The 57,671-nt window shown below is 48.6% G+C and carries 53 protein-coding genes and 2 riboswitches (1 of these 55 running past the window's edge); of the genes, 6 read left to right on the top strand and 47 right to left on the bottom strand.

Annotated features, from left to right (window positions below):
- The 3 genes in view from BUB85_RS07735 to BUB85_RS07725 are tightly spaced (at most 23 nt apart) and all read right to left on the bottom strand, a layout consistent with a single transcriptional unit that may run on beyond the window.
- Positions 1-453 carry the 5' end (the start) of a DUF58 domain-containing protein gene (locus BUB85_RS07735; RefSeq protein WP_073107959.1) on the bottom strand. The gene continues 714 nt to the left of window position 1, outside the view, so only the first 453 of its 1,167 coding nucleotides appear in the window; its start codon is at positions 451-453; its stop codon lies beyond the left edge, outside the window.
- Positions 454-476: 23 nt separating this feature from the next.
- Positions 477-1,469, bottom strand: coding sequence for an AAA family ATPase (locus tag BUB85_RS07730; RefSeq protein WP_200803557.1), 993 nt, complete (start codon positions 1,467-1,469; stop codon positions 477-479).
- Positions 1,469-3,181, bottom strand: coding sequence for an ATP-binding protein (locus BUB85_RS07725; protein WP_073107954.1), 1,713 nt, complete (start codon positions 3,179-3,181; stop codon positions 1,469-1,471). The genes BUB85_RS07730 and BUB85_RS07725 overlap by 1 nt, the downstream gene beginning before the upstream one ends.
- Before the next feature lie 205 nt (positions 3,182-3,386).
- Between BUB85_RS07725 and BUB85_RS07720 the strand changes: the two genes are divergently transcribed.
- Both BUB85_RS07720 and BUB85_RS07715 read left to right on the top strand, forming a co-directional pair.
- Positions 3,387-4,055, top strand: a complete 669-nt coding sequence (locus BUB85_RS07720; RefSeq protein ID WP_073107950.1) for a TetR/AcrR family transcriptional regulator — start codon at positions 3,387-3,389, stop codon at positions 4,053-4,055.
- 75 nt (positions 4,056-4,130) lie between these two features.
- Positions 4,131-5,399 carry an MFS transporter gene (locus BUB85_RS07715; RefSeq protein WP_084533954.1) on the top strand — a complete coding sequence of 423 codons (1,269 nt, stop codon included), beginning with the start codon at positions 4,131-4,133 and terminating at the stop codon, positions 5,397-5,399.
- 84 nt (positions 5,400-5,483) lie between these two features.
- Here the strand turns inward: BUB85_RS07715 and BUB85_RS07710 are convergent, their stop codons facing one another.
- The 5 genes from BUB85_RS07710 to BUB85_RS07690 all read right to left on the bottom strand — a co-directional run bounded on the left by BUB85_RS07710 (position 5,484) and on the right by BUB85_RS07690 (position 12,395).
- On the bottom strand, positions 5,484-6,530 hold the full coding sequence (locus BUB85_RS07710; RefSeq protein ID WP_073107944.1) for a hypothetical protein: 1,047 nt from the start codon (positions 6,528-6,530) through the stop codon (positions 5,484-5,486).
- 75 nt (positions 6,531-6,605) lie between these two features.
- Positions 6,606-8,342: a biotin/lipoyl-binding protein gene (locus tag BUB85_RS07705; protein WP_073107940.1), complete on the bottom strand. Its 1,737-nt coding sequence runs from the start codon at positions 8,340-8,342 to the stop codon at positions 6,606-6,608.
- A 41-nt stretch (positions 8,343-8,383) separates the two neighbouring features.
- Positions 8,384-9,223, bottom strand: a complete 840-nt coding sequence (locus BUB85_RS07700; protein WP_073107935.1) for a carbohydrate ABC transporter permease — start codon at positions 9,221-9,223, stop codon at positions 8,384-8,386.
- A complete protein-coding gene (locus BUB85_RS07695; RefSeq protein WP_073107929.1) occupies positions 9,223-10,077 on the bottom strand; it encodes a carbohydrate ABC transporter permease in 855 nt (284 codons plus the stop codon). The genes BUB85_RS07700 and BUB85_RS07695 overlap by 1 nt, the downstream gene beginning before the upstream one ends.
- A 26-nt stretch (positions 10,078-10,103) precedes the next feature.
- Positions 10,104-12,395 (bottom strand): extracellular solute-binding protein, encoded by a 2,292-nt coding sequence (locus tag BUB85_RS07690; RefSeq protein WP_073107925.1) that lies wholly within the window; start codon positions 12,393-12,395, stop codon positions 10,104-10,106.
- A 269-nt stretch (positions 12,396-12,664) separates the two neighbouring features.
- On the opposite strand from BUB85_RS07690, the gene BUB85_RS07685 reads away from it, so the two are divergent.
- Both BUB85_RS07685 and BUB85_RS07680 read left to right on the top strand, forming a co-directional pair.
- Positions 12,665-13,345 (top strand): response regulator transcription factor, encoded by a 681-nt coding sequence (locus tag BUB85_RS07685; protein ID WP_073107920.1) that lies wholly within the window; start codon positions 12,665-12,667, stop codon positions 13,343-13,345.
- Positions 13,338-14,627, top strand: a complete 1,290-nt coding sequence (locus BUB85_RS07680) for a sensor histidine kinase (RefSeq protein ID WP_073107916.1) — start codon at positions 13,338-13,340, stop codon at positions 14,625-14,627. Before BUB85_RS07685 ends, BUB85_RS07680 begins: the two co-directional genes overlap by 8 nt.
- A 28-nt stretch (positions 14,628-14,655) precedes the next feature.
- On the opposite strand, the gene BUB85_RS07675 is transcribed toward BUB85_RS07680, so the two are convergent.
- The 35 genes from BUB85_RS07675 to BUB85_RS07500 form a co-directional block, all read right to left on the bottom strand.
- Positions 14,656-15,204 carry a DUF2812 domain-containing protein gene (locus BUB85_RS07675; RefSeq protein WP_073107912.1) on the bottom strand — a complete coding sequence of 183 codons (549 nt, stop codon included), beginning with the start codon at positions 15,202-15,204 and terminating at the stop codon, positions 14,656-14,658.
- Positions 15,201-15,518 (bottom strand): PadR family transcriptional regulator, encoded by a 318-nt coding sequence (locus tag BUB85_RS07670; RefSeq protein WP_073107906.1) that lies wholly within the window; start codon positions 15,516-15,518, stop codon positions 15,201-15,203. Before BUB85_RS07670 ends, BUB85_RS07675 begins: the two co-directional genes overlap by 4 nt.
- Positions 15,519-15,665: 147 nt before the next feature.
- Positions 15,666-17,090, bottom strand: coding sequence for a ribosomal protection-like ABC-F family protein (gene abc-f / locus BUB85_RS07665; protein WP_073107901.1), 1,425 nt, complete (start codon positions 17,088-17,090; stop codon positions 15,666-15,668).
- A gap of 461 nt (positions 17,091-17,551) precedes the next feature.
- Positions 17,552-18,550 (bottom strand): lipoate--protein ligase, encoded by a 999-nt coding sequence (locus BUB85_RS07660; protein WP_073107897.1) that lies wholly within the window; start codon positions 18,548-18,550, stop codon positions 17,552-17,554.
- 30 nt (positions 18,551-18,580) lie between these two features.
- Complete coding sequence (gene folE / locus BUB85_RS07655; protein ID WP_073107891.1) at positions 18,581-19,135, bottom strand: GTP cyclohydrolase I FolE; 555 nt, start codon at positions 19,133-19,135, stop codon at positions 18,581-18,583.
- Between the two features lie 14 nt (positions 19,136-19,149).
- Positions 19,150-19,992 carry a bifunctional 5,10-methylenetetrahydrofolate dehydrogenase/5,10-methenyltetrahydrofolate cyclohydrolase gene (locus tag BUB85_RS07650; RefSeq protein ID WP_073107888.1) on the bottom strand — a complete coding sequence of 281 codons (843 nt, stop codon included), beginning with the start codon at positions 19,990-19,992 and terminating at the stop codon, positions 19,150-19,152.
- A 17-nt stretch (positions 19,993-20,009) separates the two neighbouring features.
- Entirely contained in the window at positions 20,010-20,636 is a 627-nt protein-coding gene (locus BUB85_RS07645) for a cyclodeaminase/cyclohydrolase family protein (RefSeq protein WP_073107886.1), read from the bottom strand.
- Between the two features lie 27 nt (positions 20,637-20,663).
- Positions 20,664-22,343: a formate--tetrahydrofolate ligase gene (locus BUB85_RS07640; RefSeq protein ID WP_073107883.1), complete on the bottom strand. Its 1,680-nt coding sequence runs from the start codon at positions 22,341-22,343 to the stop codon at positions 20,664-20,666.
- A 16-nt stretch (positions 22,344-22,359) separates the two neighbouring features.
- Positions 22,360-23,754 (bottom strand): dihydrolipoyl dehydrogenase, encoded by a 1,395-nt coding sequence (gene lpdA, locus BUB85_RS07635; protein ID WP_073107881.1) that lies wholly within the window; start codon positions 23,752-23,754, stop codon positions 22,360-22,362.
- A gap of 149 nt (positions 23,755-23,903) precedes the next feature.
- The gene (gene gcvPB, locus BUB85_RS07630; protein WP_073107877.1) at positions 23,904-25,340 is read right to left on the bottom strand and encodes an aminomethyl-transferring glycine dehydrogenase subunit GcvPB; all 1,437 of its coding nucleotides are present in this window, start codon (positions 25,338-25,340) and stop codon (positions 23,904-23,906) included.
- Positions 25,340-26,653: an aminomethyl-transferring glycine dehydrogenase subunit GcvPA gene (gcvPA, locus tag BUB85_RS07625; RefSeq protein WP_073107875.1), complete on the bottom strand. Its 1,314-nt coding sequence runs from the start codon at positions 26,651-26,653 to the stop codon at positions 25,340-25,342. The genes gcvPB (BUB85_RS07630) and gcvPA (BUB85_RS07625) overlap by 1 nt, the downstream gene beginning before the upstream one ends.
- A 2-nt stretch (positions 26,654-26,655) precedes the next feature.
- Positions 26,656-27,036: a glycine cleavage system protein GcvH gene (gene gcvH, locus BUB85_RS07620; protein ID WP_073107872.1), complete on the bottom strand. Its 381-nt coding sequence runs from the start codon at positions 27,034-27,036 to the stop codon at positions 26,656-26,658.
- Positions 27,037-27,093: 57 nt separating this feature from the next.
- Positions 27,094-28,182, bottom strand: a complete 1,089-nt coding sequence (gcvT, locus tag BUB85_RS07615) for a glycine cleavage system aminomethyltransferase GcvT (protein ID WP_073107869.1) — start codon at positions 28,180-28,182, stop codon at positions 27,094-27,096.
- 182 nt (positions 28,183-28,364) lie between these two features.
- A complete protein-coding gene (locus BUB85_RS07610) occupies positions 28,365-29,297 on the bottom strand; it encodes a LysR family transcriptional regulator (protein ID WP_073107866.1) in 933 nt (310 codons plus the stop codon).
- A 306-nt stretch (positions 29,298-29,603) separates the two neighbouring features.
- Positions 29,604-30,476 (bottom strand): L-serine ammonia-lyase, iron-sulfur-dependent, subunit alpha, encoded by an 873-nt coding sequence (sdaAA, locus tag BUB85_RS07605; protein ID WP_073107863.1) that lies wholly within the window; start codon positions 30,474-30,476, stop codon positions 29,604-29,606.
- A gap of 22 nt (positions 30,477-30,498) precedes the next feature.
- Positions 30,499-31,167: an L-serine ammonia-lyase, iron-sulfur-dependent subunit beta gene (gene sdaAB, locus BUB85_RS07600; RefSeq protein WP_073107860.1), complete on the bottom strand. Its 669-nt coding sequence runs from the start codon at positions 31,165-31,167 to the stop codon at positions 30,499-30,501.
- Between the two features lie 79 nt (positions 31,168-31,246).
- Positions 31,247-32,650 carry a dihydrolipoyl dehydrogenase gene (lpdA, locus tag BUB85_RS07595; protein WP_073107857.1) on the bottom strand — a complete coding sequence of 468 codons (1,404 nt, stop codon included), beginning with the start codon at positions 32,648-32,650 and terminating at the stop codon, positions 31,247-31,249.
- Positions 32,651-32,740: 90 nt separating this feature from the next.
- Positions 32,741-33,739: a lipoate--protein ligase gene (locus BUB85_RS07590; protein ID WP_073107853.1), complete on the bottom strand. Its 999-nt coding sequence runs from the start codon at positions 33,737-33,739 to the stop codon at positions 32,741-32,743.
- Positions 33,740-33,886: 147 nt separating this feature from the next.
- Positions 33,887-35,311 carry an aminomethyl-transferring glycine dehydrogenase subunit GcvPB gene (gene gcvPB / locus BUB85_RS07585; RefSeq protein WP_073107850.1) on the bottom strand — a complete coding sequence of 475 codons (1,425 nt, stop codon included), beginning with the start codon at positions 35,309-35,311 and terminating at the stop codon, positions 33,887-33,889.
- 3 nt (positions 35,312-35,314) lie between these two features.
- Entirely contained in the window at positions 35,315-36,634 is a 1,320-nt protein-coding gene (gene gcvPA / locus BUB85_RS07580; protein WP_073107847.1) for an aminomethyl-transferring glycine dehydrogenase subunit GcvPA, read from the bottom strand.
- A 28-nt stretch (positions 36,635-36,662) separates the two neighbouring features.
- Positions 36,663-37,043, bottom strand: a complete 381-nt coding sequence (gcvH, locus tag BUB85_RS07575) for a glycine cleavage system protein GcvH (protein WP_073107844.1) — start codon at positions 37,041-37,043, stop codon at positions 36,663-36,665.
- A gap of 113 nt (positions 37,044-37,156) precedes the next feature.
- Positions 37,157-38,245 (bottom strand): glycine cleavage system aminomethyltransferase GcvT, encoded by a 1,089-nt coding sequence (gene gcvT, locus BUB85_RS07570; protein ID WP_073107841.1) that lies wholly within the window; start codon positions 38,243-38,245, stop codon positions 37,157-37,159.
- 59 nt (positions 38,246-38,304) lie between these two features.
- A complete protein-coding gene (locus BUB85_RS07565; protein WP_073107838.1) occupies positions 38,305-39,555 on the bottom strand; it encodes a serine hydroxymethyltransferase in 1,251 nt (416 codons plus the stop codon).
- Positions 39,556-39,691: 136 nt separating this feature from the next.
- Positions 39,692-39,781: riboswitch (glycine riboswitch) on the bottom strand.
- A gap of 3 nt (positions 39,782-39,784) precedes the next feature.
- Positions 39,785-39,902, bottom strand: a riboswitch (glycine riboswitch).
- Positions 39,903-40,034: 132 nt separating this feature from the next.
- Positions 40,035-41,012, bottom strand: coding sequence for a Gfo/Idh/MocA family protein (locus tag BUB85_RS07560; RefSeq protein WP_073107835.1), 978 nt, complete (start codon positions 41,010-41,012; stop codon positions 40,035-40,037).
- Between the two features lie 48 nt (positions 41,013-41,060).
- A complete protein-coding gene (locus BUB85_RS07555; RefSeq protein ID WP_073107832.1) occupies positions 41,061-42,998 on the bottom strand; it encodes a PTS fructose transporter subunit IIABC in 1,938 nt (645 codons plus the stop codon).
- 297 nt (positions 42,999-43,295) lie between these two features.
- Positions 43,296-44,147, bottom strand: coding sequence for a MurR/RpiR family transcriptional regulator (locus BUB85_RS07545; RefSeq protein WP_073107826.1), 852 nt, complete (start codon positions 44,145-44,147; stop codon positions 43,296-43,298).
- Between the two features lie 148 nt (positions 44,148-44,295).
- A complete protein-coding gene (locus tag BUB85_RS07540) occupies positions 44,296-45,057 on the bottom strand; it encodes an ABC transporter permease (protein WP_073107823.1) in 762 nt (253 codons plus the stop codon).
- On the bottom strand, positions 45,054-45,734 hold the full coding sequence (locus tag BUB85_RS07535; protein ID WP_073107820.1) for a fluoroquinolone export ABC transporter permease subunit: 681 nt from the start codon (positions 45,732-45,734) through the stop codon (positions 45,054-45,056). Before BUB85_RS07535 ends, BUB85_RS07540 begins: the two co-directional genes overlap by 4 nt.
- Positions 45,731-46,576, bottom strand: a complete 846-nt coding sequence (locus BUB85_RS07530) for an ABC transporter ATP-binding protein (protein ID WP_073107817.1) — start codon at positions 46,574-46,576, stop codon at positions 45,731-45,733. The genes BUB85_RS07535 and BUB85_RS07530 overlap by 4 nt, the downstream gene beginning before the upstream one ends.
- A gap of 151 nt (positions 46,577-46,727) precedes the next feature.
- The gene (locus BUB85_RS07525; protein ID WP_073107814.1) at positions 46,728-47,321 is read right to left on the bottom strand and encodes a TetR/AcrR family transcriptional regulator; all 594 of its coding nucleotides are present in this window, start codon (positions 47,319-47,321) and stop codon (positions 46,728-46,730) included.
- A 62-nt stretch (positions 47,322-47,383) separates the two neighbouring features.
- Positions 47,384-49,300, bottom strand: a complete 1,917-nt coding sequence (locus BUB85_RS07520) for an FtsX-like permease family protein (protein WP_073107811.1) — start codon at positions 49,298-49,300, stop codon at positions 47,384-47,386.
- Positions 49,297-50,058: an ABC transporter ATP-binding protein gene (locus BUB85_RS07515; RefSeq protein ID WP_073107808.1), complete on the bottom strand. Its 762-nt coding sequence runs from the start codon at positions 50,056-50,058 to the stop codon at positions 49,297-49,299. Before BUB85_RS07515 ends, BUB85_RS07520 begins: the two co-directional genes overlap by 4 nt.
- 114 nt (positions 50,059-50,172) lie before the next feature.
- Positions 50,173-51,159: a sensor histidine kinase gene (locus BUB85_RS07510; RefSeq protein WP_073107804.1), complete on the bottom strand. Its 987-nt coding sequence runs from the start codon at positions 51,157-51,159 to the stop codon at positions 50,173-50,175.
- Entirely contained in the window at positions 51,156-51,836 is a 681-nt protein-coding gene (locus BUB85_RS07505) for a response regulator transcription factor (RefSeq protein WP_200803556.1), read from the bottom strand. The genes BUB85_RS07510 and BUB85_RS07505 overlap by 4 nt, the downstream gene beginning before the upstream one ends.
- 40 nt (positions 51,837-51,876) lie before the next feature.
- On the bottom strand, positions 51,877-52,863 hold the full coding sequence (locus tag BUB85_RS07500) for a helix-turn-helix domain-containing protein (RefSeq protein ID WP_073107802.1): 987 nt from the start codon (positions 52,861-52,863) through the stop codon (positions 51,877-51,879).
- Positions 52,864-53,181: 318 nt separating this feature from the next.
- Here BUB85_RS07500 and BUB85_RS07495 point away from each other — a divergent pair, with 318 nt between their 5' ends.
- Positions 53,182-53,460 (top strand): type II toxin-antitoxin system HicB family antitoxin, encoded by a 279-nt coding sequence (locus BUB85_RS07495; RefSeq protein WP_073107799.1) that lies wholly within the window; start codon positions 53,182-53,184, stop codon positions 53,458-53,460.
- A gap of 105 nt (positions 53,461-53,565) precedes the next feature.
- Here BUB85_RS07495 and BUB85_RS07490 read toward each other — a convergent pair whose 3' ends face one another.
- Positions 53,566-54,099: a SufBD protein gene (locus BUB85_RS07490; protein WP_207648933.1), complete on the bottom strand. Its 534-nt coding sequence runs from the start codon at positions 54,097-54,099 to the stop codon at positions 53,566-53,568.
- 508 nt (positions 54,100-54,607) lie between these two features.
- On the opposite strand from BUB85_RS07490, the gene BUB85_RS07485 reads away from it, so the two are divergent.
- Positions 54,608-55,021 (top strand): potassium channel family protein, encoded by a 414-nt coding sequence (locus BUB85_RS07485; RefSeq protein ID WP_073107793.1) that lies wholly within the window; start codon positions 54,608-54,610, stop codon positions 55,019-55,021.
- Between the two features lie 122 nt (positions 55,022-55,143).
- Here the strand turns inward: BUB85_RS07485 and BUB85_RS07480 are convergent, their stop codons facing one another.
- The 3 genes from BUB85_RS07480 to BUB85_RS21440 form a co-directional block, all read right to left on the bottom strand.
- A complete protein-coding gene (locus BUB85_RS07480) occupies positions 55,144-55,968 on the bottom strand; it encodes a MerR family transcriptional regulator (RefSeq protein WP_073107790.1) in 825 nt (274 codons plus the stop codon).
- 74 nt (positions 55,969-56,042) lie between these two features.
- Entirely contained in the window at positions 56,043-56,795 is a 753-nt protein-coding gene (locus BUB85_RS07475) for a cyclase family protein (protein WP_200803555.1), read from the bottom strand.
- A 42-nt stretch (positions 56,796-56,837) separates the two neighbouring features.
- Positions 56,838-57,671 (bottom strand): hypothetical protein (locus BUB85_RS21440; protein WP_073107784.1); only part of this gene is annotated, 834 nt, incomplete at its 5' end.

Below are 57,671 nucleotides of genomic sequence, written 5' to 3'. Positions count from 1 at the left end.
AACCGGCCGGCACTTTTTCGCGAACAAACCCATGACGTCAAAACAGACCACCCGAGGAAATTTTATCTTATATTTTCCACAGTCTCTGCTGATATATGGGATCTCGTAATAAGCCTGCTTTTTCTGGCTGCGTTCCAGCCAGACCACCTGTTTTTCCATCGTCCGAAAAAGAATATTCTCATATTCGATCCGGGCTTTGCCCCTTCCGATCGGAAGATGTCCCCTGTAGACCACCTTCATATTTACACCGATGCGCTGCCCTACTACACAGGTCTCCTGCAGTTCACATGTAATCCGCATGCCGCCTGCGCTGACTGCCAGCATCAGTCCTGAAATGAGAGGCATCAGCACCAGCACCAGAAGCAGCATAAATATCTGCCTTTTGTTTGTGACAACATACATACCCGCACCGGAAAGCAGGAGTGCTATGTACACTGCTCTGTTCTTCCACATATGCTATTACCTTCGTTATTTCGTTATTTCTTTCGCTCTTTCCTTCGGGTTCCCAGACGCGGCGGCTCTACCTGATTCAGTATTCCCGTCAGCAGACTCCGCGCCGTGACTCCTTCGATTCTGGCCTGCGGTTTCAGTATAACCCTGTGGGCACAGACATCCAAAAACACATTCTGCACATCCTCCGGAATCACGTACGTCCGCTCCTTCAGCACAGCTCTTGCTCTGGACATCTGGCTCAGGGCGATGACACCGCGCGGACTGACTCCCAGTTCCACCAGTGAGGAATCTCTGGTGGCTTCGCAGAGTCTGGTCATATACAAAAGCACCTCGTCCGTCATCTTGATCGATGACATAAAATTCTGTATCTCCAGAATATCGTCCGCACTGATTACTTTTTGGATACTGTCCAGTGGATTGTTATACTGACGCTGTTTGATGATGTCGACCTGCTCCTGCGTATTTGGATAGCCAATGCTCAGTCTCACCATAAACCGGTCAAGCTGGGAGTCCGGCAGTGGCTGTGTTCCAACTGATCCGACCGGATTCTGTGTCGCAATACAGATAAACGGCTGCTGCATCTTATGTGTAATTCCGTCCACAGTCACACTTCCCTCCTCCATGACCTCCAGAAGAGCCGACTGCGTCTTCGGTGAAGTACGGTTGATCTCATCGCCGAGAAACAACTGGCAGTCCACCGCTCCCGCCTTGTAGTCAAATCCTCCGGTTTCTTTGTTATACACACTGAATCCGGTAATGTCCGAGGGCATGGTATCCGATGTAAATTGAATACGCTTATAATCAAGTCCCAGAGTGCGCGCAAATCCAAGTGCCAGAGTCGTCTTGCCCACCCCCGGGTAATCCTCCAAAAGGATATGTCCTCCGGCATAGATCGTCATCAGTACTTTTTCCACGACATCATCCTTGCCGACCAGGACCTTCCCTACTTCTCTGATGATCTGTTCTGATTTTTCAATAACCATTTGGTTTCGTTCCTTTCGCTTATGTACTTTCATTAAAAGACATTCTCCGCCATTGCATCCCTGATTGCCTGCTTTAACTCCCCAAAATCAATCGGTTTTGACACATGACCATTCATTCCCATGGCCGCAGACCTTCTCTTATCCTCTACAAATGCGTCCGCAGACAGCGCGAGAATCGGTATCGTCCCTGCATCCGGCCTGCTCATTGCCCGGATCGTCCGCGTCGCTTCCCAGCCATTCATCTCCGGCATCTGGATATCCATCAGAATCACCTGATAGTAGCCTGCCTCATGCTCACTGAACAGCTTGACTGCCTCCAGTCCATTGACCGCAAGTTCGACACACGCGCCCTGAGACTCCAGAAGCTTCTCCGCAATGAGCGCATTAATCTTGTTATCCTCAGCCAGCAGCATACGTAATCCCTCGAGGCTGAAGGAATCTCCGTCGTCCTCAGTCTCGGTCTCAATTTCCTCTGCCCCCGGCAGCATCTGCTCTCCCTCCGCGATCGGCAGCTCCAGAAACACAGAGAAATCGGTCCCCCTGCCCAGTTCACTGTCAACGGTAATCTGTCCGCCCATCAGGCTTACCAGATTGTCCGCAATCGCCATTCCCAGTCCACTTCCGCCATATTTTTTCGCAACCGTAGAATCCTCCTGCTCAAATGGATTAAAAATGCGGTTCATAAATTCCGATGACATTCCTTTTCCGGTATCACGCACCCGCATCATGACATTCAGTTTATCGTCAATGATGTGCATCTGTCGGAAAGTCATGGTAATCTGTCCTCCCGCGCTCGTGAACTTGCTGGAATTGGATAGAAAGTTGGTCAGAACCTGTGAAATTCGAAGCTCATCTCCAATCACATAGCGCACCGTGAAATCCTGCATCTCCAGGACAAACCGGACCCCCTTTTCCTCCACCGTCACCTGAAACATATTTTTCAGTTTTTCCCCCAGCGCAAAAAGGTCCACCCGCTCACTGGCCAGCTCGATCTTCCCGCTCTCAATGCGCGACATATCCAGAACATCATTGATAATAGACAGCAGAAACCGGGACAGTCCCTCCGCCTTTTCGAGATATTCTTTCGCCTCATCTGCCTTGTCTATGTTTATTTTTGCGAGAGAAATCATTCCCAGCATGCCGTTCATAGGCGTGCGGATCTCATGTGACATCTTAGACAAAAATGTAGTCTTTGACTGATCCAGCTGGTGTGCTTTCAAGACTTCCTCTTCCATATGAATCAGCTTTTTATGCTCTTTTGTGACGTCCCGCATCGTGCATAAATAATTCTGGCCATCCTCTGTCAGTGCGACAGAAATGTCTCCCCAGCGGATCTCATCACACTCCAGATGTCTGTATTCGATCTCCGTCTCAAACGGGCTTTTCCTGTCCCACTTTTCCAGCTGCCGCACGAACTGTCTGACACCTTTGCGCGAGACCGTTTTCTCCAGCACATGGAAATCATCAGCCACATCCGATGGTCTGATTCCCAGAATATGCTCGACATTCTCACTGATATAGACAACACAGTAATCCTTTGCACGCACCAGGAGAAAGATTTCATCTCCATATTTTGAAATTTCATCGTAGAATTGTCTGATATCACCCAACAGCTTCTTCTGTGTCTGACGGTTTCTGTTTTTCTGATTTCTCAGTTGGATCAGCACCTCCAGCGCAAGAACAGCCAGCAATACCATGACAATAATCCCCGCATGACTTTCCAGTGACTGCAATAATTTTTCCAAAGCCTTTTCCTCTTCGTTCTCTGATTTTGCGTATATTTATCAACTACATCAATTGTAAACTTTTTCCTCAAAAACGTCAATAAATACTGGATCTTAGGCATTTTTTTGATGAAAGCCGAGCGAAAAGTTTTTGATATACTTCTTGACAATGCTCCTGTCCAGGTCTATTCTATATACATACCGACAGTATGTAAGGAGGTTTACAATGTCCAGAAACAAATACCCGGAAGAAACTGTGAAGCTTATTCTGGATGTAGCACAGGATCTTTTTCTGGAAAAGGGATATGAGAAGACTTCGATTCAGGACATCATCAACGGTTTAGGTGGTTTGTCCAAGGGCGCAGTCTATCATCATTTTAAATCCAAGGAAGAGATTTACGACGCTGTAGGGAATCGATACAACCAGCAGATTCTCCATACTCTGAGACAGGTTCGCGACAGTGCTGATCTCACCGGATGTGAAAAGCTTAAGGAGATGTTCCGCTTCTCCCTCGCCAGCTCAGATCAGGATCTTCTGCACCAGACCCTGCCAAATATGCTCGACAATCCAAAACTTCTGGCCATGGAGATCCATGACATATTTGAGGACGTCGTTCCATGCTATATTCAGCCTATTATTGAAGAGGGGATTGCGGATGGCTCCATCCAGACAACACATCCCAGAGAACTGGCGGAAATGATCACGCTATTGACCAATCTGTGGCTGAACCCACTGGTCATCGCCGCAGACATCGACCAGATGGTCAGCCGGGTAGATTTTTTCAACAGTCTGCTCAGGCCCATGGGAATCGAATTGTTAACTGGCGGAATGTTAGAGGATTACAGACGTTTTTGTCTTCATGTGCAGAAAGACCAGAAATCATCCCCAAAATAATGCCCTGAGAACGGGCCATTATTTTTGCTCTTATACATACCGTCGGTTGGTATTAAAATTAAAGGAGGTACTATTATGAAATCCAAACTTTTTCAACGTAACTTTACCATGGTCGTCATCGGACAGATCATCTCTCTTTTCGGCAACAGCGTTCTGCGCTATGCGCTCCCGCTGTATCTGCTGAATCAGACACACTCCGCCTTTTTGTACGGCATTGTACAGGCACTCTCGTTTCTGCCCATGCTGCTTCTGGCTCCCGTAGGCGGCATCATCGCCGACCGTGTGAACAAGCGCAACATTATGGTCTGCCTGGACTTTTCTACCGCCGCCCTGATGCTGCTGTACACATTGTGCTATCAGCGGGTGGGTCTGGTATCACTGCTGATCGTTGTTCTGATGCTCCTATATGGAATCCAGGGCGCATACCAGCCCACGGTTCAGGCTTCTGTTCCGGTGCTGGTCTCCCCCGGAAATCTGATGGCGGGCAATGCGGTCATCAATATGGTCAGCTCGCTCTCCGGCATCCTCGGTCCCGCACTTGGCGGAATCATCTTCGGCTTCTGGGGGCTTCGGCCAGTGCTGATCATCAGCATCGGCTGCTTCGTGTGTTCCGCTGTCATGGAAATTTTCATTCAGATTCCGTTTGAAAAGCGTTCCACTCAAAAGAATCTGTTTCAGATCGCTGCCGCGGATATAAGAGAGAGCTACACCTTCATCCGCCATGAACGTCCGGAGGTCGGAAAAGTGGGATTGCTTCTGACTGCTGTCAACACCGTGTTCTCCGCACTGATCATCGTCGGACTCCCCATCGTGGTCAACGAGCATCTTGGCTTTTCACAGAGTATGGGAAACCAGCTGTACGGCTATGCCGGGGCTGCGCTGTCCGCAGGGGGGCTTCTGGGCGCACTGTTATCCGGCAGCATTGGAAAGCGGCTGGACATCTCCCGCTCCGACCAGTTGATCCTCCTGTGCACCGCCGCTCTGCTCCCGATGGGACTGGCCATGTTCCTTCCCATCAACCATTTTGCAGCTTATTTTATCATCCTTTTTTCCTGTATGGTGATGATGGTGCTCTCCACCCTGCTCAGTATTGAAATGATCACCTACGTACAGAAAATCACGCCCGGCAGGATGATCGGCAAGGTCATGGCTTTGCTGACCTGTCTCGCCATGTGCGGAAACCCGATCGGACAGGTAGTCTACGGTGCTCTGTTCGAGCAGTTTGCCAGCCGCATCTACGGTATTTACTTCGGAGCCTTTCTGGTCTGCATCGCTTTGTGGTGGGTTTCACGCCGTGTCTTCGGCAGACTGGATAACCGGATCATGTGCATGGAACAGCCGTAAGATTATACTTTTCAGACATAAAAAGCACCAGCCCTTCTCTACATTTCTTGTAACAAAAAGAGAGGGCTGGATTACAATTGAATGTCACTTTTGCAGGTTTGTTTCCCCTGTATCTTTTTCCTCTTTCATCCGGCACCGCAGCAGCAGAATGCCGGTCAGAATCAAAAATGTATCCATCTGACTATGGCAGAAAGCCTTCCAGATTTTTGCGTCGATCACCGTCTTTTCCATGGCTGTCATCTGCGCCACCGCCTCTGCCTCCTGCTTCCACAATGTAGTAAAATATGCAAAATCTGACCACTTTCCCGGAGTGATTTTCTGCGTCACCGTAAATACCGGCCAGAACAGTCTCACGAAAATAACGACTGCCGTACCAAACAACAGCAGAATGACAATACAGGCTATAGGCTGGTTCCGGCTCTGACTCAGCCGTTTCCCCAGAAAAATGCTCACAGATGCCAGCACACCAAACGGCAGCAGCAACTGCTCCAGGCTCACCACATCCCGTGCCAGCGGGTAGGCGATCTGCACCGCATCTATCGAGTTGCGGATCAAAAATGCGTCTCCGTTCCACGGTGCATTCTGTCCGGCAGTTCTCTTCAGGTTCATCCGGTTCAGCACCTGCCCATCCAATGCTTCCTCTGCGGAAGCATTCAGGACCAGAACATCGGAAATGCTGTGGAGCACATCACGAATGATCAGGCTCCGGCCCTCGAAGACCACCGCCCGGCCTGTCACCTCACTGCTCCCAAATAGTTTCTGTGCCGTATTCTCTCCGATCAGACACCCCCGGATGTCTTTTTCCTCCAGACAAACAGGCTCCGAAATCACCAGACTGCCAGGGCCAAGCAGCCACAATGCCGAAACCTCTGCCTGTCGCGCAAGCTCCGGGTTCTGTACCTGCTGCCCGTCCAGCTGTCCCCATACGGTGAACTGCTGCGGGTCTTCCTGTTGTTCTTCATTTTCCTGTATCTGAACAATTTCTTTTCCGGACCAGTCACCGCTTTCGTTTCGGAAAAAGAGACAATCTGTCTGTTCCCTTATCAGCATGGCCCCGGCGGTCAACGACGTGTAGCACATCAGGATCACACCGCACAATAAGATACCTGTCAGCATTTTCAACCTTTTCATTTCTTAGTCTCTGCTCCTTTGCACATCCGCCCGTCTTAAACCTGCTTTCAGCAGCCGGACTGATATCTGCTCCTTCTACTCTTCCAGCCGTACAGTCGCGCCCGCCTCCACTTCACGGTCGGCGGAGACAATCACCGCATCCTCCGCCGACACACCTCCTGCCTCGAGTGCTGCATATTGCGTATTTTTTTCCGCCACAGTGACGTCCGCCCGCCGCGCCCGGTACACCGTTCCGAGAACCGTCTCTTCTTTCTGCAGGACAAAGACGTAATACTGCTTCTGATCCATGTGGAGTGCCTGCACCGGCACACACAGCGGATAGCTCGCCGACTGCCGGGAGCAGGTCAGCTTTGCATGGACACCCACTGACAGCTCTCCCTGCGGGAGCAGGACGATCACGTCCTGCATATCCTGCACCGTGCTGCCGGAACTTCCCGTATCTCCCGAACCGCCTGTACTCCCCGAACTTCCTGTATTTCCTGTACTCCCCAAACCGCCTGCGCCACCTGCGTTTTCCACACCACCTGTACTTTCTGTTCCGACGGAAGAGATGGTAACGCCTGTAACTTTTCCGCCGCCGGACGTAGGGGTCAGCTCCACCGCATCTCCCGTCGACAGGTATTTGGCATCTTCTCCCGGCACCTGTGCCACAAATCTGGTTCCAGAGCTCAGATCTGCCATTGTAACCGCCGCCGTCCGGGTCGTCAGGCCCCCGGTCTGCAGATCCAGCTTCGTGACCACACCTTTCCCCTCCGCGGCCACCTTCCCCCCCTGCTCCTTCAGAGCCTGCAGACGATCCAGGCTGAGCTGCTTCAATCTCATGTCCATCTCATTGGTTTGGATAGTGCTGTCTGAAGGCGTTCCGATCTGTGCGTCCTGGACCGCGCGCTCTGCCGCTGTCTGGCCGGCATCCCTGGCATTGAGCGCATCCTGATACGCCTTTTTTTTCGATTCATACGCATCGACCAGTGCATTCTCCTTGTCGGCACTGCTCACATTCTCCTGCGCGGCCCGCTGCTGTTCATACTGACTAAATGCCTGTTCTGCCGCCTCCGCATCTATTCTTGCACTTTCCAGTTCCTCCATAAGCGCCGGCTGTTCCTCCTTCTCATCGGACGACAGGCCATCCCATTTTTCCTGCAGCTGCTCTGCCAGTGTCCTCTTCTGCTCCCAATCCGACTGAAGGCTTTCCAGCACCGTGTCTGTGCCGTCCTCTTCCCCGCTGTCACAGCCCTGGCCATTGTAAAATGCATCCAGTTGTTCCTGGGCGCGGGCAAGCTCCCGGGCCGCATCGTCCACGGCCTGATCTCCAGTTGCGGTCGCCGTGTCATAATCCTGCCGGGCGCGGGCAAGTGCCGCCGTCTGTTTCTGATCTGTGATGGACTGCTGGCTAGCGGAGTCCGCATTGGCCAGCCGCAGCTTTTCGATCTCCTGATTCGTTTTCAGAATTGCTTCATCCAGCTTCTGCATATCCAGCGCAAACAGCACCTCTCCCGCCTCCACCTGCTGTCCTTCGCTGACATAGATGGACGCCACCGTCAGATCCGGCTCCACGATCACCGCGCGCTCCCGGTTCTGTATCACTTTCCCCTCCGCCTCCACCCGGTGCTCGATCACCTTGGCCAGAGGCTTCGACTTCGTGACCTTCGGCACGGTAACACTGGCCGCCGCTCTGGACAAAAAGGTGCAGAGCAGCATCGCGCCAAGAAAGAAGCACGCTGCCGTCACAATGTTTTTGCGCCCTCCCGGCAATGTTTTTATCCGGAAATTCCATAGTTTTTTCCACAGTCCTTTTTTCTCCACACTTCGCATCGTTTGGCTCCTTTTGTATCAGTTTCTTTTTTCTTTTTTATTTACTCCTTCACGGCCGCCGCCATAATTCCCTGCTCCAGATAATCCTGCCCGCCAAGAAACACAAGCATTGCAGGAACCAGTGTCAGAAGTGATGCCGCAAATGCGGTGCCGGCCTCCTCCAGACCAATGTTCGGCAGGTAGAGTGACAGCGGCCAGAGTGATTTATCCTTGATGTAGGTGAGCGGCTGTTCAATAAGATTCCAGTATTCCAAAAATCCCAGAACCATGGCCGACAGGATTCCCGGCGCTCCCAGCCGCAGTCCAAAGGACATGAAAATCTGCAGTTCTCCCGCCCCGTCGATTCTGGCCGACTCGATAATAGCCTGTGGGATTCCCACAAAAAAACGATAGATAAGAAACACCGGAAATGTAGAGAATACCCCCGGCAGTATCACCGCCCACAGGGTATCCAGAAGCTGCAGCTTATCTAGTACCAGATAGCCCGACAGCATGGTCACCTGAAAGGGCATCATCATCAGCAGGATATAGAGCGTAAACAGCGCACTCTTACATGGGAAGTCATACCTTGCAAATCCCCACGCCGCCGGAACGCTCACTAGAAGCTGTCCGGCCAGGATCCCGGCCACCGTCTTCACACTGTTCCAGAACATAACGAAAAATTCCGGGGAATCCATCAGCACTCCCACATAGTTTCGCAAAGTCGGGTACAATGACATCAGTGGAAAACGCACATATCCTCCGCTCCCGGAGAGCACCGGTCCCAACAGCTCCCGCAGCTCTGTCTGCCCCATCAGGGAGCCTGCTGTCAGAAACAGCACCGGATAGCATGCCAGAAATCCAACGGCAAAGAGCACCGCCCAGATTATATATTTTTTCATTATTCCACGTCCCTTCCCCACGCTTTTTGCAGCAGTAGCACTAATAGTGAGACCACCACCGTCATGAGCACGGCTCCTGCCGCCATCTTGTCCATGGACAGATCACGGAACCAGTTGTTGTACAGATGCTGCAAAAGATACATGCTGTCATCTGGATAATTTCCCGCCACCAGATACGCCTCCCGAAATACCTTGAACGAGTTCAAAAAAGACAGTACCGTGATCGTGTAAAGGGCCGGAAACAGATTGGGGAGCGTGATTCTGAAAAACAGATCCCACTCCCCGGCTCCGTCCACACGCGCCGCCTCATAAATGCTCTCCGGGATGGTGCCAAGCCCGGCAATCCAGAGGATGACATCATACCCCAGATTCTTCCAGATATAGCTGAACACCAGCACCCAGAACGCTGCTCCCGTGTTCATCCAGTTCACGGTGCCTGCATGGAGCCACGAGAGCAGCCCATTGAGCAGGCCATGATTGTCAAACACCAGCCTCCAGATCAGCACCACAGATGCGGCCGGGATAGCCATCGGAACCAGATAAGCACTCTTTAATCTGTGTCCCCACCGCCCCTGGCGATGCAGGAACACGGCAATGGCAAGGGACAGCACGATCAGAATGGGAATGCAGACGGCCGCGAACCGGGCCGTATTTTTGCATGCCAGGTGAAATGCAGGGTTGGTCAGCACCGTACTATAATTCTGGAATCCGGTAAAGCGTTTGCTGACGGCCCCCGTAAAGGAGCGCCTCACTACATCCAGATAGGGGACCAGAATGAAGACCATGACCCCTGCCATACTCGGCAGCACAAAAAGCAGTCCGCGAAACGTATTTCTTTTTTTTCTGTTATACACACATTTTTCCTCTGTTCGTCTTTCCTCTATTCATCCAGGTACAGATTGATTTTCTGCATGATATTGGAAACCGCATCCTCCAGCGACTGCTCCCCGCGCAGATAGGAGGCTCCCTGCTCCATCACCGGATCCTGAATTGCGGCATCATTGATACAGGGACTGTCCAGCGATTCTAAAAGCGAGGTCAGCCGGTCCATGTCCTTCTGGGAAGGTTTTTTGATTGCAAATTCAATCAGGACTCCCTCCTCTGATGTGATCGCGATTCCACCGATCTCATCTGCGCCGTTGGCGTTCCACTGCATCTTTTTGACCGTGTCAAACGCTTTCTTATTTGCAGAAAACACATAATCCCCCTGTGTTCCCGTATCGCTGCCCAGCACCGTTTCCACAAACGATCCGGCCAGGTCTTCCTGCTTTGTCCCACTGCTGATCCCAACGATAACCGATGGCACAAAGCTCTTTTTGTTTCCGCTGTCCAGCAGCGCATATTCCAACTCTGCCTGCTCCATCTGTTCCTGTGCCGAGGTAACTGTGGCAAAATTCACCATCGCTCCAAGGGTGCCAAATCCGATTTTCCCTTCCCCTGTGACCAGTCCCATAATATACTGGGTCAGTGTATCCCGCGCACTATCTGTCGTAAAGTTTGACACATAAGCCGAACCGCCTGTCTCCTCCTGCGTCCTGGTGTTATAGATGCGGTCTGCCTGCGTCAGGAAATCCCGGACTGCATCTTCCGAGATGCTGCCATCCTTTTGTCCCCAGTTGGCAGAGTCCGCGTAAAACAATTCCTTCAGCAATTCCTCTGCACTCATACTCTGGAGTATATTCCCCCCCGGATTTGATGCCTGAAGTGTTTCTACCCGATCCGCCAGATCCGTCAGACTTCCCGCCGACTTCATCACAGTATCCCCATCGCCCTCGATCATGGGCACATAAAACTTTGCAGGAACAGCATACAGCTTTCCATCTGTCTTATATGCATCGGTCACATACTCAAACATGCCATCACTCTTTTTGATTTTCTGCACGATATCCGTGATATCCATGAGCATATCCTTCTGAATATAATTGTCGATCGGCATGCCGTCCATGATCATCACATCCGGTCCCTTTCCGGCCAGAATGTTCGTATTCAGTGTGCGCAGCGCGTCCTCTCTGGTGACGCCGTCCTCCCCAGTCACACCTACTTCCAGGTTGACGAAAGTGTCCGGATGTGCCTTCTGAAACAGGGAGATGGCCTGTCTCAGATAAGAATGATCCTCCAGAGAATAAACCGTCAGTTCTTTATCCGGCACTGCGGGAGTCTTTTCATCATAAGTGTAGCGAAACAGTTTGCTTGTCTCCCCGTTCTCCAGTCCTGCAATCAGGAAACTTCCGTCTTCCAGCTGGAACATTTTGCTGATTCCAAGTGTCGGATTCGCCAGACTGGTAAGCTGTCCGTTTATAATCTGCTCGCAGACACTTCCACCGTCCGCATGGTAATAGACCCCATCCGCGCAGCCATAGAACAGGCCGCCGTCCCTGCCCTTTTCAAAAAGGACTGCCGGAAAACCTCCATAGCTGTTGTTCTTGTCCCCCATGCTTTTCAGTACCTGATCAGTCAATACTTTGTCGGGCTTCTCCGGTTCTCCAGACTCCAGATCATAGCACAGCACCTGGCTGTCCGTGACGAGTACACACTGGCTGCCCGTCACCGTACTGACACGGATTCCCCCGCCTCCCCCGTCAAATGTTTTCACAATCGTACCTGTTGTCTTATCCACTTCATATAAGACGTTGTGATAATCTGTCACATAAAGTTTTCCGCTGTCGGAGAACATCACACCGTTTACCTCATTGCCATCCTTCTCACTTCCCGGTACGCTGACCGTCAGATCTGTGACCGTTCCATCGGTTCCAATCAGATGATAATAATTGCTTGCTGCCATTGTGGTGTCATCGTAACAGGTTTCCCGGGCCATGATCTCCCCGTCCGGGGCCATATTCAGGTACAGTTCCCCTCCGTTTGGCCGCAGCTCTTCGGAGTTTACATTCACCGGAAATTCACCCTGTTTCCAATCCTCTCCGTCATCGGAGCTGTAGACCTGGTACTCCCCGCTGCTGGTATCCATACTGATTATGCGAAGCGTTCCATCTGCCATTTGCTGCAGATCCATCAGGTAGCCCGCCCCTTTTGCAAGCTTGATCTCCTCCTCCGTATATCTGCCCATGGCAGTTTCTTTCTTCTCTTTCTCTGCCTTCGAACACCCGGAAAGTGTCATCAGTGCCATTACTCCGGCCATGGCAAGTACAATCCATTTTTTTGTGTTTTGTTTCATGATCTCCTCCTCCTAATTTTTCAAAGAACGCTCACACAGCTTCACTGCTGTTTTAAAGGTCTCTCTTTGCTGTTTTAAAAGTCTTTCTTTGCTTTTGAGACGATTATAGCAGGAGACTCTCTAACCTTTCTCTAATTGCATCTCTATTTTTCCTCTAAAATATGATCCTCTTAGAGAAAAAATAAAGATTTTTATGGTACACTGTTTTTCGTAGAGCATTCCGGCTGGTTTCCGAACAGCTATATATAGAAAGATATAAAGGAGTTATTATGCGAATATTAATCATTGAAGACGATGTGCGGCTGTGTGATTCACTGCGCTATCAGATGGAACAGGAAGGATACGCCGTGGACGTCTGCCACGACGGTGCGGACGGCTGGGAACTGATCCGCCAGGAGTCCGCAGATGTGATTCTGCTCGATCGGATGCTTCCCTCTATGGACGGGATCACGATTTTACATCGGACGCGGTCTCTCGGAATCACAACACCCATTCTGATGGTAACTGCGCTCGGTGAGCTGTCTGACCGGGTCATGGGACTTGACGGCGGCGCGGATGACTATATTGTCAAACCATTTGAATATGAAGAACTGATGGCACGAATCCGCTGCATCATCCGGAGACCGCCGGCACTGTCCGCCACGGAGCTCCTCACTTGTGGGGATCTTTCCTATCATTTTACCACCCGGCGGCTGGGCTGTGGTTCCCGGACGCTTCTGCTCTCCAAAAGAGAAGGCACCCTTTTGGAATTTTTCCTGCGCAACTGTGGGCAGACCCTCCCCCGCAGCCTGATTCTTGCCAGAGTCTGGGGGCCGGATGCCGAGGTGGAGGACGGCAACCTGGACAACTATATCCATTTTCTGAGACGGCGGCTGTCTTCCGTGAACAGCACCGTTCAGCTGAAAACCATCCGCGGAATCGGATACTGTCTGGAGGAATCTCATGTTTAAAAAACTGCACCTGCAATTGACCTTTTTTTTCACCGCTGTCACCGGTGCTATTCTGATCGCCATGACCGCTCTGTGTCTCTATCTGTCAGAGAATGGGATGATCCAGAACAACTACGTGACCTTTCTCAACACAACAAACACCATGATGACCTATATGACCGGTCAGGACATCATCACCCACGAATGGCTGGCCAGCCAGGAACGGGATGGAAATTATCTGGTATCCATCTATGACAACGGTGTTCCACTCTATATGGACAGGCTTGCGCACGGATCCGAGGATTCCGCACTTCTGGAACAGGCGGCTGCCCGCGCGGAGGAAGACTACGGCTTCGACATCACGTCGGGCTCTGCCGACCGTCGTCTGTCCGACTCCCAGAACTTCTCCATGAAGGATGAACAGGGCACGAGGTACGAGGTCTGTGTCATGACGCTGCCCAAAAATGACGGCGTTCTCCATGCACTCGTTCTCTATTCCAGAGCGTCGGAGCATACGCTGCTCCTGCGTCAGCGATGGTTTTTCGCCCTGCTGGTTCTTGCGGGAATCCTTCTGCTCGCCATCTTCTGCTGGTTTTTTACAGAGTATCTGATCCGCCCCATCGAGGAGAGCCGGAGAAAACAGGCACAGTTTATCGCCTCCGCATCCCACGAGCTGCGCTCGCCCCTGAGTGTGGTGCTCTCCAGCGTGTCCGCGCTGAAAAAGGCTGCACCGGAAGATGCGCCGCGTTTCACAGAGGCGATCCGCTCCGAATCCGCGCGGATGGCCCGCCTGGTAGATGAAATGCTGACTCTGGCCGGCTCCGATGCCCACAACTGGCAAATAAAAAAGGTGCCCACACAACTGGACACCCTGATTCTTGATACCTATGAAAAATATGAACTGTTAGCCCGCTCGCAGCATATCCGTCTGTCCGTAAACCTACCGGAAGTCCCCCTCCCGGAATGTAACTGCGACGGTGGCCGCATCGAACAGATTCTCTCTATCCTTCTGGACAACGCACTCAGCTACACCCCCGGCGGCGGACATGTCGTGCTTTCGCTCACCCATGAGACGCATCGTTTTCTCATCCGCGTTTCGGACTCCGGCCCCGGCATCCCGGATGCACAGAAGGCTCTGATTTTCGAGCGCTTCTACCGTGTCCAGACCTCCCGGACCGACAAAGAACACTTCGGTCTCGGACTCTGTATCGCCGCGGAAATCATCCACCTGCACAGAGGACGGATCTGGGTGGAAGACGCGCCGGGCGGGGGAAGTGACTTTTTCTTCTCACTCCCGGCCTGATGATTTATTTTTTCAGACAGTTTCCGCTCTAACGTTCTGTTCTCTTCTTCAGTCGCCAGTATTGAACACCGAACTGCACGAATAGAATCAGATACAATACAAGCAGTGCACAGAACACAAAGAAGATGCCTCTGTCCGCCGCATCCTGAAGGTGAAACACCCGGAACATCTGCGGCACGATGCAGCAAAGGAAAATACCGATCAGCGGGATCATCCTTCCCTTGAACACTCTTCCGATCATATCCAGCCTGGAGCTGTCATCACAGAAGATCTCTTCGTCCTCCTTCATCTCCGAGACTGGCTTGCGAAAATAGCTGTATCCCAGAACATCCATCAGATATTCCCACCCACAGTCTGTAAACATCTGTACATATTCATCCTTATGTGCAGCCCCATCCTTGTTGTAGTCCAATTGATAGACCACATCCTCCGGCTCGCACTTTACGAAATGATAAAAACAGGGAACCGTATACCCCACAAACTTCCAGCCGGACTGATGCCGCTCGCGCAGATACTCCTGTTCTTTTTCATACTCGGTGATTGTAAAAAATCGGATTTCCAGCTTCGTTTCTTTCATGACACAGCCTCCTTCATGTTCCGGTATAAACGCTCAATTCGCTTCATCTCTCGTTCCAGTACTTCTATTCCCAATTCGGTGATCTGATAGATCTTCCTCTTTTCTTCCTCCCGTACAAATGCAATCAGTCCATCCTTCTCCATCTTGGAGAGTGAGCCGTACATCGTTCCGGGACTCAGCCGGACCTCACCGCCTGTCATCTCTTCGACCTGCTGCACAATGCTGTAGCCGTGCATCTCCTTCCGAAGAGAGAGCAGGATGTAAAAACCGGTTTCTGTCATCGGGACATATACTTTTTTAATATGTGCATCCATTCTATGCTCCTCCTGTATGTCAGCGCTATATATTTCAGTGCATGTGTTCCACTGCAATGTATTTCAGTACAATGTATCGCACCTCGTTATATATTATATATAGCACTGCGATATATATTTGTCAAGAGGATTTTTGTTTTTCTTTTCCTAAAGCACCCTGCACCTTCCATCCCGTACCTCATATACCACATCCGCCAGCTTTTCCGTAAGTCTCCGGTCATGACTGACCACCAGAAGTGTGCCCTCGTACTCAGCGAGCATGGCCTCCAGTCCCTCCATGGTATAGAGATCCATGTGATTGGTAGGTTCGTCCAGTATGCAGAAATTGCACCCGGACACCAGAAGTTTCCCCAGCGCGGTCTTCACCCGTTCGCCTCCGGACAGCACGGAGACCTGTTTGTGCAGGTCCTCTCTACCCATGTACAGATTCGCCAGCACCGCCCGGCAGATATGCTCCGGCTCAGCCGCGGTATACAGTACATTTTCCAGTACGGTCTTCTCCTCCTGCAGCTCCATCAGGTCCTGTGAAAAATACCCGATTTTGGCATCCTCCGTGATAAATGTTCCCGGCTGTCTCTGCATCAGCGCACCAAGCAGTGTACTTTTCCCCGCGCCGTTTCCACCGGTCAGAAAGGTCTTCCTGCCGGATTCGACCCACAGCTCTGCCTGATTGAGCACTTTGCGTCCATCAAATTCCACCGTGAGATCCACGATCTTTGCCGCATATTTCGCCTTGATCTTCGTCGTGTGCATCCCCTTCATGGTCACATGGGGGAGTTGTGCCGGTTTCTCCTTTTTCTCCAGATGGTCCAGCCTGCTCTTCATGGCTGTTCCCCGGTTGGATACATTTCGCTGCTGCTCGGACGCGATGCCCTTGTACAGCATCCACTCACTGTGTCCCATCTTTCTCGGCGGACGCTTCATCACCCGCGCCGCCTCCCGAACCTCAACGATTGAATGGTTCAGCCGGACTTTTTCCTTCTGGTACTGTTCATATTCAAACTGCTGGAACTCCCGTTCCTGCTTCTTCTGCGCCGCCCAATCCGAATAGTTTCCGTCAAAAATCCGTAACTGTCCATTCTCCAGCTCCCAGATCTGGCTGCACACATCGTCCAGCAGTTTCCGGTCGTGAGACACCAGAACGAACCCTCCGCGGTATCCCGCAAGCATCTTCGTGAGCATTTTGATTCCGTCGATATCCAGGTTAGTGGTCGGCTCATCCGCAAACAGCAGCGGCGCATGCCTGGAAAATGCTGCCGCAATGGCAAGCCGCATCTTCTCGCCTCCGCTCTCCACCGCACTCTTTCGCAAACCAAGCCTGCTGACCATCTGCTCCTCCGGCTCGCCTTCCGACTGGGAATCCTGCCGGATCCGGGCGATCTCGCAATACCGTTTTATGACGCCCCGATCCGCCTCCGTCCGCCCGTCAAGGACGTCCAGAAGTGTGCTCTTTCCGGTTCCATTACGCCCCACAAGTCCGATTCTCGCACCGTCCTCAATGACGATCCGTTCGATATCAAACACTTCCTGTATCCCATATTCTTTCTGTATATTCTCTGCTCTCAGTAACAAAAAAATCCCTCCTAAACATTTCGTTCAGAAGAGATTATCACTCGCCCTGTAAAGTCACAATACATTTTTCCCCATGCACAGCAGCTCACTGCCGCCTCTCATCAGACGCATACTTCGCCTGTTAAAGCAGCAGATGTTTTCCGCCGCCTTCTTTCTGAAGGCAGGGCTGCGTTCGCAAAAATCGGGTATAAAATGATATAAAAATAAAGTGACATCCGGAACATGAGCATAAAATAACTGAACGAAATGGTATCGAATCAAAGCCTATACCCGGCGGTATAAGACTCAAAGTCACCATTTTCAAAAATAACGTTCAATTATTGCATTTTCATGTTTCCGGAGCCACCTTTCATTTTGTTTTATCCACAGATCTGCCTGTCCCCTGCCAATCATCAGCAACCGGTTCAGGTACCCGCGTGTTTTTATTATAACCATGGCATACGGGTTCGTCAATCTGTTTTTTAAAGTTCTGCTGCTCCCAGCCAGCTGCGTATATCCTCTATCATAGCCTCTTCCTGCGGATCCATTGTCCAGTAAAGGCTCAGTTCTGAGGTCAGCACATGATTTTCATATGTATGATTTTTCAAGTACTTTGGAATGCTTTCTATCATGTCTGGTTTCATGGAATCTGAAAAAATCATCACATCTTTGATTTTCCCCTGATCGATCTGAAGCTGCATGGTAAGACTGCCCCACGGGAACTGGTGAGATAATTCTTCCTGAAATTCCATTTTTCGCCCGTAAATCCATTCCCTGGATTCAAATTTCTTCACTGACTTCTCAAGCGCCTTCCCATTCAGATCTTCCTTTTTGCGGACCTGTGACCGCATTCCGTAAGTCTCTTCAAAGGCTTTCTTCAGGGATATCTTCAGGCTTTCTATGGTAATCTCAGGATTCAGATCATGAAGATTCACCACCCGTGAGCGGACAGAATCCACACCTTTAAGCTTCAGTTTTTCCTCTGACACTGTCAGATACCTGGAAAGCTCATTCACATTGACATCTACCATCAATGTACCATGATGGTAACAATAATCCCCCGTCTCATAAAATGCATTTCCCGAAAATTTTCTCCCATCCACAAGAATGTCGTTGCGACCTGACTTTTCTGCACAGATTCCGAGCATTTCCACCGCTCTCAGAATCACCTGCAGCTGCTTTTCCAGATCATAATTTTCTTTCCGGACCAGAAACGTAAAGTTCAGATTTCCCAGATCATGATAGACCGCTCCGCCACCGGAAAGCCGCCGAACCAAATGACCGCCATCCTCCCTTAACTGATGGGTAAGACACTCCTTCCATGCATTCTGATTGCGGCCAATCACAATCGTCTGTTTATTCTGCCATAAGTATAAGATACACTCCTGCTCCTGACAGTTCAGCAGAAGCTGTTCCTCCAGTCCCAGATTCCTGTACGGATTTAACTGGTCGCTTTCTATGTATGTGATATGCTCTATCATAGGATTCCCCTTTCCCGCGATTTCTGAATGCTAATTGTGTACCATACGAAAGAACGCATTCTGTAATTCCGGATTCTTTTCAAATACCCCTCTGGTTACATATGATATCGTTTTTGCTCCCGGTTTTTTTACGCCGCGCATCGTCATACACAGGTGCTCCGCCTCGACTATTACCATCACTCCCCTGGGATGCAGATATTCCACAAATGCATCTGCAATCTGAGCAGTCAGTTGTTCCTGAAGCTGCAGCCTTTTTGCGTAGACCTCTACTGCTCTGACAATTTTACTGATTCCGACTACGGAACCATCCGGTATATATGCAATGTGCGCCTTTCCGCAGAATGGAAGCATGTGATGCTCGCACATAGAATAAAATACGATATCCTTCTCTGCGATCATCTCGTTATTTTCCGCACGAAACTGCTTTGAAAGCGGCTCTTCTGCGGTCTGAAGCATACCGGCCATGATCTCCTCGTACATTCTCGCAATTCGATCCGGTGTCTCTCGCAGTCCCTCCCGATTCACGTCTTCTCCGATCCCTTCCAGAATCAGTCGAACGCCTTCTTTAATTTTGTTTTTATCCATAGCATTTTCACTTCTTATCTTCTTTTTTGTTTTGCTGCCTGAATCAGATGTTTCAGTAGAACCAGTGTTGTGACACTTCCGACGCCGCCCGGAACCGGAGTCACGATTCCTGCTGTTTTTTTCACCTCTTCATAGTCAACATCTCCGCATAGATTTCCTTCCTCATCCAGATTGATTCCTACGTCGATGACAATGGCACCATCCGCAACATGTTCTTTTTTTATCATCTTTGCTTTTCCCGCAGCTGCGACCAGAATCTCAGCATTGTGGCAGGTTCCCTGAAAATCCGCCGTCCTTGTATGGCAGATTGTTACAGTTGCATGCTGCCCCAGCATCAGCATCGCCAGCGGTTTTCCTACCACAAGACTTCTGCCCACAATCGTCACTCGTTTTCCCTTCAGATCAATCCCCTCATACTTCAGCATCTCCATAACCGCCTCCGCTGTGCAGGGCGCATAGGCATCTGTCTCCCCCGCAAATACCCTGGCAAGATTCATCGGGCCGATACAGTCAATATCTTTCCCTGGATCTATCAGACGCTCTATTTCCTTTTCATTGATCTGCTTCGGAAGGGGGCGCAGCATCAGAATGCCATCCACTTCCGGGTCCTTGTTAATTTTCTGGAACTCCATTACAAACTCTTCGTGACTGATTTCTGCATCAAACACAAAGGACGTACAGCGAAGTCCCATTGCAAGGGCACGCTTTGCTGCACCCTTTTCATAGGAAATATCATCCGGCCGCTCGCCCACTCTCACAATCACAAGCTGTGGAATGTACCCGCCAAGAGCGGCAATATCCTCCGTCATCTGTGCCTTTAATGCCTTTGCAACCTCCGCACCTCTTATCTCTTTCATGACTATACGCCTCCTCCCTATCGAATCTTATCCAGCACATCCAGGTACACTTTGTCTGACAATGCTTTGCCGCTGGCAATCATTGCTTCTGCTTTTTTGTTGAGTTCTTCCGCCTTCACGCGATCCTTCATTAGTTTTGTGTTGATAAAGATATTCAGTGATGCGCCTTCCAGCGCGGCTCTTGCAAACAAGGCTCCGACCCCTACATCACTCATCGCTATTTTTGTGCCTTTCTCTCCCAGCTCTTCGAGAAGGGAGAGCGATTCATACGCTTTCTCCACGATCTGCATCGGAACGAGACTTGCTTCCAACAGAGCCTTTTCCATGATGATTTCTCTCGCCTGTTTTTCCTCTTCGGTATCTCTCGGAAGACCATACGCCTGGGACAGCGGTTCAAAAACTCTGGCATCTTCATCGGTCAGTCGTATCAGTTCCTTCATCAGCGTCTGTGATTTTTCTATCAGCACTTTGATATCCGGCTCCACATCTGCATATTTCTTTTTGCCCAGAGTCAGATTCCCGACCATCATTCCAAGTGCAACTCCCATGGCGCCCACTGTGGCAGATGCACCGCCGCCTCCCGGCACAGGTGCATCTGATGACAGAACCTCCAGAAAATCTGTTACTTTTCTTTCCAGCATCATATTGTTCTTCTCCCTACTTAAAATTATTTAGAATAATCCGGAGATAACTCCATTTTCATCCACATCTATTTTTTCTGCCGCCGGAACCTTGGGCAGGCCCGGCATTTTCATAATGTCTCCTGTGAGTGCCACCAGGAAACCGGCTCCCACGGATGCAGTAATGTCGCGGATTGTGAGCTTAAAGCCTTCCGGTCTTCCAAGTACTTTTGCATTGTCCGTCAATGAATACTGGGTTTTCGCCATACATATTGGCAGATTCCCATATCCAAGAGCCTCCAGATTCTTTATTTCTTTCAGTGCCTTCGGTGCAAACTCTACCCCGTCCGCTCCATAAACTTTCTTCGCAATGGTCTCGATCTTTTCTTTCACCGGTGCTTCGGTGTCATATACGTACTGCATGGAGCTCTCACCTTCTGCCAGACGAATGACTTCCTGTGCCAATACCTCACCACCTGCGCCGCCACTTCCCCATACATCCGTAAGCGCCACATTTACGCCCAGCTCCCGGCACTTGCTTTCAACCAGTGCCAGCTCTGCATCCGTGTCGGCTGCGAATTTATTAATTGCGACCACCGTTGGCAGATGATATACCTTCGTAATGTTCTCAATATGCTTCAGCAGATTTGGGATTCCTCTTTCCAGCGCCTCCAGATTTTCCTGATTCAGATCCGCTTTTGCCACTCCTCCATTGTATTTTAAGGCACGGATTGTAGCGACTAAGATAACAGCATTTGGCCGCAGACCTGACATTCTGCATTTGATATCCACAAATTTTTCTGCTCCCAGATCCGCACCGAATCCGGCCTCAGTGATCATGTAATCTGACAGCTTACTTCCCATCTTAGTTGCAATCACACTGTTACAGCCGTGTGCAATATTGGCAAATGGTCCGCCGTGTACAAACGCCGGAGTCCCTTCCAGGGACTGCACCATATTGGGCTTTAACGCATCCTTCAGCAGTGCCGCCATTGCCCCCTGGGCATTCAGCTGTCCTGCAGTCACCGGTTTTCCTTCCAAATCATAGGCAACGATCATTCTCGCAATACGTTCCTTCAAATCTATAATATCATTTGCCAGGCAGAAGACCGCCATCACCTCAGATGCAACCGTAATATCAAATCCGTCCTGTCTCGTAGTTCCATCTACCTTTGCACCCAACCCGTCCACAATGTTGCGGAGCTGGCGGTCATTCATATCCACTGCTCTTCGGAATGTGATGCGGTTGGTGTCAATACGGAGTCCATTTCCCTGATGAATATGGTTGTCAATCAGGGCTGCCAGCAGATTGTTCGCCGCTCCGATTGCGTGCAGATCACCTGTAAAGTGAAGATTGATATCCTCCATCGGAACGACCTGTGCATAGCCACCGCCAGCTGCCCCTCCCTTGATACCGAAAACCGGTCCCAGCGAAGGCTCTCTCATCGCTACCATGGCTTTCTTTCCCAGTCGGTTCAGGGCATCCGCAACACCGATCGTCACAGTAGTCTTTCCCTCCCCTGCCGGAGTCGGGTTGATTGCGGTCACCAGAATGAGTTTTGCATCTGGTCTGTTAACCAGTTCATCCTTATAATACCGATAGTCAATTTTTGCCTTGTAAGGTCCATAATTCTCAATATATTTTTCCGGGATTCCCAGCCCTTCTGCTATCTCCCGAATCGGTTTTGCCTGTGTTTCCTGTGCAATCTCAATATCACTTTTATATTCCATCTTCCCTTACCTCCTGTTATTTTCTTTTTGGTGCGGCGTGAATTGCGCCCCCCTCTGCATCTTCAATGGCCTCACCGATCGCCTCGCTGAATGTCGGATGTGGTCTTACCGTTGCCGCAAGCTGACTCATTGTCAACCCATTAGCCACTGCATCGGTTATTCCGGTAATCATATCTGTCGCCCTGCAACACATCAGCACTGCCCCCAATACTCTCTTACTCTCTTTCTCGAACAGCAGCCTGATAAAGCCGCGGTCTGCCCGCGCAATGACGGTCTTCCCATTGGCCGACATGATTGCCTTTCCTGTGATTGTCTCGATTCCTTTTTCTTTTGCCTCCTCTGCGGTCATCCCCACCGACGCGATCTCCGGGCTGGTATAGATGCAGGATGGAATGCAGGACAGATTCATGGGCATTTTTTCTCCAAACATGGAGCATACCGCGTTGACTGCCTGAGCTGATGCCACATGCGCTAACTGGGTTCCGCCCAGAACCACATCTCCGACTGCATAGATTCCCTTTATACTGGTTTCATATGTATGATCTACCGGAATAAATCCTCTCTGCATCTGCAGATCCATGTCCCCTGCCACGATGTTTTCTGTGTTGGCACTCCTTCCGATGGATACCAGAACTGTCTCCGTTTCCACACACTGTGCCTTCTCTTTTGCAGTAAAGAAAACCTGCAGTGTTTCACCCTGCTCTACGCGTTCTACCCTGGCACCCGTATATACTTTGATTCCACGTTTTTTCAGAATCATATTCAGATTCTGGGATATTTCGCGATCCATATTCGGCAGAATCCGCTCCAGTGCCTCTATAATTGTAACCTCACAGCCAAGTGCATGGTAGATACTGGCAAACTCTACTCCGATGACGCCGCCACCGATGATAACCATATTCTTTGTCTCCACCCCCTGGCCTTCCAACATCTCATCACTTGTAACAACCCCCGGAAGATCCAGTCCCGGAATTGGAGGACACATGGGCTTGGATCCCGTCGCAATCAGAATCTTTTCTGCCTCGTAGGTATCCCCGCCGACCTGCACGATATGTGCATTCAGTATTTTCGCGGTTCCCCGAATCACATCGATCTTATTTGCCTTCAGCAGGCTCTCAATTCCGGTACGAAGCTGCGTCACCACCTCGCTCTTTCGCTCATGCATTTGAGGAAAATCAACTGCCACCTGTCCTACACGGATTCCAAGCCGCTCACAGGACTGAACTTCTTCCAGCAGCTCTGTCGTATGAATCAGTGTCTTTGTTGGGATACATCCTCGATTCAGACACGTTCCGCCTACATCCCGATTTTCCACAACAGCTACCCTGTGTCCAAGCTGTGCTGCTTTGATTGCCCCCACATAACCGCCCGGTCCCGCACCGAGTACGATCAGCTCATATTTCTCACTCATTTCATCTCTCCTTTGGCTCAGAAGCATTCCAGCCATTCTTGTTTTTGAAGAATGACCGCATTTCCTGCGTTCTTCCTGTATAAACGGAAAATCCTCACTGCGGTTATGCGGCCATTCTATGATTTTTATTCTTTATTACATCTGCTTCATTATTTCCATTTTTCAAACTTCAGAACCGGATTGCGTGCCGCCCCTACTTCATCCAGCCGACGAACAGGTGTCGTATGTGGTGCCTCATGCATAGCCTCCGGATTCTCCCGAGCGTTTTTATATATTTCCTTGAAAATGGCTACCACGTTGTCTAATGTATCTTTCGACTCCGTTTCTGTGGGTTCCACCATCAACGCTTCATCCACAATGAGCGGGAAGTACATGGTCGGAGGATGTACCCCATGGTCCAACAGCCCTTTTGCAAAGTCCAGAGCAGATACTCCTTTCTCTTTCTTGAGTTTTGTCATACTCATAACAAACTCATGCATACAGATATTATTGAATGCAATGTCAAATGTATCCTGCAGCTTCACGCGCATGTAATTTGCATTAAGTACCGCATTTCCCGCTGCCTCCGGTATTCCCTGATTACCAAGCACCAGAATGTAGCTCAGTGCACGCACAACCACCAGAAAGTTTCCGTAAAAAGCTTTTACCGAACCGATGGATTGTGCCGGATTCTCAAAAGCATATTCATCTCCGATTTTTACAACATGGAATTTTGGCAGGAACGGTGCAAGAAATTCCTTGCAGCCCACTGCTCCTGATCCCGGTCCACCACCGCCATGAGGTGTGGAGAAGGTCTTATGCAGATTCAAATGAATCACATCAAACCCCATATCTCCCGGGCGGGCAATTCCCATTACCGCGTTCAGATTTGCACCATCATAGTAGTTAAGTCCTCCAGCCTCATGTATAATCTTTGTAATTTCCAGAATATTTCGATCAAAAATACCAACGGTATTCGGGTTTGTGAGCATCAGGCCTGCCGTGTCATCGCCAACCACCTCACGCAGTTTCTCCAGATCCACACACCCCTCCTCATTGGACGGAACACTGATTACCTTGAATCCGGCCATCGTGCAGGATGCCGGATTGGTACCATGTGCCGTGTCCGGTACAATGATCTTTGTCCGCTTTACATCACCTCTCGCCTTATGGAAAGCCTTAATTAAAAGCAGACCTGTAAATTCACCATGTGCTCCGGCCGCCGGCTGAAATGTCATCTGGTCCATTCCGGTGATTTCACCGAGCAGTTCTTCCGTTTTTTCTAAAACTGCAAGACACCCCTGAACCGTGCTCTCCTCCTGCAGTGGATGCACACCAGTAAATCCGGGAAGTGCCGCCAGCTCTTCATTCAATTTCGGATTGTATTTCATGGTGCAGGAACCCAACGGATAAAAGCCATCGTTCACACCATGTGTACGTTTCATTAATTCCGTATAATGTCTGGAAATATCGATTTCTGCCATCTGTGGAAGTCTCGGAGCACATGCTCTTGCCTCACTTTTCGGAATCTCTGCAATCGGGACGTCACACTCTGGAAGAACGGTGCACCCGCGCCCTATTCTGCTTTTTTCAAATATTAAATCCATTATGCACGCACCTCCTTTAAAACTGTTGTTAATGCATCAATCTGTGCCTTGGAGTTCATCTCTGTCACGCACCAGAGTATCCCCTCCTCCACTGGATATCCTCCGAGAATATCCGCATCGGCAAGCTTCTTTAAAACTACATCTGCCGCACACGGTGTTTTTGTCACAAATTCATTGAAAAAATCACCGTCATTGACCAGTTCAAAACCTGCAATCTTACTGATCTGCTCCGCCGCATAATGCGCCTTTGAGTAGCACAGTCCGGCTGTCTGCTTCATCCCGGTCGTCCCCATCGTGGTCATATATACCGCCGCTGTCATCGCGCAGAGTGCCTGATTAGAACAGATGTTGGAAGAGGCTTTCTCTCTGCGTATATGCTGTTCTCTTGCCTGCAGCGTCAGAACATACGCGCGGTTGTAATCCACATCGGTTGTCTCCCCGACGATACGCCCCGGCAATTGACGCATCATATCGTGGGTACACGCCATAAATCCCAGATATGGTCCACCAAAGGCCAATGACATGCCCAGTGGCTGGCCTTCGCCTGTGACAACATCTGCACCGCATTCTCTTGGAGATTTCAGCACTGCACCTGCAATCGGATAGATACCCATTATGTATTTTGCACCAGCTTCGTGAGCAGCTGCCCCGATTGCCTCAGCATCCTCAATCTGTCCAAAATAGCTTGGCTGCTGTACGAACACACCTGCTGTTTTTTCGTCCATTGCCTCCTTCAGAGCCTCCAAATCCGTCTTTCCATTTTTAGCCGGAACGACGACGGTCTCTGTATCACTTCCCTCGCAATAGGTCAGGATTGTCTGAATCACCATCGGATTCGCTGCCCCTGATATCACCGCTTTTTTTCTCTTGCGCGTATTGCACATCGCAACCGCCTCTGCCGCAGCCGAAGCTCCATCATAGACAGATGCGTTCGATACATCCATATCCGTAAGTTCGCAGATCATGGTCTGATATTCAAAAATAGACTGAAGAATTCCCTGACTGATTTCTGCCTGATAGGGTGTATACGCTGTCAGAAATTCTTCTTTTCCGGTGACGCTCTTTACAATAGAAGGAATATAGTGATTGTATGCTCCTGCCCCACGAAATATAGAACCATACACTTTGTTCTTTGCCGCCAGTCCACGGATGATTTCGCTGACTTCCAGCTCTGACTTTCCGTCCGGAATGTTTAATTTATCTACCTTCATGTCAGGCGGCACAACCGCGTACAGTTCGTCAAAAGAACCGACCCCAACCGCCTTCAGCATCTCTGCCCGCTCCTCCTGGGTAGATGGAATATAATTTCCCATACTTACGCCTCCTCTTCACAGAATTTTTTGTAAGCCTCACTGTCTAATAACTCTTCCCTGTCAGACACCTCTTTCACTTCAATAAACCATGCTCCATATGGATCTTCATTAATCTTCTGAGGATTATCCATCAGCTCTTCATTGACTGCTGATACAACACCTGTAACCGGGCTGAACACATCGGAAACCGCTTTTACACTCTCCACGTCAGCAAATGCCTCTTCCACCGTCACATCATCACCGACTTCCGGCAAGTTTGCAAACACCAGATCTCCCAATTCATGCTGTGCAAAGTCTGTCAAGCCAATCTTTACTGTGTTCTCACCAGTTTCTTCTACCCATTCATGTGATTTACTGTATTTTAAGTTTTCTAAATTGCTCATATCTTTTCCCTCCTGTTTTCGCTTTCATCTGGTCTGAATTATCCTAAATTATTATATTTACTTTTCTTTTTTATAAAATGGTAACGCCACAACCTCTGCCTCAATCCGTTTTCCGCGAACCTCCACCTCAACCTTCGTGCCGAGCTCTGTATAATCAATATCCAGAATTGCCATGGCAATTGCATATCCAAGATATGGACAATGGGTTCCTGATGTCGTCCAGCCAATTTCTTTTCCGTCTGCATATACCTTTTCCTGTTCTCTTGCGATTCCTCTTCCAATCATCCTGAGACCAACACGTTTTCGTGTAAGTGCTGTCTTTGCTTCAATTGCATCCTTCCCGATAAACTCTTCTTTTTTCAGCTTGACAGCAAATTTCAGTCCGATCTCCAACGGGTGAATTGTCTCATCCATCTCATGTCCGTACAATGGCATCGCCGCCTCCAGGCGCAGAGTATCTCTCGCCCCCAGACCACATGGAATCAGCCCTTCCGGCTTTCCTGTCTCCAGCAGCATATTCCACATTTTCGGAGCATCGGCATTGGCAACATACAACTCATACCCGCTCTCGCCCGTATATCCGGTCTGCGATACGATACATTCAATTCCGCCAACCTCGCCTTTCGGTACAAAGCTGTAATATTTCTCCGGAATATCTTCTTCCTTCGTCAGCTTCTCAAGTATCTTCTTCGCCTCCGGTCCCTGTAATGCAATCTGCGATAAGGTGTCGGATATATCTTCAAATTTCACATCACCGATCAGATGCTCCTCCATCCATTTCACGTCTTTTTCACGGTTTGCCGCATTCACTACAACCAGATACTTCTCCTGATTATACCGATACACGATCAGATCATCTACCACACCGCCATCTTCATAACACATCAGACTATAGCGAACCTGTCCGTCATACATATTCGTAAAATCATTTGTCAGAATGTGATTGATATTTTTGAGTGCGTCCGGACCTTCAAACATTACCTCTCCCATGTGGGATACGTCGAATAGACCGGCCTTGGTTCTCACCGCCATATGTTCTTTGATAACCCCCGTCTGATACTGGACAGGCAGTGAATATCCGGCAAATGGTACTATTTTCCCTCCACAAGCCACATGACAATCGTAAAGTGCTGTTTTTCTTTCCATAAAGCGTCTCCTTTCGTTTATGCAGTTATTTATATTTTTAATATATCATGGTTTGTTATTTAATTCACATTTTAAAGTTATATACTTAGTATATGATTTTTAGATATTGTTTTTATTCTTTGTGCATTTTCAACAACAAAACAGAGAGAAAGCAAATGCATACAGCATCCGCTTTCTCTCTCTCAATTTGTATTTTGTTTTACTTCTTCTTTCGTTTCATTTAATATATCCAAAAAAATTTTTTCACTTTTGCTCTTCCGGTGCCCTTCTCTAAATATCAAAAAATCCTTCATCTTCTTCGTCTCACAAGAACTTTTCTTCTGAATCAGAGCGTAACGTTCCAATAATTCTCCAGGTATCGGTGACACCCACATATAGGTATTTGGCGCATCTGTCAGAAGGTCAAACTGACTGCCCCTCTCATGTACGTAGATCCGCTTTTCACCACGATTCTCTTTCCCTGAAACAATATTCAGATATTCGCCATTCGGCAGTTTTGTATCTCCGTGAACAATCTCAATGTAATCTCTCAAATCTGTTTCCGTGATGTGCTCTTTTTCAACCAACGGACTGTTTTTCGAAACCAATAGCTGATATTCAAATTCAAACAGTATCTCATGACGCAGACCTTTGAAATGTAAAAAGGAAAGAAAATCCTCTTCATGCTCAATATCAAACCGGATAACTCCCAGACCATATTTCAAATTCAGTATGTTGTTAATTACCTCGTTAGAATTGCACTCATCGTAATGGAGTGAAATTATACTTTCCGCCGGTAATTCGTTCACGTACTTCGCGAATGCATGGCTGATGTAGCTTGCTCTCGGCACCGATATTTTCAACTTTTCCTTTTTTGCCGATGTCTCACCGAATTCCCCTTTCAGTGAATCAACCTGTTTGAGTACACCTTTTGCTTTCTGAATAAACTCTTGTCCATCGCTGGTTGGAATCACCCCCTTTACCGTCCGTTTGAAAATGACAACCCCAAATTCATCCTCCAGATCTCTGACTGCCTTGCTCAAATTGGGCTGCGCAACAAATAATTCTTTTGCTGCCTTTGAAATCGACCCATATTGTGCCACTGCAACTACAGACTCCAAATCTGTTAAATTCATGACATACCTCCAATCATTTTAGCGGCCTTCCTTTTGGTAAATATTCACAATTCCAGAAAGTCATTCCCCCTCCTTTTATTACATTTTAACATGCCTGCTTTTCCGTGACCATCTATAAACCATATATCGTATATATGTTTATTCATATGGCGCATAACCTTACCAGAGATATCCCCTGCTTCTAAACAAAGCGGATACTAAAATCTGCTTGACTAATAAGGAGTCTCACCCGAATAACAGAAGAACTGCTGCACAAAATAATACTCATGCAGCAGTTCCTCAGATATATTTCTCTATCTCGTTTCTCTATTTACATTTCCCGCAATTGAGGGCACATCCGGTCGGTGTTCCCGCATTCCCGCCCATGGCGGTCTCCCGCAGTTCAAATGGCAGTGTTCTTCCAACCTTATACATAGCCTCAGCCATCTCATCGAAAGGCACCGGGTGGGTCACTCCGCTCAGTGCGAGCTGGGCGCAGGTAAATGCGTTGGCAACGCCGATGGCGTTCCTGCTCTGGCAGGGCGCCTCCACCAGGCCTGCAATCGGGTCGCAGACCAGGCCCAGAAGATTGGAGAGTGCAAGACTTGCCGCATGGAAACTCATCTCCGGCGTGCCGCCCAGCATCTCCACCGCCGCTCCCGCCGCCATGGCCGATGCCGCTCCTACCTCTGCCTGACAGCCGGCCTCCGCACCGGACACCGAGGCGTTGCGCATCAGAATGTAACCGATGGCTCCCGCGTTCAGAAGTCCCCTCTCCAGTGTCTCATCGGACAGTTCATACTCCTCCTGCAGTGCAAGCAGAACTCCCGGAACCACACCTGCAGATCCTGCCGTAGGTGCCGCCACGATCAGTCCCATGGTCGCGTTCACTTCCAGAACTGCCATCCCGTAGCTGATGGCCTTCGTCAGGGAAGAACCGCAGATGCTCCCGTTCGCTTCTGCATACCGCCGCACTTTCTGCGCCTCGCCGCCGATCAGGCCACCGATGGATGTCTTCGGGTTCTCTATTGGGTCATGAGAAGCATCCCTCATGATCTGAACCGCCTTTTCCAGACGCTCTGCCACAGACTCCTTCGTGCAGCTGCCAAGACTCGTCTCTCTGGCAAGCATTGCCCCGGATATCGGAATATTCTGTTTCCTGCAGCATTCTAATAATGTCTCTGCATTTAAAAAATCCATGTTCTTCCTCCCGTACCCTGTGCTACATCTGAATGAGCATGTGCTCTTCTATCCACTGGTTCTTTCCAATTTTTTCGAGTACATGATCCGTGATCTCCTCGTCCGACTCAACGACCGCGTAGGCCACCGCGCCCTTCTCCTCCCGGAACACGCGCATAAACGCAATGTTCACCGCACACTCACTGAGACACTGGGTCACATACGCGATCACGCCCGGCTTGTCCGTGTGTTTGACGATCAGAGTGCTGTACTCTCCCGTAAACTCCACATCAATTCCGTTGATCCGCACGATCTTGATCTTACCGCCGCCGATGGACTCGCCCCGGACGGACAAGGTATGTCCCTCACCGTTCTCCAGCAGAATGTCCACTGTGTTCGGATGGTTGGTCTTTGTCTCTTCGTCTGCCACAAAGGAGTACGCCACCCCCAGTTCATCCGCAATCTGAAATGCATCCGGTATTCTTCTGTCATCCGGCGAAAATCCCAGGGTTCCTCCGAGGAGTGCCCGGTCGGTCCCATGTCCGCGGTACGTCTTGGCAAAAGATTCGTACAAGGTAAATGTGACCTTTCTCACTTCCTCCTGGAACATCTTCCGGGCAAGCAGCGCGATGGCCACCGCGCCTGCCGTATGAGAACTGGAGGGTCCGATCATATTCGGTCCGATCACATCAAAAAGACTAATAAAGTTCATCTGTTTTCCTCATTTTCTTCTTTCTCTCTTAATTCTTCACTTCACCGGCTGATTGACTCCTGCTGCACGGCCTGATCCCTTATCTTTTCTTCGGCATCACGTGAATCGCTCCGCCCGCGATCGCTTCCAGTGCCTCGCCGACTGCTTCGTTGTAGGTCGGATGCGCGCGCATTCCTTTCAGCATCTGGTGCACGGTCAGGCGGTTGGCAACTGCCGTGCCAAATTCGCCGATCATATCCGTAGCGCGAGCACACATCATCTGTGCTCCCAGAACCTCTTCCGTCTCCGCGTGGGCAACCACTTTCACAAAACCGCGCTCCTCCATGGTAATCAGGGATTTTCCATTGGCACTCATAATGAATTTCCCGGTCTTTACCGGAATGTTCTGTACCTTTGCCTCTTCCTCTGTCATACCCACGGATGCGATCTCGGGATTGGTGTAAACACATCCCGGCACCACGCTCAGATCTACCGTCGCATCCACTCCCGCAAGGCGCTCTGCCAGGCAGATTCCCTGTGCACTTGCCGCGTGGGCCAGCTGTACTCCCTTAATCAGATCTCCTATTGCATAGACATAATCCATACTGGTCTGAAATGCCGCGTCGACCACCACACGTCCCCGTTCCATCTCAAGCTCCACTCCGTCGCCAAACAATCCGTCGGTATTCGGACAGCGCCCCACGGCCATCAGTACATACTCTGCTGAGATACTCTGCTCCGCATCTTTTTCCGAGAAGACACAGGCAAGCTGATCTCCATCCTGTTCAAGACGCAGGACCGTCGCCGAAGTATGAATATCAATCCCGCGCTTTTTCAGGATCATCTTCAGATTCTGCGAAAATTCTTTGTCCATGTTGGCGATAATTCTTGGCAATGCCTCGACGATCGTCACCTTGCTGCCCAGCGCTTCAAATACCGTTGCAAACTCCACGCCGATCACACCTCCGCCGATGATCAGCAGACTTTCCGGAACCTTCTCCAGACGAAACAGCTCATCGCTGGTCACCACATGAGGAAGGTCCTTTCCCTGAATCGGGATACACAGCGGCTTTGAGCCGGTAGCAAGTATCACATTGTCTGCGTAAAAACTTGTCGTCTCTCCCCCGGAGGTAACCGTCACTGCCCCTGTTTTTTCCAGCGTCCCCACTCCATTTAAAAGTGTCACTCCGTTTCCCTGAAACAGCTGCTCCACTCCCTGGCTCAGTTTCCGACTGGTGTCTTCTTTGTATGCAAGAATTTTCCCATAATCATACGACACCGTCGGCGCGGTAATTCCGAAGCGCTCGCTCTCCTGTATCTCGCGATATAATGAGGACGCGTGGATCATCGCCTTGGCAGGAATACATCCACGGTTCAGACAGGTTCCGCCCACTTCTCTGTTCTCTACGACTGCCGTTTTCAATCCCAGCTTTGCCGCCTTGATTGCTGCCACATAGCCTCCCGGGCCTGCACCGATCACAATCAGATCAAATTTATTTTCCATCTCGACACCTTTTTGATTCCCTTCTGAATATTATTGTGCAAATCGGAGCAGATCTATTCCGCATCTGCTCCCCAGCTCTGCTCTGTGATCTTACAGTTCTGCTGTACGCACCCAGCCGCGGATGTCCTCCAACATTGCCTCCTCCTGTGGATCTGTGGTCCAGAAAAGGCCCAGCTCTGAATGGAGCACCCGGTTATCATACGTATGGTTTTTTAAATATTTTGGAATGTTCTCTATCATATCCGGTTTCATGGAATCTGAAAAGACCATAACATCCTTGATTCTTCCCTTGTCTATCTGAAGCTGCATCGTAAAATTTCCCCATGGGAACTGGTGGGATAATTCCTGATGAAACTCCATCTTCCGGCCATATATCCAATTCCAGGACACGAACTTCTGCACTGATTTTTCAAGCGGTATGCCATCCAGATCTTCCACGCTGCGGGTTTCTGCCTGCATCCCATAAATCTCTTCAAATGCTTTCAGCAGCGCAGCCTTCAAACTCTCTATTGTAATCTCCGGATTTAGTTCTCGCAGATTTACTACCCGTGAACGGACAGAATCCACACCCTTGAGTTTCAGCTTTTCCTTTGAAACTGTCAGATATTTCGAGAGCTCATTCACATCGACGTTCACCATTAACGTACCGTGATGGTAACAATAATCCCCGGTCTCATAAAATGCGTTCCCGGAAAACTTCTTCCCGTCCACAAGAATATCGTTACGCCCGGATTTTTCTGCACAGATTCCGAGCATCTGTACCGCTCTCAGAATCACCTGAAGCTGCTTTTCCAGATTATAATTCTCTCTGCGGACCAGAAATGTGAAGTTCAGATTCCCGAGATCATGATAAACAGCACCGCCGCCGGAAAGCCTCCGAACCAGATATCCGCCATCTGCCTCCAGCTGATGGGTAAGACATTCTTTCCATGCATTCTGATTGCGTCCGATCACAACGGTCTGTTTATTCTGCCATAAATATAGTATGCACTCCTGCTCCCGGCAATTGAGCAGAAGCTGTTCTTCGATTGCCAGATTCCAATATGGATCCACCTGGTCACTCTCTATGTACGTAATACGCTCTATCATACATTTTTCCTCTCGTGTAAAGCGGTTCTCTGCAATCCGCTCTGCCGCCTGATTTTATTTTACACTTGGGGCGCAATCCCGGCAGTTTCCCATATACTGTCAGGATTCCCCAAAAGCTTCATAATTATTAAAAATGATTAGAAATAATTAAAACTGATATCGCAGAACCGGATTTCTTGCCGCTTCTACTTCGTCCAGTCTTGTAACTGGTGTCGTTACCGGTGCCTGATGCAGTGAATCCGGTGCCGTGATCGCAAAGTTATAGATTTTTCTGAATACTTTAATCGCTTTGTCCATCGTCTCTTTTGACTCGGTCTCCGTCGGCTCTACCATCAGTGCCTCATGGACGATCAGCGGGAAGTACATGGTCGGCGGATGAATCCCGTTGTCCACCAGTCCTTTCGCAATATCCAGTGCAGAAACGCCTGTCCCTTTCTTCAATTCCTCCATGGACATGACAAATTCATGCATGCACACTTCGTCGTAAGCCATCGGATAGATATCCTTCAGCTTGTTCATCATATAATTTGCATTCAGCACAGCGTTCTGGCTCGCCTCCGGAATCCCTTCTTTGCCAAGCGTCATCAGATAAGTCAGTGCACGTACTACCACAAGGAAATTTCCGTAAAAGCTCTTCACCTCACCGATGCTGTGCTCCGGTTTTTTGAGCGTAAGCTTCTCTGTTCCCTCGACCAGCACAGACGGAAGAAATTCCGCAAGAAATTCTTTACATCCCACAGGGCCGCTTCCCGGGCCGCCACCGCCGTGCGGTGTGGAGAAGGTCTTATGCAGGTTCAGATGAATGACATCGAATCCCATGTCTCCCGGTCTCACGATTCCCATCACGGCATTCAGGTTCGCACCGTCGTAGTAGTTCACACCGCCGCACTCATGAATGATATCGGTGATCTCCAGTATGTTTTTGTCAAACAGTCCCACTGTATTCGGGTTGGTCAGCATCAGTCCCGCCGTGTCCTCGCCCACAACTGCTCTCAGTTTTTCCAGATCCACACATCCGTCTTCCATGGATGGAACGCTCACAACCGAATATCCGGCCATAGTCGCACTCGCAGGGTTGGTTCCATGTGCAGAGTCCGGAACGATGATCTTCGTCCGCTTGTGATCCCCTCTGCTCTCATGATATGCCTTGATCAGGAGAAGCCCGGTAAACTCGCCGTGCGCTCCTGCTGCCGGCTGCATGGTCATGCGGTTCATACCCGTGATCTCGCAGAGATACTCTTCTGCTTTCTGAATCACTTCCAGACATCCCTGTATGGTGCTCTCCGGCTGCAGGGGATGAATTTCTGTAAACTGCGGCAGTCCCGCCATGTCTTCATTGATTTTCGGGTTGTATTTCATGGTGCAGGAACCCAGCGGATAAAATCCGTCATTGACACCATATGATTTTTTGGCAAGCTCTGTATAATGTCTGCTGAGATCATTCTCCGAAATCTCAGGCAAATGCAGTTCCAGACCTCTTCTGTACTCCTCTTTCGGCAGTACCTCAGGCACATCACAGGCCGGCAGGGAACTAAATCCTCTTCCTTCTTTACTCTTTTCAAATACCAGCATGCTCTACACCTCCTTCAAGATCTGTATCATCTCATCGATTTCTGATTTGCTGTTCATCTCGGTCGCGCACCACAGGATCTGACCCTCGCGGTCGCCTGCAAGCGGCAGCCCTCCGAGAATGCCATGTGCCTCCAGCGCCTCCATCACCTTCAAAACCGGTGCTTTCGAGTTCGTCACAAACTCATGGAAGAACTCTGTTTTATTCTGTAATTCATAACCGATCTTTTCCAGTTCTGCTGCCAGATAATGTGCCTTGGAGCTGCACTGCACTGCCACCTCGCGGAATCCCTCTCTTCCCATAGCTGACAGGTAGGTTCCCACTGCCAGCGCACAGAGTGCCTCGTTGGAGCAGATGTTGCTGGATGCTTTCTCCCGGCGGATATGCTGCTCTCTCGCCTGAAGGGTCAGCACGTAACCGGTCTTTCCGTTGCTGTCACTGGTCTGTCCGACAATTCTGCCCGGCAGCTTGCGCATCATAGAATCCACGCTTGCCATAAATCCGATATACGGCCCGCCGAATGCGAGCGGCAGTCCCAGCGGCTGGCCCTCGCCGACCGCCACGTCCGCACCGTACTCTCCCGGTGTTTTCATCACACCCAGAGCGGTCGGGTTCACGCCCATAATATACTTCGCACCCGCCTCGTGTATCACCGTTTCCAGTGCACTCGCATCCTCCAGATTGCCGTAGTAGTTTGGCTGCTGGATATAGACGCAGGCTGTTGTCTTGTCGATGTGCTCCTGAAGATATGCGATATCCGTAATGCCGTCTTTCTCCGGAATGATCTCGAGTTCCATCTCATTTCCGAACACATACGTTTTGATTGCTTCCATCACATACGGCGGTACCGCTGCTGAGACGAACGCTTTTGCGCGCTTTCTCTCTCTGCACATGGCAACACTCTCCGCCGCTGCCTCCGCTCCATCGTACACACATGCGTTGGAGACATCCATTCCTGTGAGATCACAGATCATGGTCTGATACTCGAAAATGGACTGCAGGATTCCCTGGCTGATCTCTGCCTGATAAGGGGTGTAAGCGGTCAGCAGATTCTCTTTTGAAATCACGCTCTTAACAATTGCGGGAATAAAATGTCTGTATGCGCCCGCTCCCCGGTATACCTGAGAAAAGACCTTGTTTTTTCCTGCAATTTTCTGTATTTTTCTGCGCACCTCCAGCTCTGACATTCCCTCAGGAATCTGCAGGCCGTCTTTTACCTTTACCTCATCCGGAATATGGCTGAAAAGATCATTGATATTCTGAAAACCTATCTCTGACAGCATTTCCCGGCGTTCTTTTTCTGTTGTAGGGACATAACTTCCCATATGACACCTCCCGTATTTTACATTTCTCCTATGCCTGCTCGCTTGCTACAAATGCCTCGTACTCTTCCCCTGACAGAAGCTCTTCCTTCGCCGTAACATTTTCTACCTTTACCAACCATGCTCCGTATGGATCTTCGTTGATCTTCTCCGGGCTGTCGAGCAGTTCCTCATTGATCTCGCACACGGTTCCTGTGATCGGTGAGTATACATCGGACACTGCCTTTACAGATTCTACGTCTGCAAATGTCTCCTCTACCTCGATCTCATCTCCAGCCTCCGGGAGGTTTACGTAAACAAGATCTCCCAATTCTGACTGTGCGTAATCTGTCAGACCTACCCATGCGGTATCTCCCTCGAATTTCACCCACTCGTGTGATTTTGAATAAACCAGACCTTCTCCTAATTTCATGACTTTGTTCTCCTTTTCTCCTGACACAATCTTTGTTTTCTTTTTCCAACTTCTTTTCTGACTGAATTTATGTCATTTTTTGTTTCTTTATTCCTGACTGCATTTTATGTTTTTTACTTACTGCGTTTGTAGAATGGAAGTGCAACGATCTCTGCTGCCACTTTCCGCCCCCGCACCTCGACCTCTACCTGCGTTCCGATCTCTGTGTACGCAATATCAAGAAGTGCCATGGCGATCGGATACCCCAGAAATGGGCAGTGGGTTCCCGATGTCGTATGCCCAACCATCTGCTCTCCCACATACACATCCTCATGCTCTCGGATGATTCCGCGGCCCACGACCTTCAGTCCCACACGCTTTCTTGTCAGTTCTCCTTTTTCTTCGATTGCTTTCTTGCCGATAAAGTCCTCTTTCGCCATCTTCACTGCGAATCCGAGTCCGGTCTCAAGCGGTGTGATCTCGTCATCCATCTCATGTCCGTAAAGCGGCATAGATGCCTCCATACGAAGTGTGTCACGCGCACCCAGACCACATGGGATCAGACCTTCTTCTTTTCCGTTTTCCAGCAGGACATTCCACATTTTCTCAACCTGTTTGCTGTCAATGTAGATTTCCACACCGTCTTCCCCGGTATACCCAGTCTTGGATACGATGCACTTCATTCCTGCGACCTCTGCATCGAACACCGCGTGATAATATTTTTTCGGAATACTTTCCTCGGAAGTCACCTTGCGGAGGATTTCCATCGCCTTCGGTCCCTGCAGTGCGATCTGTCCCATGGAATCGGAAATATCTGTAAATGTCACATCACCGGACTGGTGATCCAGCATCCACTGGTAATCCTTGTCCTTATTGGATGCATTCACAACAATAAAGTAGCAGTCATCTTTTTTCTTGTAAACGATCAAATCATCAACGGTTCCGCCATTTTCGTTGCACATCGGGCTGTACCGTGCCTGGCCGTCCACCATATTCGTGAAATCGTTGGTCAGAAGCATCTGAAGATTTTTCAGCGCATCCGCGCCCTCGCACATAACCTCGCCCATGTGAGACACATCAAACAGTCCTGCCTGTGTACGAACTGCCATGTGCTCCTTAATTACGCCTGTCGTGTACTGCACCGGGAGAAGATATCCTCCAAATGGGACGATTTTCCCGCCTGCTGCAACGTGTGCATCGTAAAGTGGTGTTTTTAATTCCATGCTTTTTCTCCTCTTTTTCGTTACTTGATATTTATTATTGATAGGGTTCCCTTACTTTTTTACTTTGTTTGCTCATAAAGCGGATATTTTGCACAGATCTTATTTACCGCAGCACGGATTTCATCCGCCTTTTCCTCAAATTCTGTCGCCGTCAATTTGATGAGATGGCCAATTACCTTCATGTCCTCTTCTTTCAGTCCTCTTGTCGTAACCGCAGGTGTTCCTATTCGGATTCCACTTGTGACAAATGGGCTCTGCGGGTCGTTCGGCACGGTGTTCTTGTTGACGGTGATATATACCTCATCCAGTCGTCTCTGCATCTCTTTACCGGTCACATCCATGTTCTGCAGGTCCACCAGCATCAAGTGGTTATCGGTTCCTCCGCTCACCAGCTGAAAGCCTTCCGCTGTCAGAGATTCTGCCAGTGCTTTTGCATTTTTAAGCACCTGCTCCTGATAGGTCTTAAATTCCGGTTTCAGAGCCTCACCGAAGCTGACTGCTTTGGCTGCGATTACATTCATCAGCGGTCCCCCCTGTGTTCCCGGGAAAATGGCCTTGTTGACCGCCTTTGCATATTCCTCCCTGCACATGATCATCCCGCCTCGTGGGCCTCTGAGCGTCTTATGGGTTGTTGTTGTCACGACGTCCGCGTACGGTACCGGACTCTGGTGAAGCCCTGCCGCAACCAGTCCTGCAATGTGGGCCATATCCACGAAGAGATATGCTCCTACCTCTTTGGCGATGTCCGCAAATACATCGAACCTGATTGCTCTCGGATATGCACTTGCCCCCGCAACGATCATCTTCGGTTTATGCTCTTTCGCCAGTGCTCTGACCGCCTCGTAGTCTATGTAACCCTCCTCGTTGACACTGTACGGAATAAAGTTGTACAGAATCCCCGACATATTCACCGGTGAACCGTGTGTCAGATGTCCGCCGTTTGCCAGATCCAGACCGAGCACAGTGTCTCCCGGTTTCAAAAATGCCTGATATACTGCATTGTTCGCGTTTGCTCCCGAGTGTGGCTGCACACAGACGTGGTCACATCCGAACAGCTTCTTCGCTCTCTCGATTGCCAGATTCTCCAGCACATCCACCTCTTCACAACCGCCATAATAGCGTTTCCCCGGATACCCTTCCGCATACTTGTTTGTCGGTACTGTACCGATTGCCATCATGACCGCCTCTGAAACAATGTTCTCGGATGCGATGAGCTCCAGATTTCTGCGCTGTCTTTTGCACTCTGCCTTCAATGCACTGCCTACCTCTTCGTCGTACTGTCCGACAAAATTCATTACTGATTCTACCATGTTTTACTTCCTCCTTTTTCTTGTGTATCCTCGATCGAATTTCCCTCCCGGTCAATCTGTTTACTCTTGCCATTTTTTTAACAGGTATTAAAAAAAGACAAACACAAATATCAATTGACTCGATATCCATATTCGTCTCTGTCCTTTTACCTGAAAGATTCCTTCACCAAATGTCGCCACATTCGTTCCGTTACTTCGTCGGTACATAAACTACTGTTCTCCAGAGTTTCGTCCGGATTCAATCCTTTTGCCTGAGAGTTTCAAATGTTCACTTTCCCCTTCGGCGCCTCCTCACTCTGTTATCATGCGTATACTGACTTAGAGAAGGTCTCTCTCGAACCCATCATCCGATGTATGAAATTAACGTCATTATACGTGACTATTCAGTATTCTGTCAACAATTGATTTCTTTTTCACGCAATTGTTTTATTTTTCACACTCTCCGTCAGATTATATGTTCACATTTTTCAGGTGTTTTTCTACTTTTCCTCTTCCGGGTATTTCATTCCCCAGTCCCTGCGGATCTGCGACATCATATCCATCACATCGACTGTATAGTCCAAATGCATCTCATCGCGTTCTCCTGACACCGCCATCTCCATGTCCTCCACCTCGTACTGCAGGGCATCCGCTGTCGCACCGGCTTCGATGACTTCTGTATGGCCATCCTCCGTATACGTAATGACAGCACTCTCCCCGCGGGGATACTCAAACATCTCAATGTATCCTTTTTCAAAGCTGATCGTGCCGCGTTTCGGCTGTTTCGCATGAAGCGAAAGGATCACAGTCGCCATCTCCTCCTCCGGGTTTTTCAGCAGAATGCTGGCTTTTTCATCTACCCCTGTCGGTGCATAGGTCACCTGGGAAACGATCTGATCCGGCTTGGAAGAGAGGAACCATCTGACAAACGACAGTGCGTACACGCCGATATCCAGCATTGCCCCTCCCGCCAGACTGCGATTGAAGAAACGGTTTTCCATATCGTATTCTTTGTAGCTTCCAAAGTTCATTTGAACCAGACTCAGCGCGCCAAGTCTGCCGGACTCTATAATCTCATTTAATTTCTTATAAATCGGCATGTGGAAGATGGTCATCGCCTCCGCCAGAATGACGTGGTTTTCCTCAGCCAGCGCCACTGCCTCGCCGAGTTCTTCGTCATTCAGTGTGATGGATTTCTCACAGAGCACATGTTTGCCTGCTGCCAGTGCCTTTCTCAGATAATTGATGTGCGTGTTATGCGGAGTGGAGATGTAAATAATATCTACATCTTCATCCTCAAACACATCGTCTATCTTGTCATATACCTTCTCGATTCCGTACTTGTCTGCGAAATCAACCGCCTTGTCATGTGTTCTGTTTGCCACGGAATAAAGCCGTCTTCCTTTCGCCTCCATCGCCTGTGCCAGTTGATTTGCGATAATGCCACAACCAAGTGTAGCCCATCTGTATTCTTTCATAATGATACCTCCGTTATATTCTGTAAAGTTATTTGATTGTCTGTAAATTTATTTTCCCATTTTCTGCAGCGGCTTTTTCAAAACTGCCAGAATAACGCATCCCACAACAGACCCGATCAGGATTGCTCCCATATAGAGAAATGGATGACCTATCGTAGGAATGACAAACACTCCTCCGTGAGGGGCACGAAGCGTACATCCAAACGCCATGGACAATCCGCCGGCAATAGCAGAACCCGCGATACAGGATGGAATGACTCTGAGCGGATCACTTGCCGCAAAAGGAATGGCGCCTTCTGAAATAAAGGATAACCCAAGCAAATAATTGACCATACCAGACTGTCTCTCTTTTTCTGTAAAACGATTCTTGAAAAATGTAGTGCAAAGTGCAATGGCAAGCGGCGGAATCATTCCTCCAGCCATAACTGCGGCCATAATCTCGAAGTTGCCCTCTGACAACTGGGATGTTGCAAATACATAAGACGCTTTGTTTATTGGGCCACCCATATCTGTAGACTGCATTCCGGCAGTCACCATACCGAGCAGAATTTTGCTGGTTCCATTCAAGCTGTTAAGTGCATTTGTCAGTGCCGTATTGATGATGCCCATAAATGGATTGATAAACGTTGTAACGACTGCCGCTGCCAAAATCCCCACCACAGGATAGATAATCATCGGTCTCACGCCATCCATTGCTCTCGGAATCTTCGCCGTCAGCTTTTTCAGCAAAAGCACGAGATACCCTGCCACAAAACCTGCCAAAAGCGCTCCTAAAAAGCCCGAATTCACATCTCCTCCGGCTGGGTTTGCGAATGTACAGCCTGCTTTTGCAACCATCCCGGCAATAAAACCAACCGCAAGTCCCGGTCTATCTGCAATGCTCATGGCGATAAATCCAGCCAGAACCGGGAGCATCATTCCAAATGAAAATTCACCAATAGTCTTCAGATAAGCCGCCAGCGGTGTATTCTTTCCAAAGTTTGACGGATCGATGCTGTAATCATCAAATAAAAATGCAAGTGCGATCAGGATACCTCCGCCGATAACAAACGGCAGCATATGGGACACTCCGTTCATCAGATGCTTATAGATGGAACGTCCCAGACCTTCTCCCTTTACTTCCGCTGTCTCTTCACCGGCAATGTGATGATAGATTTCCACCTCACCATGCAGCCCCTTTTCGATCAATTCCTCCGGTTTATGAATTCCGTCAGAAACCTTCGTCACAATAACACGTTTCCCATCGAATCTCGCCAGATCTACATTTTTATCCGCGGCTATGATGATGCACTCTGCCTGACGTATTTCTTCTGCCGTCAGCACATTTTTGGCACCTTCTGCCCCTTGTGTTTCTACTTTGACCGGGCAGCCCATTTCCTGTCCCTTTTTCTCCAGACTTTCCGCTGCCATATAGGTATGTGCAATTCCCGTTGGGCAGGCAGTAATTGCTAATACCGGATATCCCTGCTGGTCCACAGTCATCTCTCCGGACGATTTCCCGGACTCTTTTTTCTGCACCTCTGCATCCAGCTCTGCCTCTTTCCGGTCGATGATTCCCAGAAATCCACTCACACTGTCCGCCTGCATTAGATCCTCACGAAACTGATCGTCCATAAGCATCTTCGACAATCTCGCCAACGCTTCCAGATGCACATTGGCTCCGCCTTCCGGTGCGGCAATCATGAAGAATAATTTTGCTGGCTCACCGTCCAGGGCATCATAATCCACTCCTTGATTGACACGCATAGACGCCAATGCCGGTTTTTTCACCGCTGCAACTTTAGCATGCGGGATTGCAATTCCTTCTCCAATTCCTGTGCTTCCCTCTTGTTCTCTTGCCAGGACGCCCTGTCGATATGCCTCTTTGTCGCTGAGACTGCCACTTCTGTCCATCAGATCCACTAAATGGCTGATGGCATCCATCTTCGAAGATACTTTTGCATTCAGATCAATTGCTTCTTGATTCAATAAATCACTGATTCTCATATTCAACCTCTCTCCTTCTTCTCATCTTTTTCCATGACCGATAAATTTGTCTCGGACTGACGAGTAACGGTTTTCGTTTCCTTTCATTTTGCAATAATTATTTTCATAAGTAATTATACCGTGAAATATCTTTTTGTCAATACGATTTCCGCGAAAATCATTTTCATACATTGTCTTTGTTAATAGCGCACAAAAAGAGAGTCCGTCTCCGCGAAACAAACTCTCTTTTTTGGTCATTTTTTCGGATAATTGAAACAGCGGGCGCCTTCTATATAGTCATTCGAATTTGTTATTTCATCATAATTTTTCATCAGCCATAAGATTTTCACAATAACTCAAATGTTCATAACTTTTCTTCTGTCCTACCGTCAGAAACAAATAAAAGATCTCCATCACGGTCATCGCTGACACCCTCGAAAAGCAAAATTCATTTAAAAACAGCTTTTCCCTTGTTGCGGTCTTGATGTGGAAGTCAACGATTTCACCCAGAGTAGAATTGGGATTGTTTGTGATACCGATCGTAATCACCCCATTCTTCTTTGCCTCCTCTGCCATCATGCAGACCCGCTTCGATTCTCCGGAATTGGAGATCAAAATCATCACATCACCCTTTTTTAAGGTCAGAGCAAATGCAAGCTGAGTCTCCCAAATAGTGCCGGACACCGCCTTGATCCCGATCTCATTGAATTTAAATGCTCCATCAAGCGCAACCGGAATGGTATTCCCGACCGCCACCAGCTGCACCAGATTTGCAATCTGTATGATATCTAATATCTGGTCCAGCTCGCTGCAGTTAATCATAGAGATCGTCTGCTTTATTTCTTCTGTCTTATTGGCCAGAATATTCTGCAGCGACTGCTCGATGTCTCCTCTGCTGATATCATTTGATACTTTCACATCATCATTTGATTCTACGATTTCCTTTGCGAGACTGATTTTAAGATGGTGAAATCCATCCACGTTGCACTTTTTGCAAAAGCGGGATATCGTCGCAACGCTGGTTCCGCTTTCTTTTGCCAGTTCTCCAATCGTCATATTCACTACTTCTTTATGATTCTGCATGATATACGATGCAATTTTTTTCTCCTGTTCAAAAAAAGAATCGTACATGATGCAGATTTGGTCCAATACATTCTGTTGACGTTCCATAGCTGTTCCCTCCGCGAAAATTATTTTCACAGCTATCATAACACAGTCTTTTATTATTTACCATCTTTTACAGATTTCAAAATAATATTCCCTTTTATTCTACACTATTTTCATTTCCACTTTTCTTTCGCAAATTTACAGGCATTCTTTATGCCGCCCACTTCTTTAAACATCCGTTGTCTGTTCTCCCTCTTCGGTTGCATCCCCGTCTCGCACTCCTGCGCAGAAGCACATAGATCCACAGAACCGCCAGAATCAACGATGGCAGCACCAGGAGATGTTCCTGCCCCCAGACCATTTTCCCCATCCAGAAGGATGGCAGCAGCCAGAACACAAATTGCACCCGCTCCGGGACGAACCATGGAACCACCGCCCCGAGGATTATAAGCGAGGTCAGTTTTGTCACCGCCATTCCCTCCAGCTTATTTGAGGACAATGTGACGACCAGCAGGGAAAACATCACGCCCTGGGCCGCTCCATCCAGCGCCAGCAAAAGCTGTGTGACAGCTGACAGTGCGGTGAGCGAAAAAACGGCAGTCATGATCTCTGTGATCAGAAAAGAGAAAACTCCCGGCAGCCCCAGCCGTGAGATGAAGTATCCGGTCTGCCCTAATGGTGTGGCATGCAGTGCTGTCATGATGTGGTCATCCCGCTCCTCCAGCATCACCATCGCTGCCACAAAACAGTAGAAAACAGGCGTGATACATGCCAGAAACAGATCGAACACCGGATAATACTGCGTCAGGATCTCTTCCATGCCAAAGTGGCCGGTCAGAATCCGCTCCAGCAGCGGAATCCCAAATCGAAATGCGATACCTATCAAAACCGGGGCACCACATGCAACGGCAAGCATCATATCATTTTTCAGGAACAGAATCATCTGCCTGAAACTACTGCAAATCGCTTTCATAGCTTTGCACCTCCCAGTTCGCTGAACATTTTTGAGACACTTTTACAGGCTGTCCGAAACAAAATCAGGATTAATACGCCGACCACCGCAAGCTTTTGCATTCCCGGTACCTGTCCTGCCACCAGATCGATACAGATGTTTGCCGGATAATACGAAAAGCCCAGAAAATCCACCTGAAACAGGTAGAGTGCCGCCGGTCCGAACCCGATAAGCTCAAAGGGAACCGTCCAGAGGATGAACTGATTCAGACTCGTAATTTTTGCTGCCACGATCATTCCCAGAAGCGTAAAGACCACGCTCGTCACCACGGTTCCCACCACCAGCAATCCTATATGTTTCTTCCCGATAGCAGCAGCAATCACAACTGCAGCGATAACGGAAATGCTTCCGATTGATAGCAGCTTTGAAAGGATGTATTCCGCGGGTCTGACCGGCGAGACAGCCAGTGTGCACAGCACTCTCTGGCTTTTCTCCAGCAGCACGATGGCTCCCATAAAAAACATCCCCATAGCTGCGGGATCTGAAAAAATCAGCAGTGTCGCAATGCGGTCTCTCCACTGCTGCGGGAGGGAAAGGAGCACCGCGCTATAGAGGATGGTCAGAACTGCGTACAGGAAGTAAAACCCGTATTTTATCTGAAATTTTATATCGCCTGCTATCAATTTTTTGAGCCTCATACCAGTGTCCTCCCTGTAATATCTATGAAAATGTCATTCAGCGTCGGTTCGCTGCTGTGAATCGATACCAGCCTGTTTTCTTTGATCAATGCTTTCAGTTTTTCATCCTCAGAGATTCTGTCCAGAGCACAGGACGACGACTGTTCTCCTGCCTCCTGCCAACAATAGGTCACCGATGCTGCCCCCTGTGACATAATCAGATTGTGAGGACTGTCCAACGCCATGATCTGTCCGCCCACAATAAATGCCACCCGGTCGCAGAGCTCTGTGGCATCCTGCATGTTGTGGGTGGTGAGCAGGATCGTCTTCCCCCGCTCCTTCTCCTCCAGAATCATATCCTTCATCAGACGGTTATTGGTGGGATCCAAACCGCTTGTGGGTTCATCGAGAAACAGGAGTGCCGGGTCGTGCAGAAGTGCCTTGATAAAGTTGAGCCGTGCTTTCATCCCCTTTGAATAATCGGAGACCCTTTTGTCCGCATCCTGCAGAAGTCCCATTTTTTTCAGCAGTTCATCTGCCGGACGTGGTTTCTTCTCATACAATGAAGAAAAGAAGCGCAGGTTTTCCCTTGCCGTCAGCTTTTCATACATGGTGGAAAATTCAAAGTCTACTCCGATGTTTTCATAGAAATCCTTTTTGTGCTGTTTACACTCTGCGCCGTTGACCAGCACCTGCCCCTGATCCCCCGGCAGCATTCCGGTCAGAATCTTTTGGAGCGTACTTTTTCCGGCCCCGGAGGGTCCGAGAAATCCGAATACCTCCCCCTGCGAGACATGGAAGTTCATATCCTGTATAAATGGTCTGCCGGTATAGCTGAAATTTAAGTTCTGTACGGTTATCATGATATCCTCCTTTTTTTCCGATAATGATTCTGCGAGAAAACCATTTGACTGCTTTTCACTATATAGTCAAACTTGGCTTTGTTTTAAGTCCGACAAACTTTGCCGGACTCACTTCTGTCATACTGTCTATTTCCCTTACTCTCTTCTGCTTCTACTGCATCATCTGCAGCACCAGCCCGTTTACCAGCAGCCGCAGCGCCTCGTCAAAATGCTCTGCTCCCATCTCATCTCTGTGCAGTGTCGCAAAATAGATTCCGCGAAATGCAGCACTGAATACTTCCTGATCTACATCAGTCCTGACTGGCAGCAGCGAGAACACCCGCTCCACCATATCCTCATCGTATTCCAGATGATTTTGCAGGACCTCGGGCGGAAGTTTCCGTGCAAGCAGCTGGACCTCATCGGAATCCAGCATCCTCAGTATCGGCGATTCCGAAGCTTTTTTGAAAAAACCAAATATGATATCGGTCACCTTCTCCGCATGGAAGTTCTCTTCGCAGATCTGCGCAAATGCCTGATATAATTCCGTCTCAATCTGGTCATGAAATTTCAGAATCACCTCAAATAACAGCAGTTCCTTCGACTGATAAAACAAGTAAAAAGTTCCCTTGGGAATCTTCACGCGCTTCACGAGCTCATCCACCGTTGTGCGCCGGATCCCATACTGCCCCAGACACTTGGCTGCCTCTTCCCTCAGACGGTTTTTGATATATTCTCTTTCCTGTTCTGAATAACACTTTGGCAAATGTTTTCTCCTTTTTGACTATTTTTGTTTATATAGTCAGTATACCTCACTGAAATCAAATGTCAACGCGAAATTCCTGATAAGAAGACATTTTTCCGGTATACCAGTATCGAACACAGATAACAGATCAGGAAAATCACCAGAGTCACCCCGACGCTCACCACATTGACCGTCAAAAGCGATGTATGTGTCATCTTTCCGAGCGCATGCACGGAAAAGAAGCTGGATAGTGCCATAACAAGAAACGGCAGCGCGTAGGTCATAAGAAGTTCCCTGGAAATTGACTTTTCAATTGTTTTCTGACTGAATCCGAGCTTTCTGAGCACCCCGTATCTTTCTCTTTCCTCAAACGCATCATTATAGAGTTTCATAAAGAGGATACTTCCACTGGCAAGTGTAAACACAAGGAACATAAAGACACCGACCGAATACAGAATCTTGATCCATTCCTCCTCCGGATTCCTTGGATCTATTGCTATGCGTCCTGTTTGACTGTCCGGAGTATTGCTCACAATCGTGTCCAGTTCATCCATAGAAGCCTCATAATTGTAAATGTCGTCAATCCGATAATTGTAGGTATAAAGCTGCTGCCCCTTCGACTGAAATTCTCTGTAAACCTGATCATTTACGATGTAAAACGACATTGACTCCTGCAGATAGCCAAGATAAGGAACCTCGACATCGTCCGTCTGCCTGAACTCTTTTCCATCGAGCGTGATCGTAATCCCGCTCTCCTCTGTAATGATGGAAATCAGCGGAACATTACCGGCCTCAATCAGTTCATCCGCCGCCGGCTCCTCCATTTCAAATGCAAGCCCGGCATCTTCTGCCGCCTGTGCCACCTCCGAATAAGACAGCAGAACGTACTGTTCCCCTTCATAATGTGCGTGATAAAGAGACGGATCCAGCTGCAGCATCGGAATCTCATTGCTGTAATCAATCTGATTATCCTTTTTGATCAGATCCGCGATCTCCTCGCCAATCCCCTGCCGTACGCTGACAATCTGGTACGTATAGGTGTTCCGAAAATGTACAATATTGTCATAACGCATCTTCATGGCAAATCCCGTCGCCAGAGCAGTGACAGAACAAAGCATCAGTACACTGGTCATGGCATAAGAACGATAGTTTTTCTTCATACGGAAAATGACGTTGCTCACCCACAGAGTTCTCTGCTTCTGATACAAAAATTTCTTATTCTTCTCCAGCTTTTGAAAGACAAACGGTATAAATCCGCCAAAGAGCAGATACACACCGATGATGACCAGAACTACCGCAATAAGAACATTTCCCATCACTTCCTGACCGCCGTCTTTGACTGCCAGATAGTACCCTGCACCCAGCACGATTATTCCCACAACCGCCTTTCCGATCAGAAGCCATCCCTTCTGTCTCACATACTCATTCTGCCGATTTGCAGAAACCATCTCCAGTACGCTGCTTCGCACGATACTGACATATCCCTTTATCACAAAAATTCCATACATGATGAGGTATACGGCGATGGTTATCAGGATCGGTTCCGGCTCAAAATGGAAACGTATCTCCACAGAAATATCCGAGATTGCCAGAAGAATCATCTGGAACAGCTGTGTTACCAGCACACCGAATCCCACTCCAAGGATCATCGCAAGGATTCCCGTCATCAGACATTCCATCATATAGAGCTTTCCGATTCTCTGATTGGAAAGCCCCATAAAAACATAAATCCCAATCTCTTTTTTCCGTCTTGTCAGAAACACATTGGTAGAATACCAGATAAAAAAGAACATAAAGCATCCCAGTACAATAAGAATTGCATTGACCACGATGTCAATATAATCTTTATTTTGTTCTCCCAGCATCGCAAATGCATCCGAAAAAACAATGTACTGAAAATTCAAAAAAATGAGGATTGTAAATGCCATGGAGAGGATCAGTGACAAATAGTTTCGAAAGCTGCTTTTAAAATTCTGTACCGCCAGCTTCACCATACTCATGAGAAGTCACCTCCCATAGACGCCTGCATATCGATAATCCGGTCGTAAAACTCCTTCCGGTCTTTCCCTTTGCTCAGCCTGCACTGAATCATTCCATCGCTCAGGATAAAGACATCCTTTGCATAGGATGCACAGAATGCATCGTGTGTAACCATCAGAATCGTCGCCTTTTTCTGGTCATTGACTGTTCTCAGACGCTCCAGCAGATCACGGCTTGACTTTGAGTCCAGTGCGCCTGTCGGCTCATCCGCAAAAATGATCTCTGGATTCGTGATCAGTGCCCTGCTGGTCGCCCCTCTCTGCTTCTGTCCACCAGAGAGCTGGTACGGATATTTCTGCAAATGCTCTTCCAGTCCGAACATCCAGGCCAGCTTCTGCGCCTTTTGGATGCACTCCCTGGCTGGAACGCCGTTCAGGGACAGTGGCAGCGCGATGTTATCCTGCAGCGTCATGGTATCCAGCAGGTTATAATCCTGAAATATGAATCCGATCTTATCCCTGCGAAGTCTCGACAGCTCCTGATTCGATACCTTTGTAATATCCTTGCCGTCCAGCATGACCGCCCCCTGCGTCGGCTTATCGATCGAGGAGAGGATATTCAGAAGTGTCGTCTTGCCCGAACCACTCGGACCCATGATGGCAATAAAGTCATTCTGGAAAATTTCCAGGTCGATTCCCTTTAAGACTCTTGTCTGGAAGCCCTTTGTCCCATAATCTTTTATTAAATGTCTGATTTCTACTACTTTCTTTTCATTCATAATCTAAAACCTCCTTATGCTGATCATTATAGAAAAGAATGTCTGAAAAATCCTCTCATTATCCTTACAAAGCCGAGACTTATGTTACATTTTTTGTAAGGTTAGAACCCCCTCCTATATCAGAAAGTGCTCATGATTGTCGCGAAATTCCAGCGTAAACCGCGTATACTCTCCCAGTTCGCTCTCCACCACAATCCCGACTCCAAGCTTTTGCAAAATCACCGATGCCATATAAAGTCCCATTCCCGTCGACTTGTATCTGCCATTGTGATGATTGCTGCCGGTGAATCCTTTTTCAAAAATACGCCGGATATCCTGCTGTGCGATCCCTTCGCCGTTATCCTCCACAAACAGGCGTACCCTTTCTTCTGTCTGGTTCGCCCGGATTTTCAGAACCGGCGACGCTTTTGCATACTTGACTGCATTACTGATCAGCTGATCCAGTACGTAGACCAGCCACGATGGATCCGTATAAACGGTCTCTCCCTGTACCTGAATGTCCATCTCGAACCGGCTTTGCAGAAGAAAGAACTGATTGTTCTGAAGCGAGGTTCTGACACAGTCCATAAGTTTTACCGGTTTGATCTGAAGGTCGAAGACACTGCTCTGCACTTTACAGCCCAGCAGGGCCTGCCTAAGCTGCTGATTCATCTTCTCCAGCTGTACCTGCATCGATTTTCTCAGTTTCGGATCCTCGATTCTCTCCGCCATGAGAAGTGTCGATGCCAGGGGAATTTTCACCTCATGGCACCACATGGCAATATAATCCTCCAGATTGCAATTGGCGTCAAACTGTTCCCTAAGCTGTTCCGCCATAATCTCCTGATCATGAACCACAATATCCTGATTTTCAAAGTTTCCCAGCTCACAGTCCGCGATACTCTGTGCCGACAGAAAGTCCGCCTTTTTTCTCTCCCACCTGTAATAGCGGGCAATATCCAGACACACAAAAATGAGTCCTCCTACAAGTAAGAGGACATCCAGATAGACCAGGTATCCGCTTTTCACACCCGGAACCAGAAAGATGAAATAAAGATTATAGGCAATACAGCAGATCAAGGTCACACAAAGATATGTTTTATGTCTTTTCAGATACTTCATGCGATATAGTACCCCTGTCCTTTCTTGGTCTGAATCACGTCCCTGCCGCAGGCGGCGTCCAGTTTGCTCCGAAGCCGGCTGATCACGGTCGTCAGTGTGCTGTCAGAGACAAATTCATCCGTGTTCCACAACACCTGCATCAGATTCTCCCGTGTCACGACCTCTGGTCTTTCCTCCACCAGCCTTGCGAGTATCTTTTTCTCCGATTTGGTCAGCTCGACTTCCCGGTTCCGATAGATCAGTGATGAGGTCTGAAATTCAAAGCACAAGTCCTGATTCAGATAGACCCGATCCTTCACCTTGTACTGATAAGCTCTCCGCATCACGGCCTCTATCTTTGCCTTCATCAATTCCAGATGAAACGGTTTTTCGATAAAATCATCCCCGCCCTGCGCGATCGCCATGATCTTATCCCGATCATCGTTCCGGCTGCTGATATAGATAACAGGAGCCTCCGAAATCTCCCGCAGCTTGCGGCACCAGTACATTCCGTCGTAAAACGGGAGATTGATGTCCAGCAGAACCAGATGCGGATGGCACCGTGTGAACTCCGCTGTCACATTGGAAAAGTCCGAAGCGCACACAGCCCGGTATCCCCATTTTTCTAAAAAATCTTTTATCTCCCCTGCGAGGATCTCATCATCCTCCACAATCAAAACACAAATCATTTCGTTCATATCCGCATCCCTCTCGTATTGCACATCAGTCTGTCCTAATTCATTGCTTCTTACTTACAGCATACACGATTCCGCGGATTCCTGCAAACGCAACCCCCGCGCAGGGCCATATGATCCACGTCCTGTCCCAGCCATTTGTATAGAAGCTGAGTCCCAGATACACCGCCGTAACCAGACACCAGTAGATTCTTGAAAACCGCTCGGTGCCACGAGTCTCTGCCTTCTTCTCGAGGGTATAATCCCCCTCCTGCAGAAGGATCTGATAGCACTCTTTCTGCATTCCAACAGATACAAAGAGATACACCGCCACAGCGATCACCACCAGCAGTCCTGCCGTACAGAAGATGTACGTGCTGTCCGTGCTGTCCAACGTCGCGGCAATCAGAAGCGGAACCGCTGCAACAATACACAAAAATACCCCCGCCATATTGCTGACCCTGTAAATGGCTTCGTACTCTGCCATTCTTTTTTTCACCACAGCCTCCACACCGTAGGCTAGCTGAAACTGCTCCCGTTCCAGATAATCATATTCTTCCAGCTTCATCCCATGCATCACAAAATAAGCGGTGCAGCAGGCAACTCCGATCAGCAGAAGCACCACTCCGATTCCTCCTGCCGCATCTTCACTGATACGAAGAATGCCTGCCTCACGCAGCCCCATCAGGAAAACCAGCACTGTCGGTGACAACACATATCCTGCAACTGCAAGTCCTGTTTTTTTGGTACTGCTTGTTCTCAGTTCCATATACGCATCGGCCTCTTCCATGGAGACCCGTCTGCACGTCTCTTCACTCCCGGTCTGTTCCACAACATAGCTTTCTTCTTTTTTCAAATCATCCTTCAGAAGATAGTCCGTGGTGACACCAAAAATCTCACTCAGCTTGAGAATCCTTTCCATATCCGGTATCGATGCCCCCGATTCCCACTTGGATACAGACTGTCTGGAGATTCCAAGCTGAAATGCCAGTTCTTCCTGCGACCATCCATTTTGTTTTCTTAATTCCATAATCTTTTCACTGATAATCATAAGCTCATCCCTTTCACAACCACTGTCTCGTTACAACCACATCGTAGCTTTTTGAGTGGCTGCACACTACCAAGAGCGCTTGGAAATTTGTCAACCGGCAGTTGCATTCCTTATTTTATGGGCCTTCCGGCTTGTTTTTTCTAAAATACACAAAAAATATTTACGAAACATTTCTTTTCGGGTATACTAATACGTGATTCATTCTTCAGCAGATGCATGAAAACGAACTTCGCTCGTGGCATCTCTGCGCAGACACCAGGGTTCTTCCCATCTCAGGCGGGTCCTTCCTTCGTGCAAATTTTGAAAGGAGTCTTACACATGAAATTTATATATCCAGCTGTTTTCCACCAGGATGTGGATGGCAGCTACAAAGCATATTTCCCAGATCTGGAGAGCTGTTTTGCGGAGGGCGCTGATTTAGATGACGCCATCGACAATGCAAATGATGCCGCACGCGACTGGATCTCACTCGAGTTGGACGATCCGGACGGCAATCTGCCCCACGTATCGGACGAACACGATCTTGATTTAAAGGACGGAGAGTTCATGCGGAACATATCGGTCAACATCCGTTTCCATGTCGGATGGGACGAGTAAATACAATCGTATTCAACCTTGTATCACACTTGGCCCCCATCTTTTATAAGCTTTCTCAAAGCACAAAATCATTCATCGATTTTGTGCTTTTTATTGGCCTGCTTTTCAGGCGGGGCTTTTTATCTTTTCCAGCACTTTTTGAACATCACTCTGGATCAGTGACTGCATGCTTTCTTTATATTTTCCATACGATATACCGCGCAGTGCGTGCTCGACCTCCGGTTTCAGATACGGCTTATATCTTATAAGCGTCGGCAGAGTCTGAATGCATTGCCGCGCGGTTATTGGCTTGTCATCTTCCACATGCCGCAGATATTCAGCGACGATCTCGTCAAACCGGTTGTCCTCGTCCCACTTGACATTCGCCGCGATGAGCGTTATCCCACGTGTTCTGATATAAGATTTTGGATTCGACATCATCTGCACAAACTGGTGAAAATAAACATAGACATCGGGGCCACAGTTACTTTCATTTACAAGTGCCTGCAGATTGCGGTATGCCTGCTTATCGTCATGCTCCGTTAGGCCTGAAACCAGTTCTTCCATGTTTCGGACCGCATACCGCTCCCTCCTGCTGTATCCTTCCCAGACAGCAAAATACGTTTTTCTTATATTCCAAATACGTTTTTCCGAACACATTTTATATCCTAGTGTGCTGTATTGTTCAGATTTAGCTAAACTATGCAGAATAAATTTTCGAAGGCAGTATTTTAAAAATGCAGGCGTAGCAGGCTACGCCGAGGCTTTTGGAATGCTGAATCCGGAAATTCAGGCAAGTGAAACGTAAGGTTATTTAATGTCGCTTATACTAGATACACCATTTCATTCATGGTATAATGTACGCGACAGCAATGAGCAGTGCCAGCAGGTGCCGGCAAGCGTTTACGTTGTGCTCGCACATAAGGAAATGCTTGCTGGCATCTGCTGATAGGGCGAATGCCCGCGAGTGAGATGGAGCAACGCGCAATCGAACGGCACTGCGGACTACGTGATATAAAGCCAGCAGATGCAGGCAAGCATTTACGTTGTGCTCGCACATAAGGAAATGCTTGCTGGCATCGGCTGATAGGGCGAACGCCCGCGAGTGAGATGCAGCAACGCGGAATCGAACGGCACTGCGGACTACATAATATAAGGAGTATCTGTCATGAAAAAACTAAGAATACTATTTGTCATATTGAAACGAACCAAAGCAGATCACATCATCCTCGGCTTTGTCGCTTTTCTCTTCCTTGTGGCTGCTGTCATCCAGGCTGTTGAGCCCGATATCAACCACTATGGAACCGCGCTGTGGTACTGCTATGCCGTCATCTCCACCGCCGGGTTCGGAGATGTAGTTGCCGTCACCTTTATCGGCAAGTTCTGCTCTGTCCTACTGACAATCTACTCTCTATTTGTCATCGCTATCGCAACTGGTGTCGTTGTCAGCTTCTACGGACAGATCGTGGAGATGCAGCAGAAAGAAACTATGACCATGTTCATGGACAAGCTGGAGCATCTGCCGGAGCTGTCAAAAGAAGAACTGGCTGCTATCTCAGAGAAGGTGAGAAAATTTCGCTGATCAGGATGCCCGTGCTGCTTTTCCTCTCGCCAACACAGGCATCCCCCTGTCTGGTACTTTCCACACCAGAAGGGGAGATGCCCAAGAACAAAACTATTAAGAACAGAACAGTTCAAAAATGATTAGTTTTCCTTTTGTTTAATCGGAAAACATACCTTTGTGACAAACTCCTCCGGACTTTTCACTTCCTGCGGCGAATTTATATAACAGTCAAATGGCGCCGATGCGATCTCATAATGATTTTCGTCTATCCATTTTAGCACTGCCGCATAAGCCTCGCCAAGCTTTGAATATGGGCCGGTATATACACAGACTGCACACATTCCCGGAGCGAGCAGCTTCACATTCTCACAATTTTGCACGCTCTGGCTGTCCTCGACCGGAATACACACCTCTACATTCGCATGCTCATGATGAAATTCTTCATCTGCGTAAAAAGTCATGACCGGACCATTTTGCTTCAATCCGTTTTTGTAGATTTCTTCATATACACTCCCGATCACATTGCTGATCTGCGAAATCTCGATCACTGCTTTCCTGCATACGGCCAGTACCGGCGCATACTCTTCTGCTCCTACTTCTAATACTAAATTCTTATCCATCAATTTTCCTCCTGACTGAATCTGCTGCACCTTTTTCTCGATGCACTGCTTCAACCGGATATTCTCCTGCATCTGATTATCCAGTTCCTGAATACGTTGTTCCAAAAAATGTACCAAAAGGTGTTCATCTTCACTATCCAGAATTGCTTTGATCTGCTCCAGGCGTAAATCATAACACTTCAGTTCCGATATCAGCAGTATCCTGTAGACCTGTTCATCCGAATAATACCGATAATGATTTTCCTGATTCACGAACGCCGGACTCATCAATCCGATCTCATCGTAATAGCGCAGCGTTTTTCTTGATACACTTCCTATTTTGGAAAATTCACCTATGGAATACATTCCGTTTCCTCCTTCCGTATTCATACTTTACACGTTCCAGTCAGGGGGAATGTCAAGTACTTTTTTCTATATTTCTATTCCGTGATCGCCACCACTCTTGCAGGAAGCCCCGTTGCACCCTCAAAACGCGGATACATTACCATGATCACTGCTCCTGCCTCTGCCACCTTGTCCAGATTCGTCAGAAGCTCTACCTGCAGTTTTCCTTTTGATAAAATATAACGTTCACAGGCGAGGTCTCCCGCCTTTTGTGCCTCTGCCGATGCGTCCGTATCCAACGTTTCATGCCCGTTTGCAGCAATGTTTCTTTCCTCATACAGGAATTTCACAGCCTCCATCGACCATCCCGGGAAGTTATCATTTCCATCTGCGTCAGTCCCTGAGATTGCATCCATATCCGGCCATTTCTTTGACCAGTCTGTCCGCAGGGCAACAAATGCCCCCTCTGGAATTGTTCCGTATTTTTTCTCGTATGCTTTGATGTCCTCCACCGTTACTGCATAATGAATATCTCCCTGCACTTGTTCCGTGATATTGATTACACAGAGAGGAAATACTAGATTCTCTACACCGTACTTTTCCGACAGGTCTCCTTCTTTCACAAAATGCCCCGGAAAATCGATATGCGTCCCGAACTGTCCCGGAAATTTGAATGTCTGAATGAGACAATCCAACATCTCATTCCCCCAGTCATAGCATGTCGTACCCAGTTCAACTGACCCATCCGGTATGCCACACCAAAACGGACTATCATTGTTCATTGACAGGGTCAGATCCACCCATTTGTAATCTTTTGCTTTTTTGAGACTCTCCCATAACTTATACATATTCATCCTTCTTTCTTCTCTGTCCGAAATTTACCGTATCCGCTAGTCCAGACCATACTCTTCCAGTAATTTCATCTGATATTCCTCGTCACATGCTGCCCGCTGCAGATCATCCAGCCGCTGATTTTCAATCAGCATCTGATTCAGCTGATTGATTTTACTGATCCCCTGTTTTCTGCCTCGCTTTTCTCCCCGTTCCTCTCCTCGCTTTTCCCACTCTTCCCGTTCCTGCTGCATATGTTTTTCTTCATCATATTCAAATATACTCACGTCTTTCGCCTCCGCTCTGTACTTCGTCAGAAACTCTTCCAATATGCTTTCTTTGATGCACTCGTCAATTGCTTTTTCTACTGCGTCCTCCAGACTCATTCTCTTCTCATATGTACGAACCTTATCCACATAAGCCGTGTATTCCCGCAATGTTTTACAACCTTTCATAAGTTCTTCATTATAACCGGGATTAATATTAATCATCAAGACCTTTAATTCCAGACTTTCCTCTCGATTATCTGCAGCCTCCGCCCCAGCATCAAGTATCTTTTCGCTGATACTTCCCGCCTTCTCTTCTTTGCTTTTCCCTCCCTGCCTTCTGAATGCATCTGAAAGTCTCAGTTCCTTCCGCTCCGGCTGCTTCTCAATCCCGTTATAAAAAGCAATAAATCTTGGCGTCGGTATCTCAATCTGATGGCTGCCGTAAAGATTCATGTCTTTCGTCATTCCCTGATAGACCTTTGCAACATAAAACAGATCCCGGATCGGAAGATTTGGATTATAGGTGGACTGGTGCTCATAAAGCGACAGCTCTGTATGAATCACAAAGGATAGATCGTTTTTCATGTTAAGATAGACTGCATTTTCCAGTGTGTTGATCTCCAG

The organism is Hespellia stercorisuis DSM 15480 (assembly GCF_900142165.1).
Taxonomy (GTDB): Bacteria; Bacillota; Clostridia; order Lachnospirales; family Lachnospiraceae; genus Hespellia; species Hespellia stercorisuis.
Note: the sequence above shows the minus strand (reverse complement) of the source record. Positions and strands in the feature narration are given on the sequence as shown.

Bases quoted from the DNA above. Each gene is read 5' to 3' on its own strand.
- BUB85_RS07475 (WP_200803555.1), bottom strand. From the start codon at position 56,795: ATGTATAAGTTATGGGAGAGTCTCAAAAAAGCAAAAGATTACAAATGG.
- gcvH (WP_073107872.1), bottom strand. From the start codon at position 27,036: ATGAGCAATTTAGAAAACTTAAAATACAGTAAATCACATGAATGGGTA.
- gcvT (WP_073107869.1), bottom strand. From the start codon at position 28,182: ATGGAAAGAAAAACAGCACTTTACGATTGTCATGTGGCTTGTGGAGGG.
- BUB85_RS07495 (WP_073107799.1), top strand. From the start codon at position 53,182: ATGAAATTTATATATCCAGCTGTTTTCCACCAGGATGTGGATGGCAGC.
- BUB85_RS07480 (WP_073107790.1), bottom strand. From the start codon at position 55,968: ATGTATTCCATAGGTGAATTTTCCAAAATAGGAAGTGTATCAAGAAAA.
- BUB85_RS07710 (WP_073107944.1), bottom strand. From the start codon at position 6,530: ATGAAAAGGTTGAAAATGCTGACAGGTATCTTATTGTGCGGTGTGATC.
- lpdA (WP_073107881.1), bottom strand. From the start codon at position 23,754: ATGAGTGAGAAATATGAGCTGATCGTACTCGGTGCGGGACCGGGCGGT.
- gcvPB (WP_073107850.1), bottom strand. From the start codon at position 35,311: ATGCTGGTATTTGAAAAGAGTAAAGAAGGAAGAGGATTTAGTTCCCTG.
- BUB85_RS07670 (WP_073107906.1), bottom strand. From the start codon at position 15,518: ATGGATGCACATATTAAAAAAGTATATGTCCCGATGACAGAAACCGGT.
- BUB85_RS07555 (WP_073107832.1), bottom strand. From the start codon at position 42,998: ATGAGAATCAGTGATTTATTGAATCAAGAAGCAATTGATCTGAATGCA.
- BUB85_RS07690 (WP_073107925.1), bottom strand. From the start codon at position 12,395: ATGAAACAAAACACAAAAAAATGGATTGTACTTGCCATGGCCGGAGTA.
- BUB85_RS07700 (WP_073107935.1), bottom strand. From the start codon at position 9,223: ATGAAAAAATATATAATCTGGGCGGTGCTCTTTGCCGTTGGATTTCTG.
- BUB85_RS07545 (WP_073107826.1), bottom strand. From the start codon at position 44,147: ATGGAACGTCAACAGAATGTATTGGACCAAATCTGCATCATGTACGAT.
- BUB85_RS07530 (WP_073107817.1), bottom strand. From the start codon at position 46,576: ATGATAACCGTACAGAACTTAAATTTCAGCTATACCGGCAGACCATTT.
- BUB85_RS07540 (WP_073107823.1), bottom strand. From the start codon at position 45,057: ATGAAAGCGATTTGCAGTAGTTTCAGGCAGATGATTCTGTTCCTGAAA.
- BUB85_RS07640 (WP_073107883.1), bottom strand. From the start codon at position 22,343: ATGGAATATAAAAGTGATATTGAGATTGCACAGGAAACACAGGCAAAA.
- BUB85_RS07675 (WP_073107912.1), bottom strand. From the start codon at position 15,204: ATGAAAGAAACGAAGCTGGAAATCCGATTTTTTACAATCACCGAGTAT.
- BUB85_RS07535 (WP_073107820.1), bottom strand. From the start codon at position 45,734: ATGAGGCTCAAAAAATTGATAGCAGGCGATATAAAATTTCAGATAAAA.
- BUB85_RS07565 (WP_073107838.1), bottom strand. From the start codon at position 39,555: ATGGTAGAATCAGTAATGAATTTTGTCGGACAGTACGACGAAGAGGTA.
- folE (WP_073107891.1), bottom strand. From the start codon at position 19,135: ATGGATAAAAACAAAATTAAAGAAGGCGTTCGACTGATTCTGGAAGGG.
- BUB85_RS07560 (WP_073107835.1), bottom strand. From the start codon at position 41,012: ATGAAAGAATACAGATGGGCTACACTTGGTTGTGGCATTATCGCAAAT.
- BUB85_RS07520 (WP_073107811.1), bottom strand. From the start codon at position 49,300: ATGAGTATGGTGAAGCTGGCGGTACAGAATTTTAAAAGCAGCTTTCGA.
- BUB85_RS07730 (WP_200803557.1), bottom strand. From the start codon at position 1,469: ATGAAAGTACATAAGCGAAAGGAACGAAACCAAATGGTTATTGAAAAA.
- sdaAA (WP_073107863.1), bottom strand. From the start codon at position 30,476: ATGGATTTTTTAAATGCAGAGACATTATTAGAATGCTGCAGGAAACAG.
- BUB85_RS07705 (WP_073107940.1), bottom strand. From the start codon at position 8,342: ATGCGAAGTGTGGAGAAAAAAGGACTGTGGAAAAAACTATGGAATTTC.
- BUB85_RS07685 (WP_073107920.1), top strand. From the start codon at position 12,665: ATGCGAATATTAATCATTGAAGACGATGTGCGGCTGTGTGATTCACTG.
- gcvPA (WP_073107847.1), bottom strand. From the start codon at position 36,634: ATGGGAAGTTATGTCCCTACAACAGAAAAAGAACGCCGGGAAATGCTG.
- gcvT (WP_073107841.1), bottom strand. From the start codon at position 38,245: ATGGAATTAAAAACACCACTTTACGATGCACACGTTGCAGCAGGCGGG.
- BUB85_RS07490 (WP_207648933.1), bottom strand. From the start codon at position 54,099: ATGTGTTCGGAAAAACGTATTTGGAATATAAGAAAAACGTATTTTGCT.
- BUB85_RS07590 (WP_073107853.1), bottom strand. From the start codon at position 33,739: ATGATAGAGCGTATTACGTACATAGAGAGTGACCAGGTGGATCCATAT.
- BUB85_RS07645 (WP_073107886.1), bottom strand. From the start codon at position 20,636: ATGATGCTGGAAAGAAAAGTAACAGATTTTCTGGAGGTTCTGTCATCA.
- BUB85_RS07515 (WP_073107808.1), bottom strand. From the start codon at position 50,058: ATGAATGAAAAGAAAGTAGTAGAAATCAGACATTTAATAAAAGATTAT.
- BUB85_RS07505 (WP_200803556.1), bottom strand. From the start codon at position 51,836: ATGAACGAAATGATTTGTGTTTTGATTGTGGAGGATGATGAGATCCTC.
- BUB85_RS07720 (WP_073107950.1), top strand. From the start codon at position 3,387: ATGTCCAGAAACAAATACCCGGAAGAAACTGTGAAGCTTATTCTGGAT.
- gcvPB (WP_073107877.1), bottom strand. From the start codon at position 25,340: ATGGATTTAATATTTGAAAAAAGCAGAATAGGGCGCGGGTGCACCGTT.
- BUB85_RS07510 (WP_073107804.1), bottom strand. From the start codon at position 51,159: ATGAAGTATCTGAAAAGACATAAAACATATCTTTGTGTGACCTTGATC.
- BUB85_RS07660 (WP_073107897.1), bottom strand. From the start codon at position 18,550: ATGATAGAGCATATCACATACATAGAAAGCGACCAGTTAAATCCGTAC.
- BUB85_RS07500 (WP_073107802.1), bottom strand. From the start codon at position 52,863: ATGATTATCAGTGAAAAGATTATGGAATTAAGAAAACAAAATGGATGG.
- sdaAB (WP_073107860.1), bottom strand. From the start codon at position 31,167: ATGAACTTTATTAGTCTTTTTGATGTGATCGGACCGAATATGATCGGA.
- gcvPA (WP_073107875.1), bottom strand. From the start codon at position 26,653: ATGGGAAATTATATTCCATCTACCCAGGAGGAGCGGGCAGAGATGCTG.
- BUB85_RS07715 (WP_084533954.1), top strand. From the start codon at position 4,131: ATGAAATCCAAACTTTTTCAACGTAACTTTACCATGGTCGTCATCGGA.
- BUB85_RS07650 (WP_073107888.1), bottom strand. From the start codon at position 19,992: ATGAAAGAGATAAGAGGTGCGGAGGTTGCAAAGGCATTAAAGGCACAG.
- BUB85_RS07680 (WP_073107916.1), top strand. From the start codon at position 13,338: ATGTTTAAAAAACTGCACCTGCAATTGACCTTTTTTTTCACCGCTGTC.
- BUB85_RS07610 (WP_073107866.1), bottom strand. From the start codon at position 29,297: ATGAATTTAACAGATTTGGAGTCTGTAGTTGCAGTGGCACAATATGGG.
- gcvH (WP_073107844.1), bottom strand. From the start codon at position 37,043: ATGAAATTAGGAGAAGGTCTGGTTTATTCAAAATCACACGAGTGGGTG.
- BUB85_RS07485 (WP_073107793.1), top strand. From the start codon at position 54,608: ATGAAAAAACTAAGAATACTATTTGTCATATTGAAACGAACCAAAGCA.
- lpdA (WP_073107857.1), bottom strand. From the start codon at position 32,650: ATGGAAAATAAATTTGATCTGATTGTGATCGGTGCAGGCCCGGGAGGC.